46 protein-coding genes and 2 pseudogenes (1 of these 48 cut by a window edge) are annotated in these 56,599 nt (G+C 63.2%); 32 read left to right on the top strand and 16 right to left on the bottom strand.

Annotated elements, in window-relative coordinates; translation table 11 throughout:
- The 3 genes and pseudogenes from AC07W0_RS17365 to AC07W0_RS17355 form a co-directional block, all read right to left on the bottom strand.
- Positions 1–1,050, bottom strand: a pseudogene (locus AC07W0_RS17365) (HAMP domain-containing protein) (its annotated part extends 33 nt beyond the left edge of the window); the annotation flags it as partial.
- A 132-nt stretch (positions 1,051–1,182) separates the two neighbouring features.
- Positions 1,183–2,073, bottom strand: a complete 891-nt coding sequence (locus AC07W0_RS17360) for a bestrophin family protein (protein WP_017847896.1) — start codon at positions 2,071–2,073, stop codon at positions 1,183–1,185.
- A gap of 101 nt (positions 2,074–2,174) precedes the next feature.
- The gene (locus tag AC07W0_RS17355) at positions 2,175–2,474 is read right to left on the bottom strand and encodes an ArsR/SmtB family transcription factor (RefSeq protein ID WP_102618286.1); all 300 of its coding nucleotides are present in this window, start codon (positions 2,472–2,474) and stop codon (positions 2,175–2,177) included.
- Positions 2,475–2,563: 89 nt separating this feature from the next.
- Between AC07W0_RS17355 and AC07W0_RS17350 the strand changes: the two genes are divergently transcribed.
- Positions 2,564–3,655, top strand: a complete 1,092-nt coding sequence (locus AC07W0_RS17350; protein ID WP_102618255.1) for an NADH:flavin oxidoreductase/NADH oxidase — start codon at positions 2,564–2,566, stop codon at positions 3,653–3,655.
- A 181-nt stretch (positions 3,656–3,836) separates the two neighbouring features.
- Here AC07W0_RS17350 and AC07W0_RS17345 read toward each other — a convergent pair whose 3' ends face one another.
- Both AC07W0_RS17345 and AC07W0_RS17340 read right to left on the bottom strand, forming a co-directional pair.
- Positions 3,837–4,559: a FadR/GntR family transcriptional regulator gene (locus AC07W0_RS17345; RefSeq protein ID WP_017847891.1), complete on the bottom strand. Its 723-nt coding sequence runs from the start codon at positions 4,557–4,559 to the stop codon at positions 3,837–3,839.
- A 47-nt stretch (positions 4,560–4,606) separates the two neighbouring features.
- Positions 4,607–6,343 carry an IlvD/Edd family dehydratase gene (locus AC07W0_RS17340; protein ID WP_017847890.1) on the bottom strand — a complete coding sequence of 579 codons (1,737 nt, stop codon included), beginning with the start codon at positions 6,341–6,343 and terminating at the stop codon, positions 4,607–4,609.
- 193 nt (positions 6,344–6,536) lie between these two features.
- On the opposite strand from AC07W0_RS17340, the gene AC07W0_RS17335 reads away from it, so the two are divergent.
- From AC07W0_RS17335 to araH, 7 genes are all read left to right on the top strand, one after another.
- Complete coding sequence (locus AC07W0_RS17335; RefSeq protein WP_017847889.1) at positions 6,537–7,859, top strand: MFS transporter; 1,323 nt, start codon at positions 6,537–6,539, stop codon at positions 7,857–7,859.
- A gap of 15 nt (positions 7,860–7,874) precedes the next feature.
- On the top strand, positions 7,875–8,867 hold the full coding sequence (gene araD1, locus AC07W0_RS17330) for an AraD1 family protein (protein WP_102618254.1): 993 nt from the start codon (positions 7,875–7,877) through the stop codon (positions 8,865–8,867).
- Positions 8,868–8,878: 11 nt separating this feature from the next.
- The gene (locus tag AC07W0_RS17325; RefSeq protein ID WP_102618253.1) at positions 8,879–10,459 is read left to right on the top strand and encodes an aldehyde dehydrogenase (NADP(+)); all 1,581 of its coding nucleotides are present in this window, start codon (positions 8,879–8,881) and stop codon (positions 10,457–10,459) included.
- A gap of 36 nt (positions 10,460–10,495) precedes the next feature.
- Complete coding sequence (locus AC07W0_RS17320) at positions 10,496–11,359, top strand: SMP-30/gluconolactonase/LRE family protein (protein ID WP_046484060.1); 864 nt, start codon at positions 10,496–10,498, stop codon at positions 11,357–11,359.
- Between the two features lie 153 nt (positions 11,360–11,512).
- A complete protein-coding gene (locus AC07W0_RS17315) occupies positions 11,513–12,517 on the top strand; it encodes a substrate-binding domain-containing protein (protein ID WP_090234820.1) in 1,005 nt (334 codons plus the stop codon).
- Entirely contained in the window at positions 12,514–14,016 is a 1,503-nt protein-coding gene (araG, locus tag AC07W0_RS17310; protein ID WP_046489317.1) for an L-arabinose ABC transporter ATP-binding protein AraG, read from the top strand. Before AC07W0_RS17315 ends, araG begins: the two co-directional genes overlap by 4 nt.
- A gap of 9 nt (positions 14,017–14,025) precedes the next feature.
- A complete protein-coding gene (gene araH / locus AC07W0_RS17305) occupies positions 14,026–14,994 on the top strand; it encodes an L-arabinose ABC transporter permease AraH (RefSeq protein WP_495029335.1) in 969 nt (322 codons plus the stop codon).
- A 15-nt stretch (positions 14,995–15,009) separates the two neighbouring features.
- Here the strand turns inward: araH and AC07W0_RS17300 are convergent, their stop codons facing one another.
- Complete coding sequence (locus AC07W0_RS17300; RefSeq protein WP_102618586.1) at positions 15,010–15,798, bottom strand: AraC family transcriptional regulator; 789 nt, start codon at positions 15,796–15,798, stop codon at positions 15,010–15,012.
- A gap of 85 nt (positions 15,799–15,883) precedes the next feature.
- On the opposite strand from AC07W0_RS17300, the gene AC07W0_RS17295 reads away from it, so the two are divergent.
- The 7 genes from AC07W0_RS17295 (at position 15,884) to AC07W0_RS17265 (ending at position 22,677) form a co-directional block, all read left to right on the top strand.
- Complete coding sequence (locus tag AC07W0_RS17295) at positions 15,884–16,882, top strand: bile acid:sodium symporter family protein (protein WP_046488538.1); 999 nt, start codon at positions 15,884–15,886, stop codon at positions 16,880–16,882.
- Between the two features lie 95 nt (positions 16,883–16,977).
- Positions 16,978–17,340: a hypothetical protein gene (locus AC07W0_RS17290; protein WP_102618585.1), complete on the top strand. Its 363-nt coding sequence runs from the start codon at positions 16,978–16,980 to the stop codon at positions 17,338–17,340.
- A gap of 123 nt (positions 17,341–17,463) precedes the next feature.
- On the top strand, positions 17,464–18,648 hold the full coding sequence (locus AC07W0_RS17285; RefSeq protein ID WP_046488537.1) for a sugar transporter: 1,185 nt from the start codon (positions 17,464–17,466) through the stop codon (positions 18,646–18,648).
- 121 nt (positions 18,649–18,769) lie between these two features.
- On the top strand, positions 18,770–19,474 hold the full coding sequence (gene aqpZ, locus AC07W0_RS17280) for an aquaporin Z (protein WP_046383876.1): 705 nt from the start codon (positions 18,770–18,772) through the stop codon (positions 19,472–19,474).
- Between the two features lie 377 nt (positions 19,475–19,851).
- Positions 19,852–20,919 carry an ABC transporter substrate-binding protein gene (locus tag AC07W0_RS17275; RefSeq protein ID WP_102618584.1) on the top strand — a complete coding sequence of 356 codons (1,068 nt, stop codon included), beginning with the start codon at positions 19,852–19,854 and terminating at the stop codon, positions 20,917–20,919.
- The gene (locus tag AC07W0_RS17270) at positions 20,906–21,895 is read left to right on the top strand and encodes an ABC transporter permease (protein WP_102618583.1); all 990 of its coding nucleotides are present in this window, start codon (positions 20,906–20,908) and stop codon (positions 21,893–21,895) included. The genes AC07W0_RS17275 and AC07W0_RS17270 overlap by 14 nt, the downstream gene beginning before the upstream one ends.
- Positions 21,889–22,677, top strand: coding sequence for an ABC transporter ATP-binding protein (locus tag AC07W0_RS17265; RefSeq protein WP_102618582.1), 789 nt, complete (start codon positions 21,889–21,891; stop codon positions 22,675–22,677). Before AC07W0_RS17270 ends, AC07W0_RS17265 begins: the two co-directional genes overlap by 7 nt.
- Before the next feature lie 446 nt (positions 22,678–23,123).
- Here AC07W0_RS17265 and AC07W0_RS17260 read toward each other — a convergent pair whose 3' ends face one another.
- Positions 23,124–23,666 carry an acyl-CoA thioesterase gene (locus tag AC07W0_RS17260; RefSeq protein ID WP_079443558.1) on the bottom strand — a complete coding sequence of 181 codons (543 nt, stop codon included), beginning with the start codon at positions 23,664–23,666 and terminating at the stop codon, positions 23,124–23,126.
- A gap of 107 nt (positions 23,667–23,773) precedes the next feature.
- On the opposite strand from AC07W0_RS17260, the gene AC07W0_RS17255 reads away from it, so the two are divergent.
- Positions 23,774–24,733 (top strand): GlxA family transcriptional regulator, encoded by a 960-nt coding sequence (locus AC07W0_RS17255; protein WP_102618581.1) that lies wholly within the window; start codon positions 23,774–23,776, stop codon positions 24,731–24,733.
- Positions 24,734–24,793: 60 nt separating this feature from the next.
- Here AC07W0_RS17255 and AC07W0_RS17250 read toward each other — a convergent pair whose 3' ends face one another.
- Together AC07W0_RS17250 and AC07W0_RS17245 are read right to left on the bottom strand one after the other, a co-directional pair.
- Positions 24,794–25,219 carry a hypothetical protein gene (locus AC07W0_RS17250; protein WP_079443559.1) on the bottom strand — a complete coding sequence of 142 codons (426 nt, stop codon included), beginning with the start codon at positions 25,217–25,219 and terminating at the stop codon, positions 24,794–24,796.
- A gap of 144 nt (positions 25,220–25,363) precedes the next feature.
- Positions 25,364–26,086 (bottom strand): pirin family protein, encoded by a 723-nt coding sequence (locus tag AC07W0_RS17245; protein WP_046383868.1) that lies wholly within the window; start codon positions 26,084–26,086, stop codon positions 25,364–25,366.
- Between the two features lie 178 nt (positions 26,087–26,264).
- Between AC07W0_RS17245 and AC07W0_RS17240 the strand changes: the two genes are divergently transcribed.
- Both AC07W0_RS17240 and AC07W0_RS17235 read left to right on the top strand, forming a co-directional pair.
- Complete coding sequence (locus AC07W0_RS17240) at positions 26,265–27,215, top strand: GlxA family transcriptional regulator (RefSeq protein WP_102618580.1); 951 nt, start codon at positions 26,265–26,267, stop codon at positions 27,213–27,215.
- Between the two features lie 150 nt (positions 27,216–27,365).
- Positions 27,366–28,817, top strand: a complete 1,452-nt coding sequence (locus tag AC07W0_RS17235) for an ATP-binding protein (protein WP_102618579.1) — start codon at positions 27,366–27,368, stop codon at positions 28,815–28,817.
- Here AC07W0_RS17235 and AC07W0_RS17230 read toward each other — a convergent pair.
- A complete protein-coding gene (locus AC07W0_RS17230) occupies positions 28,764–31,523 on the bottom strand; it encodes an ATP-binding protein (protein ID WP_102618578.1) in 2,760 nt (919 codons plus the stop codon). The genes AC07W0_RS17235 and AC07W0_RS17230 overlap by 54 nt on opposite strands.
- A gap of 58 nt (positions 31,524–31,581) precedes the next feature.
- Positions 31,582–31,977, bottom strand: coding sequence for a helix-turn-helix domain-containing protein (locus tag AC07W0_RS17225; protein WP_046383864.1), 396 nt, complete (start codon positions 31,975–31,977; stop codon positions 31,582–31,584).
- Between the two features lie 206 nt (positions 31,978–32,183).
- On the opposite strand from AC07W0_RS17225, the gene AC07W0_RS17220 reads away from it, so the two are divergent.
- The 5 genes from AC07W0_RS17220 to AC07W0_RS17200 all read left to right on the top strand — a co-directional run bounded on the left by AC07W0_RS17220 (position 32,184) and on the right by AC07W0_RS17200 (position 37,299).
- Entirely contained in the window at positions 32,184–33,095 is a 912-nt protein-coding gene (locus AC07W0_RS17220) for a LysR substrate-binding domain-containing protein (protein WP_046383863.1), read from the top strand.
- A gap of 108 nt (positions 33,096–33,203) precedes the next feature.
- The gene (locus AC07W0_RS17215) at positions 33,204–33,794 is read left to right on the top strand and encodes an antibiotic biosynthesis monooxygenase (RefSeq protein ID WP_102618577.1); all 591 of its coding nucleotides are present in this window, start codon (positions 33,204–33,206) and stop codon (positions 33,792–33,794) included.
- Positions 33,791–35,629, top strand: a complete 1,839-nt coding sequence (locus AC07W0_RS17210; RefSeq protein ID WP_079443563.1) for an amidohydrolase — start codon at positions 33,791–33,793, stop codon at positions 35,627–35,629. Before AC07W0_RS17215 ends, AC07W0_RS17210 begins: the two co-directional genes overlap by 4 nt.
- A gap of 27 nt (positions 35,630–35,656) precedes the next feature.
- Complete coding sequence (gene ycaC / locus AC07W0_RS17205) at positions 35,657–36,274, top strand: isochorismate family cysteine hydrolase YcaC (protein ID WP_046488519.1); 618 nt, start codon at positions 35,657–35,659, stop codon at positions 36,272–36,274.
- Positions 36,275–36,411: 137 nt separating this feature from the next.
- Entirely contained in the window at positions 36,412–37,299 is an 888-nt protein-coding gene (locus AC07W0_RS17200) for a LysR family transcriptional regulator (RefSeq protein ID WP_102618576.1), read from the top strand.
- Here the strand turns inward: AC07W0_RS17200 and AC07W0_RS17195 are convergent.
- Positions 37,286–38,323 carry an AraC family transcriptional regulator gene (locus AC07W0_RS17195; RefSeq protein WP_046488516.1) on the bottom strand — a complete coding sequence of 346 codons (1,038 nt, stop codon included), beginning with the start codon at positions 38,321–38,323 and terminating at the stop codon, positions 37,286–37,288. The two genes, AC07W0_RS17200 and AC07W0_RS17195, sit on opposite strands and share 14 nt — an antisense overlap.
- A gap of 1 nt (position 38,324) precedes the next feature.
- Positions 38,325–39,239 carry a GGDEF domain-containing protein gene (locus tag AC07W0_RS17190; RefSeq protein WP_102618575.1) on the bottom strand — a complete coding sequence of 305 codons (915 nt, stop codon included), beginning with the start codon at positions 39,237–39,239 and terminating at the stop codon, positions 38,325–38,327.
- Positions 39,240–39,618: 379 nt separating this feature from the next.
- On the opposite strand from AC07W0_RS17190, the gene AC07W0_RS17185 reads away from it, so the two are divergent.
- From AC07W0_RS17185 to AC07W0_RS17165, 5 genes are all read left to right on the top strand, one after another.
- Complete coding sequence (locus AC07W0_RS17185) at positions 39,619–42,132, top strand: TonB-dependent receptor (RefSeq protein ID WP_102618574.1); 2,514 nt, start codon at positions 39,619–39,621, stop codon at positions 42,130–42,132.
- 144 nt (positions 42,133–42,276) lie between these two features.
- Entirely contained in the window at positions 42,277–44,142 is a 1,866-nt protein-coding gene (locus tag AC07W0_RS17180; protein WP_102618573.1) for a phytase, read from the top strand.
- A gap of 49 nt (positions 44,143–44,191) precedes the next feature.
- Entirely contained in the window at positions 44,192–44,884 is a 693-nt protein-coding gene (tolQ, locus tag AC07W0_RS17175) for a protein TolQ (RefSeq protein WP_046383854.1), read from the top strand.
- A gap of 14 nt (positions 44,885–44,898) precedes the next feature.
- Positions 44,899–45,345: a protein TolR gene (tolR, locus tag AC07W0_RS17170; protein WP_046383853.1), complete on the top strand. Its 447-nt coding sequence runs from the start codon at positions 44,899–44,901 to the stop codon at positions 45,343–45,345.
- A complete protein-coding gene (locus AC07W0_RS17165) occupies positions 45,342–46,115 on the top strand; it encodes an energy transducer TonB (protein WP_102618572.1) in 774 nt (257 codons plus the stop codon). Before tolR ends, AC07W0_RS17165 begins: the two co-directional genes overlap by 4 nt.
- Before the next feature lie 99 nt (positions 46,116–46,214).
- On the opposite strand, the gene AC07W0_RS17160 is transcribed toward AC07W0_RS17165, so the two are convergent.
- The 3 genes from AC07W0_RS17160 to AC07W0_RS17150 all read right to left on the bottom strand — a co-directional run bounded on the left by AC07W0_RS17160 (position 46,215) and on the right by AC07W0_RS17150 (position 49,791).
- The gene (locus AC07W0_RS17160; RefSeq protein WP_102618571.1) at positions 46,215–47,393 is read right to left on the bottom strand and encodes an acyl-CoA dehydrogenase family protein; all 1,179 of its coding nucleotides are present in this window, start codon (positions 47,391–47,393) and stop codon (positions 46,215–46,217) included.
- Between the two features lie 61 nt (positions 47,394–47,454).
- Positions 47,455–48,804, bottom strand: coding sequence for an LLM class flavin-dependent oxidoreductase (locus AC07W0_RS17155; RefSeq protein ID WP_046383850.1), 1,350 nt, complete (start codon positions 48,802–48,804; stop codon positions 47,455–47,457).
- A 12-nt stretch (positions 48,805–48,816) separates the two neighbouring features.
- Positions 48,817–49,791 (bottom strand): ABC transporter substrate-binding protein, encoded by a 975-nt coding sequence (locus AC07W0_RS17150; protein WP_102618570.1) that lies wholly within the window; start codon positions 49,789–49,791, stop codon positions 48,817–48,819.
- 285 nt (positions 49,792–50,076) lie between these two features.
- Between AC07W0_RS17150 and AC07W0_RS17145 the strand changes: the two genes are divergently transcribed.
- The 4 genes and pseudogenes from AC07W0_RS17145 (at position 50,077) to AC07W0_RS17130 (ending at position 56,542) form a co-directional block, all read left to right on the top strand.
- Positions 50,077–54,435 carry an RHS repeat-associated core domain-containing protein gene (locus AC07W0_RS17145; RefSeq protein WP_102618569.1) on the top strand — a complete coding sequence of 1,453 codons (4,359 nt, stop codon included), beginning with the start codon at positions 50,077–50,079 and terminating at the stop codon, positions 54,433–54,435.
- The gene (gene comJ, locus AC07W0_RS17140) at positions 54,435–54,914 is read left to right on the top strand and encodes a competence protein ComJ (RefSeq protein ID WP_102618568.1); all 480 of its coding nucleotides are present in this window, start codon (positions 54,435–54,437) and stop codon (positions 54,912–54,914) included. The genes AC07W0_RS17145 and comJ overlap by 1 nt, the downstream gene beginning before the upstream one ends.
- 182 nt (positions 54,915–55,096) lie before the next feature.
- Positions 55,097–55,681: pseudogene (locus AC07W0_RS17135) on the top strand (RHS repeat-associated core domain-containing protein); the annotation flags it as partial.
- A gap of 399 nt (positions 55,682–56,080) precedes the next feature.
- Positions 56,081–56,542 carry a hypothetical protein gene (locus AC07W0_RS17130; protein ID WP_102618567.1) on the top strand — a complete coding sequence of 154 codons (462 nt, stop codon included), beginning with the start codon at positions 56,081–56,083 and terminating at the stop codon, positions 56,540–56,542.
- Positions 56,543–56,599 lie beyond the last annotated feature (57 nt).

The following is a 56,599-nucleotide window of genomic DNA, read 5'->3' as shown; positions in this document are numbered from 1 at the left end:
TTCGTCCTTGCCTTGCACCTTGAGTTGGCGGGTGAGGTCGCCTTCACCTTCGGCGATTTCTTGCAGGCCGTCGGCGACCCCGCGAATCGGGCGCACGATCATGCTGGCGAAGCTCGCGCCGACAATCGCGAAGACCACGGCGAGTACCGCTGCGATGGCTGCGATCAGCCAGGTCAGGCGGGTGGCGTCGGCCATGACTTCGTCGCGCTTGATCAAGCCGATAAAGCGCCAGCCCAGGTCTTTGGAGCTGACCACGTTGGCCATGTAGGCCACACCATCAATATCCACTCGGGTCACGCCGTCGCCGCGCTTGGCCAGTTCGGCGTAGTTGGCGCCGAGTTCGGCCATCGGCTTGAAGTTGTGCTTGGCGTCGCTGGGGTCCACCAGCACGTTGCCGTTGGCTTCCACCAGCATCAGGTAGCCGCTGTCGCCCAGCTTGATGTTGCGTACCAGTTCGGTGAGCTGCTTGAGCGAGACGTCCAGGCCGACCACGCCGAGCAGGGTGCCGCTGGCGTCGACCACGGTGTGGACCGTGCCGATCAGCACCACATCGTCCGGCGCCCAGTAATAGGCCCCGGTCCGCACGGTGGTGCCCGGAGCAGCCACGGCGGCTTTGTACCAGGGGCGTACACGCGGGTCGTAGTTGTTCAGTTTGGTGTCGTCAGGCCAGCTCGCATAACCTCCGTCGCTCAGGCCCAGGGACAGGTAGGCGGTGCTTGGATGGCTTTTGGCGAACTGCTCGAATATCGCCAGTAGCTCTTTATTCGTTGGCGTCAGCGGGATTTGTGCGGCGTCGGCACCGGCGTAGTTCTTCAGCTCCTTGGCCGCGACAACGCGAGGGTCTTTGGCCACGTACTCGACGTTCTGGCTGATGCCGTCGAAGAACTGCTTCATGCCGTTATCGATCTGACGGATCTCGCGGCCGCTGCTGTCGAGGAAATTGGCCACAGCCGCCTCGCGCAGGTTCAGCACCACCAGCACCGCCACCAGGATAACCGGCACGCACGCGATGGCCGCAAACGCCCAGGTCAGCTTTTGCTTGATATTCATGACTTCTCCCGCGGGTATTTATAGTTTTGGCAAGGGGAAAACAGTAGCGTCGCATGTATTGTTATGAGGGGTGCGCCCATGCGTACCCCTTATATCGACCGTCGGGGCACGCACTTGAGGCCGTGGGGGCGTTCAGCCGATACGGTTGCCGCCCAGCGCATCGCGCTGCATCGACTGCAGGTTGTTCTCGATGGTTTCGCAGATGGTTTCCATCTGGATCTGATGTTCGCTGGAATGAAACGGGCTTTGCAGGTCGGTGCCGATGCGCTCGATGGCCAGCAGCATGAAGCCCACCACCGTGGAGGCCAGCGGGGTGAACCAGCCCAGGGATTCGACCAGGCCCACCGGCACGATCAGGCAGAACAACGAAATGAACAGGCGCGGGAAGTACACGTAAGGGTAGGGCAGCGGGGTATTGGCGATGCGTTCCATGCCGCCCTGGGCGTTGGACAAGTCCACCAGCGTCGACTCCAGCCGCGCCAGGCGGATGCTGTCCAGGTGCCCGGCCTTGTATTCCCTGGCCAACAGCGCCGCCGAGCCGGTGAGGATGTCATTGGCGAAATTGTTGGTGGCGCCGTTGCGCGCAAATTCCTCGGCCGGAATAAATGCCCGCACCTCGTCCGGGCACGGCCGGCCCTTGAGATGGGCGGCCAGGCAGTTCACATAGGCCACATGGCGGCGCAACAGGGTGGCCTTTACCGGGTTCACGTCGTTGCCGAGGTCATCCAATAGCGTCAGCACCTGCCGCGCGAAACTGCGCGAATTGTTGACCATCGCGCCCCATAAGGTGCGCGCTTCCCACCAGCGGTTGTAGGCGCTGCTGTTACGAAAACTGATCAGCACCACCAGCGCTGAACCGAGTAAGGTCAGGGGCATCAGCGGCAGGTTGATCTTGGTGGTGAGAAACAGCATGAAGTCCACGGTGACGGCGACGTCCCACAGCAACAGCCAGAACAGGGCCCAACCGACATAGCCCATGGTTTTGATGATCAGGCGGTATTTTTTGACGATGGCGGCTTTCAAACGGAGACCTCGCGGCGAGCGGTAAGCAACAGTGCCTAAGCTCGGACGTTGGTTTGCCGTGAAAGGTTCGCGGTCAAGGATTGCACAGGCTGAATCGTTTCTCAGTGCTGAGCCAGAACACTCGCCAGCAACCCGGGAAAACGCGCCTCAAGCACATCCGCGCGCAACGAATTCAGATGCGTGGTGCCGACGCTGCGGGTGTGGACCAGCCCGGCATCGCGCAGCACGCGGAAGTGGTGGGACATGCTGGATTTCGGCCGTCCGCCGTCCAGTTCGCCGCAGGTGGCCTCGGGCACGTCGGCCAGGTAGCGGATGATTTCCAGGCGCACCGGGTCGCTCAAGGCGTAGAGCACGCGTTCGAGTGTCAGGTCTTGCAGGGCGGGGTGTTTGAAGGCTCGCATAAAACAAATGATAACAGGGCTGGTGTTGAATACCATAGTTCGAATACCATCGAACTATCGAATCAATCACTCGCTCCTGGAGGTGCCTGATGGCTGCCTTGTTTGAACCCTACAAACTCAAAGACGTGACCTTGCGCAACCGCATCGCGATCCCGCCGATGTGCCAGTACATGGCCAACGACGGCATCGTCAACGACTGGCACCACGTTCACCTGGCCAGCATGGCCCGTGGCGGCGCTGGTTTGCTGGTGGTCGAAGCCACCGCGGTGTCCCCTGAAGGCCGTATCACTCCCGGTTGTGCGGGTATCTGGAGCGACGCCCACGCCCAGGCGTTCGTGCCGATGGTCAAGGCCATCAAGGCTGCTGGCGCGGTGCCAGGCATTCAGATCGCCCACGCCGGTCGCAAGGCCAGTGCCAACCGCCCATGGGAAGGCGACGACCATATCCCCGCTTCCGATGCGCGCAGCTGGGAAACCATTGCGCCTTCGGCCATTGCGTTCGGCGCCAACCTGCCTAACGTGCCGCGCGCCATGACCCTGGACGACATCGCCCGCGTGCGCCAGGACTTCGTCGACGCCGCCCGCCGTGCCCGCGACGCCGGTTTTGAATGGATCGAACTGCACTTCGCCCACGGTTACCTGGGCCAGAGCTTTTTCTCCGAACATTCCAACCAGCGCACCGACGCCTACGGCGGCAGCTTCGACAATCGCAGCCGTTTCCTCCTGGAAACCCTGGCCGCCGTGCGCGAAGTCTGGCCGGAAAACCTGCCGTTGACCGCGCGTTTCGGCGTGATCGAATACGACGGCCGTGACGAGCAGACGCTGACCGAATCCATCGAACTGGCCCGTCGCTTCAAGGTCGGTGGCCTCGACCTGCTGAGCGTCAGCGTCGGCTTCACCATTGCTGACACCCAGATCCCGTGGGGCCCGGCGTTCCTGGGGCCGATCGCTGAGCGCGTGCGTCGCGAAGCCGGTATCCCGGTCACTTCGGCCTGGGGGTTTGGCACGCCGCAACTCGCTGAAGGTGCGTTGCAGGCCGGGCAGGTGGATTTGGTCTCGGTGGGGCGCGCGCATCTGGCTGATCCGCATTGGGCGTACTTTGCCGCCAAGGAACTGGGGGTAGAGAACGCCTCCTGGACCTTGCCTGCGCCGTATGCCTATTGGTTGGAACGCTATCGCTGAGGCGGCCGCTCAGCCCGACCTGTGGGAGATGTCACACCGATGCCGGCAGGCCCGCCGCCATCGAAGCCTCGCTGGGGCTCGACATCTCCCACATTTGATCTCCAGGGCTGACAGAAAGTGTTCTTGCGCCCCTACCTTGCGGGTGCCGTCGAGCCTCACGGTTGTCGAGCGAGGGTGGGGCTTATAACGGCGTCAGCACATTCATCACCGTATCCAGCGCCACCCGCGTGTCGTCCAGTTGCACCAGCGAGGCATGCCGGGCGCCGAGGGCATCGCGGTTCTGGATCGCGGTGAGGATCGCCTTGTGCCGGGGCAGGCTCAGGCCCTGGATATCCGGGCGGCGGTTGGTGATGTTGATCGACTCGCGCAGCGGCAGCGACAGCATGTTGCACATATACGCCAGCAGGTCGTTGCGTGTGGCGTCGGCAATCGCACGGTGGAAGTCCAGGTCGGCCTGTAGCAGCGCGTCGTGGGTCTGCGCGGTTTCCATGCCGAGGTAGGCTTTTTCGATGGTGGCGATGTCTTCAGCGGTCGCGGTGGTCGCGGCCATGGCGGCGATTTCCGGTTCGAGGATGCGCCGCACGCCGGCCAGGGTGTTGAAGAACTCGCTATGGGGGGTGGACTGCATCAACCAGGACAGTACGTCCGGGTCGAGCAGGTGCCACTTCACCCGCGGCCGCACCACCGCGCCCACCCGTGGCTTGGAATACACCAGGCCCTTGGCGCTGAGCACCCGGGTCGCCTCGCGCAATACCGAGCGGCTGACCTTGTACTCCTCACACAGCGTGGCCTCCATGGGCAGTCGTTCTTCTGGTTTGAAGCGACCGGAAACGATGTGCATGCCCAAGTCCTGGACGATCTGGGCATGCATGCTCTTGCGCGGCTTGGACGGCTGGTGATCCATAACGACAGGGATGCTCTGGCTAAATAGGCGGCATCATAGCATCCCAATTAGTGGGAATGACGTGGGACTTCGGCCCCGCGGCAACCCACCAGGAAATCGAAGTCGCAGCCCTGGTCCGCCTGCAGCACATGGTCGATGTACAGCTGGCGGTAGCCGCCGACGATCAGCTTCTGCGGTGGTTTCAGGTCCGCCATGCGCGCCGCCAGCTCGGCGTCGGGGATGTCCAGGTGCAAGCGCCCGTTGGCGCAGTCGAGTTCGATCCAGTCGCCTTCGCGCACCGCGGCCAACGGCCCGCCGGCAGCGGCTTCCGGTGCGACGTGCAAGACCACCGTGCCATACGCCGTGCCGCTCATGCGCGCATCGGAAATCCGCACCATGTCGGTCACGCCCTGGGCCAGCAGCTTGGCGGGCAGGCCCATGTTGCCGACTTCGGCCATGCCCGGATAACCCTTGGGCCCACAGTTTTTCATGACCAGGATCGAGTGGGCGTCCACCTCCAGTTCCGGGTCGTTGATGCGCGCCTTGTACATGTCGAAATCCTCGAACACCACAGCGCGGCCACGGTGCTGCATCAGCTCCGCGCTGGCGGCCGACGGCTTGAGCACCGCGCCCAGCGGGGCCAGGTTGCCGCGCAGCACACAGATGCCGCCGTCGGCGCGGATCGGGTTGTCGAGGGTGCGGATCACTTCGTCCTGGCCGTAGATCGGCGAGTCCTTGGTGTTCTCGCCCAGCGACTTGCCGTTGACGGTCAAGGCGTTCGGGTGCGGGATCAGGTTGGCTTCACCGAGCCGGCGCAGCACTGCCGGCAGGCCACCGGCGTAGTAGAACTCTTCCATCAAGAAACGCCCGGACGGTTGCAGGTCGACGATGGTCGGCATGCCGCGCCCGATGCGCGTCCAGTCGTCCAGGTCCAGCTCCACGCCGATGCGCCCGGCGATGGCTTTGAGGTGGATCACCGCATTGGTCGAACCGCCGATGGCCGCGTTCACGCGGATCGCGTTTTCGAAGGCTTCCTTGGTGAGGATCTTCGACAGCTTCAAGTCTTCGCGCACCATCTCCACCGCACGCATGCCGGACATATGCGCCAGCACATAACGCCGTGCATCCACCGCGGGGATCGCCGCGTTGTGGGGCAGGGAGGTGCCGAGTGCCTCGGCCATGCAGGCCATGGTCGACGCGGTGCCCATGGTGTTGCAGGTGCCCGCCGAACGCGACATGCCGCCCTCGGCCGCGAGGAAGTCATCCAGGCTGATGGTGCCGGCCTTGACCTGTTCGCTGAGCTGCCACACCACCGTGCCTGAGCCGATGTCCTGGCCCTTGTGCTTGCCGTTGAGCATCGGCCCGCCGGTGACCACGATGGCCGGCACGTCGCAACTGGCCGCGCCCATCAGCAGCGCCGGGGTGGTTTTGTCGCAGCCGGTCAGCAACACCACGCCGTCGATGGGGTTGCCGCGAATCGCTTCTTCCACGTCCATGCTCGCCAGGTTGCGCGTGAGCATGGCGGTAGGGCGCAGGTTCGATTCGCCATTGGAGAACACCGGGAATTCCACGGGGAAGCCGCCGGCCTCGATCACGCCGCGTTTGACGTGCTCGGCGATCTGGCGGAAATGCGCGTTGCACGGCGTCAATTCCGACCAGGTGTTGCAGATACCGATGATCGGTTTGCCATGGAACTGATGGTCGGCGATGCCCTGGTTCTTCATCCAGCTGCGGTACATGAAGCCGTTCTTGTCGGCGGTACCGAACCACTGGGCGGAGCGTAGGCCGGGCTTTTTATCAGGCATGATGGTTTCTCTTATTGTATGACTATATGTTCTATGCGTGCTTAAACATAAGCGCAAAATCGAAGCTTTGGAAGAGTTGTTTTGCAAATAGTCCTACTATATAGTCTGGCTTAACTGAGGTATGGCCCTGGCGGATTTTCGCGAGAGGCGTCCCCCGAGCTTCTATAAAAACAACAATCGGAGATCGACCCCCATGAGCCAGGAACTGCGGCTTATACGGCGCATCACGCTGAAACTGATTCCCTTCCTCATCCTGCTGTACCTGATCGCCTACGTGGACCGCTCCGCCGTGGGTTTCGCCAAGCTGCACATGGGCGCCGACGTCGGCATCGGTGATGCGGCCTACGGTTTGGGCGCGGGTCTGTTCTTCATTGGCTATTTCCTGTTCGAGATCCCCAGCAACCTGATGCTCGATCGCTTCGGCGCGCGGCGCTGGTTCGCGCGCATCATGCTCACCTGGGGCGCCATCACCATCGGCATGGCGTTCGTGCAGGGGCCACACAGCTTCTATGTGATGCGCTTTCTGCTCGGCGCAGCGGAGGCGGGGTTCTTTCCCGGCGTTCTGTACTACATCACCCAGTGGTTCCCGGTGCGCCATCGCGGCAAGATCCTCGGGCTGTTCATCCTCTCCCAGCCGATCGCGATGATGATCACCGGCCCCGTGTCCGGCGGCCTGCTGGGCATGGACGGCGTCCTCGGCCTGCACGGCTGGCAATGGCTGTTCATCGTCATCGGCACCCCGGCGCTCCTGCTCACCTGGCCGGTGCTGCGCTACCTGCCGGACGGCCCCAAGCAGGTCAACTGGATGAGCGAGGACGAAAAAACCTGGCTCACCGGCGAACTGGCCAAGGACCTGCAAGCCTACGGCCAGACCCGCCACGGCAATCCACTGCACGCCCTCAAGGACAAGCGCGTGTTGCTGCTGGCGCTGTTCTATCTGCCGGTGACCCTGAGCATCTACGGCCTGGGCCTGTGGTTGCCGACCCTGATCAAGCAGTTCGGCGGCACGGACCTGGTTACCGGCTTTGTGTCGGCGGTGCCGTATATCTTCGGCATCGTCGGGCTGTTGATCATCCCGCGCAGTTCCGACCGTTTGAACGACCGCTACGGCCACCTGGCGGTGCTCTATGTACTGGGTGCCATCGGCCTGTTCTGCAGTGCCTGGCTGAGTGTGCCGGTGCTGCAAATGGCCGCGCTGTGCCTGGCGGCGTTCGCACTGTTTTCCTGCACGGCGGTGTTCTGGACCCTGCCGGGGCGGTTTTTCGCCGGCGCCAGTGCGGCAGCGGGCATTGCGTTGATCAACTCGGTGGGCAACCTCGGCGGCTACATCGGCCCGTTCGTGATCGGCGCGCTCAAGGAATACACCGGCAACCTGGCTTCGGGCTTGTACTTTTTGTCCCTGGTGATGGTGTTCGGGCTGGTCTTGACCGGCGTGGTCTACCGCGTGCTGGAGCGCAAGCATGTGCTGCCTGCCGAGCAATTCGCCGCCAGTGCCCGTGGCGCCACACGTACTTAATCGAGGAGAAGTTTCATGCGTTTAGTTCAGTTCGAGGTGTCCAACGGCGAGCGCCGGGTCGGTGTGGTGGAGGGCAGCCAGGTGCGCGAAGTGCTCAGCGCCCACAGTGTGCGCGAGTTGGCGCTGGCCGCGATCGAAGCCGGCGTGGGCCTGGTGCAGCAGGTGCAGAGCCTCGGCCTGGGTGACAGTCATCATTACGCCGAGCTGCTGGCCGCCCTGAAGATCCTGCCACCGCTGGACCACCCGGACCCGGCCCATATGCTGATCAGCGGCACCGGCCTGACCCACCTGGGCAGCGCGTCGGCGCGGGACAAGATGCACCAGCAGGCCGGTGACGACAGCGCGTTGACCGACACCATGCGTATCTTCAAGTGGGGCGTGGAAGGCGGCAAACCGGCGGCCGGCCAGGCGGGCGTGCAGCCGGAGTGGTTCTACAAGGGCGACGGCAGCATCGTGGTGCGCCCCGGCGCGGCATTCCCGGTGCCGCCCTTTGCCGAAGACGCCGGCGAAGAGCCGGAGATCGGCGGGCTGTATGTGATCGGCCACGACCGCAAGCCCTATCGCCTGGGTTTCGCGGTGGGCAACGAGTTCTCCGACCATGTGATGGAACGCAAGAACTACCTGTACCTGGCCCATTCCAAACTGCGCAGTTGCAGCTACGGCCCGGAGTTGCGCGTGGGCGAGTTGCCCCGGCATCTTGCGGGCACCAGCCGCATCCTGCGTAACGGCGAGGCGATCTGGCAGAACGAGTTCCTCAGTGGCGAGGCCAATATGTGCCACAGTCTGGAAAACCTTGAGTACCACCACTTCAAGTACAGCCAGTTCCTCAAACCCGGCGATGTACACATTCATTTCTTCGGCACCGCCACCCTGTCATTCGCCGACGGTATACGTACCCAACCGGGCGATGTGTTCGAGATCAGCCAGGCCGAGTTCGGTGCTCCGCTGGTCAATCGTGTCGGCAGTGCCGACGCCGTCTTCGAACCCGGCGACGTCATCACCCTTTAAAGGAGAGCCACATGCCCCAGTTCCTTGGTCACAACTACATCGGCGGCCAGCGCAGCGCCAACGGCAGCGTCAAGCTCCAGAGCATGGATGCTGCGACCGGCGAAGCCTTGCCCCAGGATTTTTACCAGGCGACCCCGCAAGAAGTCGACGCCGCCGCCCAGGCTGCCGCGGCGGCTTACCCGGCCTACCGCGTCTTGAGTGCCGCGCGGCGTGCGCAGTTCCTCGACGCGATCGCCGACGAGCTGGATGCCCTGAGCGATAACTTCATCGACCTGGTGTGCCGCGAAACCGCGCTGCCCGCCGCGCGAATCAAGGGCGAACGCGGGCGCACCAGTGGGCAGATGCGTCTGTTCGCCAACGTCTTGCGTCGCGGCGATTTCTACGGTGCGCGCATCGACAAGGCCCTGCCGGATCGCCAGCCCCTGCCACGCCCGGACCTGCGCCAGTACCGCATCGGCCTGGGCCCGGTTGCGGTGTTTGGCGCGAGCAACTTCCCCCTGGCGTTTTCCACGGCGGGCGGGGATACCGCCGCCGCGCTGGCGGCCGGCTGCCCGGTGGTGTTCAAGGCCCACAGCGGGCATATGGCCACGGCCGAGCGTGTCGCCGATGCGATCATTCGTGCGGCCGAGACCACCGAGATGCCGGCGGGCGTGTTCAACATGATCTTTGGTGGCGGCGTCGGTGAAGCGCTGGTCAAGCACCCGGCGATCCAGGCGGTCGGCTTTACCGGCTCGCTCAAAGGCGGGCGCGCCCTGTGCGACATGGCGGCGGCGCGTCCGCAGCCGATCCCGGTATTCGCCGAGATGTCGAGCATCAACCCGGTCATCGTGTTGCCCCAGGCCCTGCAGGCGCGGGCCGAAACCGTGGCACGCGAGCTGACTGCCTCGGTGGTGCAAGGCTGCGGCCAGTTCTGTACCAACCCCGGTCTGGTGATCGGCCTCGCGTCGCCGGCCTTCAGTGCGTTCACCCAACAGGTCGCGCAACTGATCGGCGATCAGCCGGCGCAGACCATGCTCAATGCCGGCACCTTGAGCAGCTATGACAAGGGCCTGCAAAAACTGCTGGCGCACCCCGGCATCCAACACCTGGCCGGTCAGGCTCAAGCCGGGCATCAGGCGCGGCCGCAGTTGTTCAAGGCCGATGTCAGCCTGCTGATCGACGGCGATGAAGTGCTGCAAGAGGAAGTGTTCGGCCCCACCACGGTGTTCGTCGAAGTCGCCGACCAGGCTCAGCTCAGCGCCGCCTTGCATGGCCTGCACGGACAGCTCACGGCGACGATCATCGGCGAGCCGGCCGACCTGCAACAGTTCGCCGAACTCACGCCGCTGCTGGAGCAGAAAGTCGGGCGTATCCTGCTCAACGGTTACCCGACCGGCGTGGAAGTCTGCGATGCGATGGTGCATGGCGGGCCGTACCCGGCGACGTCGGATGCGCGTGGCACCTCGGTCGGCAGCCTGGCCATCGACCGCTTCCTGCGCCCGGTGTGTTTCCAGAACTACCCGGACAGCCTGCTGCCCGACGCGTTGAAAAACGCCAACCCGTTGCGTATCCAGCGCCTGGTGGATGGCACTCCGTCACGCGACTCGCTGTAACGCGCACCTGAGAACAATAACAATCCAGGAGGCAACATGTCGTTTCACGCCGTCAGCGCACACCGTGCGCAACTGGGGGAGGGCCCGTTCTGGGACGTGCCCACCCAGGCCCTGTATTGGGTCGACATCGCTGGCAAACAGGCGCTGCGCCTGCTGGACGGGCAGTTGCAGGCCTGGCGGTTGCCGGAGCATGTGTCCGCGTTTATCCCATGTGAACGCGGCGATGCGCTGGTGACCTTGAGCAGCGGCGTCTACCGACTGGACCTGGCGAGCGCCGCGTTGAGCCTGTTCTGCGTGGCCGACCTGCACGCGGGCAACCGTGGCAATGAAGCGCGCTGCGACGCCCAGGGCCGCCTGTGGCTGGGCACCATGCAGAACAACATCGGCGAGCGCGGCGAAGACCTGCCCGTTACACGACGTTCCGGCGGGCTGTTTCGTGTGGATGCCGATGCGCGGGTCACGCCGTTGCTGCACGGCCTGGGCATTCCCAACACCTTGCTGTGGAGCGACGACGGCCGCCAGGTGCATTTCGGCGACAGCCTCGACGGCACGCTGTATCGGCATGCGATCCAAGCGAACGGCCAACTCGACCCCGCCCAGCCCTGGTTCGGCCCGCATGGGCGCGGCGGGCCGGACGGGTCGGCGATGGACAGTCAGGGCTACATCTGGAACGCGCGCTGGAACGGCAGTTGCCTACTGCGCCTGACGCCGGACGGTGAAGTCGATCGCATCGTCGAACTGCCCGTCAGCCGCCCCACCAGTTGCGTGTTCGGCGGGCCCGACCTCACCACCCTGTACATCACCAGCGCCGCCAGCCCTCTCGAACACCCCCTGGATGGCGCGGTGCTTGCCATCGAGGTCGATGTGCCCGGTAAACCCTGTCACCGCTTTGCCGGCTGAACGCTATACCGCTTCACCCCTGTAGGAGCGAGCTTGCTCGCGAAAAACGTTAACGATGACGCGCGCATCCTGAATGCACGCGGCGTTCTCAGGCTTTTCGCGAGCAAGCTCGCTCCTACAAAAAAAAGAAAACAACAATAAGGAGTCAACCGTATGAATCGTCGTCGTGCTATCCGTTCCTTGTGCTGCGCCGCTGTGGCGGTCTCGGCCATCAGCTTGAGTGGGCTGTCGCTGGCCGCTGAAGCAGTAAAAATCGGCTTCCTGGTCAAACAAGCCGAAGAACCCTGGTTCCAGACCGAATGGGCCTTCGCCGAAAAAGCCGGCAAGGAACATGGTTTCACTGTGATCAAGATCGCCGTGCCCGACGGTGAGAAGACCCTCTCGGCCATCGACAGCCTGGCCGCCAACGGCGCCAAGGGCTTTGTGATCTGCCCGCCGGACGTGTCCCTCGGCCCGGCCATTGTCGCCAAGGCCAAGGTCAACGGCTTGAAAGTCATGGCCGTGGATGATCGTTTCGTCGACGCCAAGGGCAATTTCATGGAAGACGTGCCGTACCTGGGCATGGCCGCGTTCGAAGTCGGTCAGAAGCAAGGCGCGGCGATGGCCGCCGAGGCGAAGAAGCGCGGTTGGGACTGGAAGGATACCTACGCGGTGATCAACACCTTCAACGAGCTCGACACCGGTAAAAAACGCACCGACGGTTCGATCAAATCCCTCGAAGAAGCCGGCATCCCCAAAGACCATATCCTCACCGCCGCGCTCAAGACCCTCGACGTGCCCGGCAGCATGGACGCCACCAACTCGGCGCTGGTCAAGCTGCCCAGCGGCGCGAAGAACCTGATCATCGGCGGCATGAACGACAACACCGTGCTCGGCGGCGTGCGCGCCACCGAAAGCGCCGGCTTCAAAGCCGCCAACGTGATCGGCATCGGCATCAACGGCACCGACGCCATCGGCGAGTTGAAGAAAGCCAACAGCGGCTTCTTCGGTTCGATGCTGCCCAGCCCGCACATCGAGGGCTACAACACCGCGCTGATGATGTACGAGTGGGTCACCACCGGTAAGGAACCGCCGAAGTACACCGCGATGGACGAAGTGACGCTGATCACCCGCGCCAACTTCCAGGAAGAACTGACCAAGATCGGGCTGTGGAAATGACCGCAGCGGCACTGCGCTTTGACGGCATCGGCAAAACCTTCCCCGGGGTCAAGGCGCTGGACAGCATCAGTTTCACCGCCCACCCGGGGCAGGTCCACGCGTTGATGGGTGAGAACGGCGCGGGCAAGTCGACGCTGCTGAAGATCCTCGGCGGCGCCTACATCCCGAGCAGCGGCAGCGTGCAGATCGGCGCGCAGACCATGGCCTTCAAATGCGCGGCCGACAGCATTGCCAGCGGCGTCGCGGTGATCCACCAGGAGCTGCATCTGGTGCCGGAAATGAGCGTCGCCGAGAACCTGTTCCTCGGGCATTTGCCGGCGCGTTTCGGCGTGGTCAACCGCAGCCAACTGCGCCAGCGGGCGCTGGCGTGCCTCAAGGGCCTGGCCGATGAAATCGACCCGCAGGAAAAGCTCGGGCGCCTGTCCCTGGGCCAGCGCCAACTGGTGGAAATCGCCAAGGCGCTGTCGCGGGGCGCGCATGTGATTGCCTTCGATGAACCGACCAGCAGCCTGTCGGCCCGCGAGATCGACCGGCTGATGGCGATCATCACGCGCCTGCGCGACGAGGGCAAAGTGGTGCTGTACGTGTCCCATCGCATGGAAGAAGTGTTCCGCATCTGCGACGCGGTCACGGTGTTCAAGGACGGCCGTTACGTGCGTACCTTCGACGACATGCGTGCGCTGAGTCACGACCAGTTGGTCACCTGCATGGTCGGTCGCGATATTCAGGACATTTACGACTATCGGCCGCGCGAGCACGGCGAGGTGGCGCTCAAGGTCGACGGTTTGCTCGGCCCGGGCTTGCGCGAACCGGTCAGCTTTGAGGTGCGCAAGGGCGAGATCCTCGGCCTGTTCGGCTTGGTCGGCGCCGGGCGCACCGAGCTGTTTCGCCTGCTCAGCGGCTTGCAGCGCGCCACGGCAGGGCAGTTGGAACTGTGCGGGCAAGCGCTGCAATTGCGCTCGCCGCGCGACGCCATCGCCGCCGGCGTGCTGCTGTGCCCGGAGGACCGCAAGAAGGAGGGCATCATCCCGCTGGGCAGCGTGGCCGAGAACATCAACATCAGCGCACGCGGCGCCCATTCCCGGTTCGGCTGGCTGCTGCGCGAGGGCTGGGAGCAGGGCAACGCCGAGCAGCAAATCCGCGGGATGAAGGTCAAGACGCCGAGCGCCGCGCAGAAAATCATGTACCTGTCCGGCGGCAATCAGCAGAAGGCCATTCTCGGCCGCTGGCTGTCGATGCCGATGAAGGTGCTGCTGCTGGACGAGCCGACGCGGGGCATCGACATCGGCGCCAAGTCGGAGATCTACCAGATCATCCATGACCTGGCGGCGAGCGGTATCGCGGTGATTGTGGTGTCCAGCGACTTGATGGAGGTGATGGGGGTTTCCGATCGCATTCTGGTGCTGTGTGAAGGCGCTTTGCGCGGCGAACAACGGCGCGAACACGCCACTGAATCCAACTTGCTGCAACTGGCCTTGCCGCGTGGCCTGGCGAACTGAGAGACGACTATGACGACCCAACACAACGCGTTGCTGACGGCACGCAAACCTGTGGACCTGCGCGCGCTGCTCGACAACTGGGCGATGCTGCTCGCGGCGCTGGCGATTTTCCTGCTGTGTGCCTTGCTGATCGACAACTTCCTCTCGCCGCTGAACATGCGCGGGCTGGGCCTGGCGATTTCCACCGTGGGCATCGCCGCCTGCACCATGCTGTTCTGCCTGGCGTCGGGGCACTTCGACTTGTCGGTGGGTTCGGTGATCGCCTGCGCCGGGGTGGTGGCCGCGATTGTGATGCGCGACACCGACAGCGTCATGCTGGGCATCGGCGCGGCGCTGCTGATGGGCCTGATTGTCGGGCTGATCAACGGCATCGTCATCGCCAAGCTGCGGGTCAATGCGCTGATCACCACCTTGGCGACCATGCAGATCGTGCGCGGCCTGGCCTATATCTTTGCCGACGGCAAGGCGGTAGGAGTGTCCCAGGATCAGTTCTTCGTGTTCGGCAACGGCCAGTTATTGGGCGTGCCGGTGCCGATCCTGATCACCATCGTCTGCTTTGTGTTCTTCGGCTGGCTGCTCAATTACACCACCTACGGGCGCAACACCATGGCCATCGGCGGCAACCCGGAAGCGGCGCTGTTGGCCGGGGTCAACGTGGACCGCACGAAGATCCTGATCTTTGCCGTGCATGGCCTGATCGGTGCGTTGGCCGGGGTGATCCTCGCGTCACGCATGACCTCGGGCCAGCCGATGATCGGCCAGGGCTTCGAGCTGACGGTGATTTCCGCTTGCGTGCTGGGCGGGGTGTCGCTCAGCGGCGGCATCGGCATGATCCGCCATGTGATCGCCGGGGTGCTGATCCTGGCGATCATCGAGAACGCAATGAACCTGAAGAACATCGACACCTTCTACCAGTACGTGATCCGCGGCTCGATCCTGCTGCTGGCGGTGGTGATCGACCGCATGAAGCAACGCTGAGCTCCTTCCTTTGCATTAGCGGAAGAACTCGCCGGGAGTGGCGTCGAATTGCTGGCGAAACGCGTTGATAAACGCCGACGTGGATTCATACCCGCACGCCAACGCCACATCCGTCACCCGCTGGCCTTGCTCCAGGGCGGGCAGGGCGCCGAGCAGGCGCAAGCGCTGGCGCCAGGCGCGGAAGGTCAGCCCGGTGTCACGCAAAAACAGGCGGCTGAGGGTCTTCTCGCTGACCGCCAGCTTGCGGCTCCAATCCCCCAGCGTGGTGGGTTGCTCCGGGTGCAGCTCCAAACTGCGATAGATCTGCCGCAAGCGCGGGTCGAGGGGCAACGGCAGCATCAAATCCACCTGGGGCGCCGCCGCCAGTTGGTCCAGCACCACCTGGGCCAGCCTGCCGTCCGGGCCCTCTTCGGCATATTCCACCGGCAGTTCGCTGAAGCGGCGGATCAACTCGCGCAACAAACTGCTCACCTCCAACACCTGGCAACGTTCGTCCGCCCAGGCGGTGACGCTGCAATCCAGGTACAGGCTGCGCATCTCCGTGTGCGGCGAGCTGTAGACCCGGTGCGGCATGCCCGCCGGAATCCACACCGCGCGCTGCGGCGGCGCGACGAAGCGGCCGACGCTGGTCTGGATCTCCAGCACCCCGGAAATCGCGTAGGACAACTGCACCCACGGATGGCTGTGCCGACGGGTCAAGGCGCGGTTGGGCAAGGATTCGGTGCGTCCGTACACCGGGCGTGGCAGGCTGGAAAGCCCGGGCACGCTGCGGCGGACGGTCTTGTCATGTCCTTTTGGCGGCATTTACTGGCTCATTGGCGTTAGTCGGTAATAAAGCGTTACGTTAGAGTCGCGATGACGTTCTTGGCAACCCCGGAAGATCCTGCTTATGACTCGCCCGCGTTTTCTGCCCGACAATTTCACCCTGACCCTGATTGCCACCGTGCTCCTTGCGTCCTTGCTGCCCGCCAGCGGCCAGACCGCCGTGGCTTTCGGCTGGGTGACCAACCTGGCCATCGCGCTGTTGTTTTTCCTGCACGGCGCCAAGCTGTCACGCCAGGCCATCGTCGCCGGGGCCGGGCACTGGCGCTTGCACCTGCTGGTGTTCAGCCTGACTTTTGTGCTGTTCCCCTTGTTGGGCCTGGCGCTCAAACCGCTGTTGTCGCCGCTGATCGGCAAAGACCTGTACATGGGCATGCTCTATCTGTGCGCGTTGCCGGCCACGGTGCAGTCGGCGATTGCCTTTACGTCCCTGGCGCGCGGCAATATCCCGGCGGCGATCTGCAGCGCGGCGGCGTCGAGCCTGTTCGGGATCTTCCTCACGCCGTTGCTGGTGACGCTGTTGCTGAATGTCCACGGCGAGAGCGGTTCGACCGTCGACGCCATCCTGAAAATCAGCGTGCAACTGCTGTTGCCGTTCATCGCCGGCCAGATCGCCCGCCGCTGGATCGGCGAGTGGGTCGGCCGCAACAAGGCCTGGCTGAAGTTCGTCGACCAGGGCTCGATCCTGTTGGTGGTCTACGGCGCGTTCAGCGAAGCGGTCATCCAAGGCATCTGGCAGCAGATTCCGCTGTGGGAGCTGGGCGGCCTGGTGGTGGCCTGCTGCGTGTTGCTCGCCCTGGTATTGCTGGCGTCCACGCTGCTGGGCAAAGCTTTCGGCTTTAATCAGGAGGACCGCATCACCATCCTGTTCTGCGGTTCGAAGAAAAGCCTGGCGACCGGAGTGCCGATGGCCCAGGTGCTGTTCGCCGGGGCGACCATGGGTGTGTTGATCCTGCCGTTGATGCTGTTTCACCAGATCCAGTTGATGGTGTGTGCGGCCTTGGCGCAACGTTATGCGCAGCGCCCGGAAAGCATTCCGGAACTGATGGGGCAGGTGGATCCGTGATCGGTCTATCAGACATTTCTTAAAGCGACGAAAGGCCTAAAGCCTGCGTCAAAACGGACGACTCACTTCTTGTCAACCCAAGAAGGAGCGTCGACATGAACGTTATACGTTTGTCACTGGTTACAGGCTTCCTCGCTGTATGGACGGGGACGTGCATGGCGGCGCCGCAGGGTGGCGTCGTCCGATTCTACGGCAGTATCGTCGAGCCGGGCTGCACCACGGCGGCGGCGAGCGGCTCGATAATGGACTTGAAAGGCTGCCCGCAGGCCAGTCGCGGCAACCAGCTCGCGGTGCAGCCGGTCCGCAGCGTCAAGGCGGTGGGCGCGCCCAACGCCCATGTGCGGTTGATGGCCGACACCCCCAACGGACGTTATTACGACCAGCGGTATGTCCTGGTGGACGCCTTCGATAAGCCCATTCAGACGGGTAGCTACTTGATCACCCTGACCTCGCCCTGATCGATCCGCAGGCGATTTGCTCCGGATGAGCGTCAACAGCCGCCCGAGAAACCTATAGAATGCTCGGCGGCGGCGCTTGTCCTGGGTGGCCGTTTGATCATCGTCAGAGTGCCGCGCCCTTCAATGAGCCTTTCAACCGCAACGCCCCGTGCCAACTGGCAACCGGTCATCGCCCTCGCGCTGGCCGCCTTTGTGTTCAATACCACCGAATTTGTGCCCGTCGGCCTGCTCAGCGCCATCGGCGCCAGCTTCGACATGCCCATTGCCAGCGTCGGCCTGATGCTCACCATCTATGCCTGGATCGTGTCGCTGACCTCGCTGCCGGTGATGCTGCTGACGCGCAACATCGAACGGCGCAAGCTGCTGATCGTGTTGTTCGGCCTGTTCATCGCCAGTCATATCCTCTCCAGCGTCGCCACCAGCTTCGGCCTGCTGATGGTCAGCCGGATCGGCATCGCCTTGTCCCATGCGCTGTTCTGGTCGATTACCGCGTCCCTCGCGGTACGCCTGGCGCCGGCCGGCAAACAGGTGCAAGCCCTCGGCCTGTTGGCCACCGGCACGTCGCTGGCGATGGTGTTGGGCATTCCCCTGGGCCGCCTGCTGGGCGAAGCGATGGGCTGGCGCACCACGTTCCTGGTGATTGCGGCCTTCGCCGCCGGCCTGGTGTTCTGGCTGGCGCGCACCTTGCCGCTGTTGCCAAGCCAGAACTCGGGCTCCCTGCGCAGCCTGCCGCTGCTGTTCAAGCGCCCGGCGCTGGTGGCGCTGTACGTGCTCACCGCCATGGTGGTCACCGCGCAATTCACCGCCTACAGCTATATCGAACCGTTTGTCGAACGTGTCGCTGGCCTGAGCGGTAACGTCGTGACCCTGTTCCTGCTGGTGTTCGGCGGCGCGGGCATCATCGGCTCGCTGTTGTTCAGCCTGGTACACCGCTTCAACCCGCATCTGTTCGTGGTCGGCGCGGTGTTCCTGCTGGGCGCGTGCCTGGCACTGATGCTGCCGTTGAGTGGGGCCGAATCCTACCTCGTCGGCCTGAGCGTGTTCTGGGGCATGGCGATCATGGGCTTCGGCCTGGCCATGCAGTCCAAGGTCCTGGTCCTCGCCCCGGACGCCACCGACGTGGCCATGGCGATGTTCTCCGGCATCTACAACATCGGCATCGGCGGCGGCGCGTTGCTGGGCAGTTGGGTCGGCAGCCACTTCGGCTTCGCCTGGATCGGCGCGGCGGGCGGGTTGTTGGCGGCTCTGGCGTTGATCGGTTATTGCCTGGCGATCCGACGGTTCGGCCAGGGTGTCGCGCGCGACTGAAATCAGACAAGTCTTACAGGGCACTTTGATGCCTGTTGCTACCGTCTCCCAGGACCTCCCACATCCTGTGGTGACGGCGATCACCACGCCCTTCGATCAGGGCCGTGGTGTTTGAAAAGCAATGGAGTCGATTGTGCAAAAGCGTTTGACCGCAGAGTTTGCAGGTACCTTCTGGTTGACGTTCGGCGGGTGTGGCAGTGCCATCCTGGCGGCGGCATTCCCGACGCTGGGGATCGGGTTTCTGGGGGTGTCCCTGGCGTTCGGGCTCACCGTGCTGACCATGGCCTACGCGGTGGGCGGTGTCTCAGGCGGGCATTTCAACCCGGCGGTGACCATCGGCCTATGGGCCGGGCGCCGCGTTCCCGGTGCCGATGTGCTGCCTTACATCGCCGCCCAGGTCGCAGGAGCGATTGTCGCCTCTGCCGCCCTGTACGTGATTGCCAACGGGCAGTCGGGTTTTGAGCCGGGTGGTTTTGCCGCCAACGGCTATGGCCCGCTGAGCCCCGGCCAGTTCGACATGAAGGCGGCGTTGCTGGCCGAACTGATCGCTACGTTCTTCTTTGTCCTGATCATCATGCGCGTGACCGCACCGGGCGCGGTTGCCGGCTTTGCGCCGATTGCCATCGGCCTGGCGCTGACCTTGATTCACCTGATCCTGATCCCCGTGACCAACACCTCGGTCAACCCGGCGCGCAGCACTGGGCCGGCGTTGTTCGCCGGGGTCGAGTACCTCGCGCAACTCTGGGCGTTCTGGCTGGCGCCGATTGCCGGCGGGGTGTTGGGGGCGTTGGCGGCGCGCGGGTGGGAGGCGCGCAGCCCGGCTTGAATCGAAAAAGGGGGGAATCAAGCGCATTCCCCCTGCATCACTTCCAGGTCTGCACGTCCTGTGCATCCACCGCCTTGAAGAACGCATCCGCGATCTTCTGCTGCTCAGCCAATTGATCGATCGTCCCCGGTTACAGGTGCGGTTTCACCCATTTCCCGGCCTGTACCCACTGCGCGTACACCCCCGATAAATACTGTTCCGATCTGAGCTTAGGGCGCTTTTTGTGCGTTTCGAGGCATCGGGCATAACCATAGAATTATATGGTTCTTTCATAATTGTCGTTGATTAATATAATCAAATTGTAGTTTTGCCGCAGGTGCCCTGCATGACGCAAGGCGCGCAATCTACCTAGCGAACACAATCATGGGAGTTTTTGCATGGCCGCTTTCGATCCTTTAACCCGCCGCCGCCTCCTGGGCATGGCCGGTATTACCCTGGCCAGCCCCTTGCTGCTGTCGCTGCCCCGCCTGGGCTTCGCCGCCGACGAGCACGCCGCGCACCACACGCCCCAGGAGCCCGCCGGCACCGGTGAGTTCATCCGCCTGGATGCGCCTCGCGCGCTGAAACTGGCGGTCAACCTGAATGCCGTGTGCCTGGCCCCGGTGGTGATCGCCCACGGTCAAGGTTTCTTCAAACAGCACAACCTGGATGTGGAACTGGTCAACTTCGGCAATTCCACCGAGGTGCTGCTGGAAGCCATCGCCACCGGCAAGGCCGATGCCGGTGTGGGCATGGCGCTACGTTGGCTCAAGGCCCTGGAGCAGGGCTTCGATGTCAAGCTGACCGCCGGCACCCATGGCGGCTGCCTGCGTTTGCTCAGTGCGGCGAACGGCGGCGTAAGCACACTCGAAGCCCTCAAGGGCAAGACGATCGGCGTGACGGACATGGCCAGCCCGGACCGCAATTTCTTCTCGATCCTGCTCAAGAAGCACGGCATCGACCCGGTGCGCGACGTCGAATGGCGCCTGTACCCGGCCGACTTGCTCGGCACCGCCCTGGAGCGCGGCGAGGTGCAGGCGGTCAGCGGCAGCGACCCGTTCATGTATCGCCTGATCAAATCCGGCGTGGCGCGGGAACTGTCCACCAACCTGGTGGAGGCCTACGCCAACCTCAGCTGCTGCGTGGTCGGTGTCACCGGCAAGCTGGTGCGCGAAGACAAGCGCGTGGTCGCGGCGCTGACCCAGGCGATCCTCGAAGCCCACGACTATTCCGTGCAACACCCCGAGGTCGTCGCCAAGGGTTTCCAGGCCTATGCGTTGAACACCTCCACCGAAGAAGTCCAGGCGATCCTCCACGACCACACCCACGGCCACCATGCGGTCGGCGTCGCGCTGACCGCGGAAATCACCACCTACGTCACCGACCTGAAAACCGTGGAAGTGATCAGCCAGGGCACCGACCCGCTGGCGTTCGCCAAGGAGATCACCGCCGATGTCTTCAGTTGACGCGACCACCCTCAACCCACCCGTGGCGTTCAAGGTCTGGTGGTCGGGCCTGGCGGTGGTCGGCGCCTGGTTGGCCGTGGCGCTGCTGATCAGCTACTGGCCCAATGCGACGCGCGACTGGCCGATGACCCAAGGCTTGGCCCATCTCTGCGTGGGCGTGGCGGCGGTGTTCGGGGTGTCGAGTGTGGCCGGGCGCCGGTTCGCCAGGCTCGGCCTGCGCCTGCGCGGAGCCGCGTCATGGCTGATCGCTTTACCGCTGCTGTTGGGCATTTGGGAGCTGCTCACGGCGAAACTCGCGCTGCTGCCGGTGCCGTTCTTCGCGCCGCCCCAGGCCCTGCTCGCGGTGTATGTCGAAGACTACGCGCGCCTGGCCGACAGCCTGCTGCATTCGGCGTTGCTGCTCGGTGCGGGCGTGGCGTTGGGCGCGGCGACCGGGTTTATCGCCGGCGTGGCCATCGGTTGGTCGACGCGTATCGGCTATTGGCTGCATCCGGTGCTGCGCATCCTCGGCCCGGTGCCGTCGACGGCGCTGTTGCCGTTGTGCTTTTTCCTGTTCCCCAGCAGTTGGAGCGCCAGCGTCTTCCTGATCGCCCTGGCCACTTGGTTTCCGGTCACGGTGCTGACCTGGTCCGGCGTGGCCAGTGTCGATAAAGCCTATTACGACGTGGCGCGCACCCTTGGTGCAAAACAGCCTTTTCTGATCTTCAAGGTGGCGATTCCCGCCGCCTTGCCCCATGTGTTCGTTGGCCTGTTCATGGGCCTCGGCGCCTCGTTTTCGACCCTGGTGGTGGCGGAAATGATGGGCGTGAAATCCGGCATCGGCTGGTACCTGCAATGGGCCCAGGGGTGGGCGGCCTACGCGAATATGTATGCAGCGTTGTTAATCATGGCGCTGGCCTGCTCGGGGTTGATCAGCGGCTTGTTCCGGCTGCGCGACCACTTGCTGGCCTGGCAGAAAGGAGCGATGAAATGGTAGCCCTGGCAACCGCAGTAGAAGCCGCGGCGGGATTGACGCTGCGCATCGAAAACCTGAGCCACGGGTTTGCCTTGGACGGTGAGCATCTGCCGGTGCTGCAGCGGGTTTCGCTGGACGTGGCAGCGGGGGAGTTCGTTGCCTTGCTCGGGCCTTCGGGGTGCGGCAAGTCCACCTTGCTGCGTCTGGTCGCTGGGTTGGAACCGGCGGATTCCGGGCGCTTGCTCGCCGATGGTGAGCCGATCAGCGGCCCGGACCCGAGCCGCGTGGTGGTGTTCCAGGACCCGACCTTGTATCCGTGGCGCCGCGTGTGGGACAACGTCGCCCTCGGCCTCGAAGCCCAGGGCCTGCTCAAGACCCATGCCGCCAAAGTCGATGAAGCCTTGGAAAAAGTCGGCCTCAGCCAATTCGCCCGTGCCTTCCCTCGGCAACTGTCCGGCGGCATGGCGCAGCGGGTTGCGCTGGCCCGTGCGCTGGTGAACCAGCCGCGCCTGCTGATCCTCGACGAGCCCTTGGGCAAACTCGATTCCCTGACCCGCATCACCATGCAAAAGGAACTGATCGACCTGTGGCAACGCCAGGGCTACACGGCGTTGCTGGTGACCCACGATGTGGAAGAAGCCTTGCTCCTGGCCAACCGCGTGATCGTGTTCAGCGACCGCCCGGCGACCCTGCAGGCGCAATTGACCATCGAGCGGCCATACCCCCGGCACCGCGACGATCCTTATCTGGTGGACCTGCGCCGGCAGATACTTGGCTTGCTGGGGTTGGGGGAGAACTGGTAGGTATGACTTGATCAGTCTGAGCAGCGCCTGGCGACTCAATCTATAAAGCTGTCGATGACAAGGGCCGGTATCTGCATTGGGACGAGTTTCGTCGATATCCAGCGCCGGGTGTCAAGAAAGAGGCCGCATGGGCAGCTATCAAGATGTCCCGGGCTTGCGCGAGTAAGACCCTGGAGCTTCGCAGCGAGTGCGGCAGTGCGTTTTTTTTGTGCATCACTGACTTTTGTGAGGCGGTTGTTCACGGCGTCGAGTCGTTGACGTCCAGCTTCGGCGGGGCAGTGGCGTCTTCTCCCCAATACCGCGATAACACTCGGTATCTGGTGGACTCCTTGATGAAGAGGCTATATCCAGCGCGCAGTTGGAAGGCGCCGCGACGACTCGTAAAATCGCCAAGGACATGTTGGCCAAGGCGCGCATGCCTCAAGACGATGATGAGCGGATGATCCTCAATCCTGTTCCTCACCTCGCAACTGCACGCTCATCGCCTCGCAACTCTGCGCCCAGTCGCTCAGCCACTGCGGCAGGGGCGGCGATGTTTCGGCCAGCCCCAGCTCCCGCAGGAAATCCGCCGGGGGCAGGGTGCCCTTGGCTGAGCGGAACAGCCCGCGCATCACCACCACGCCGACCACCCGACCCTTGCTGACGAAACGGTGCTCCATCAGGCTCCACTTGTGGTCCCAGCCGAGTATGCGGGTGTGTACCTCGAACACTTCGAACACCTTGAGTTCGCGGCGGAACTTGCCCCAGGTATCGCCCACGATCGGCAGCGCCTTGTTGCGCAGGGCCACGCGAAAAGCGCCGGTGCGCAAGACAAAATCCATCCGGGCAACGTCCGCCAGGGTGAAGTAGCGGCCATTGGTGACATGCCGGTTGAGATCCAGGTCCAGCGGCCATACCCGCATGCGTACCACGGTGGTGGCCAGGCCATGGGCAGGCTTGCGCCAGGGGCGACGGCAGAGCATGTAGAGCAATCGAAACCAGAGATTCATAGAGACGCCACAGAGTTGAACAGTGGCAGCACTGTAAGGGCGCCAAATCGGCTAAGGTAGGTGCGCAAATGACTTATTTAATGCGAAAAGCGCAAAAAGGTCCGTGAATGCACATTACCTTGCTCCTGGCCGATCACTGCTCCGCCGCCAGCGCCACCCTGGCCCTGGAAATGCTCAGCGCCGCCAACCTGTTTGCCGACCATCCGCCCTTCGAGATCGTGGTCGCGTCCCTCGACGGCCAGGCCGTGAATGCCTGGGGCGGGCAGCGTCTGCAAGTGGCCTGTTCGACCGCGCAGATCGCACAGACCGACCTGGTGTTGATCCCCGGCTTTCTCTTCACCTTGAAAGAGGCTTTGCCGACGTTTGCCGCCTTCGGCCCCTGGCTGCGCGAACAGCATGGGCGCGGCGCCGTACTGGCGTCGATGTGTACCGCCGCCTTTCTGTTGGCTGAAACCGGTGTACTGCAAGGCTTGCGCGCCACCACCCACTGGGCGTTTGCCGAGCTTTTCCGGCGACGCTACGCAGACGTAAGCCTCGATGACGCGCAGATGCTCTGCGAAGAAAACCGCGTGATCACCTGCGGTGGCGCCAGTGCGGCGATGGACTTGATGCTCCACCTGATCCGCCGCTTCGGCTCGCCGGAACTGGCTCACACCTGTGGCAAATACCTGCTGATCGACACGGTGCGGACGGTGCAGTCGGTGTACGCGATGTGGTCGTTGCCCAAGAGCCACGGCGACGCGCAGATACTGCGCGTGCAGCATTGGCTGGAGCAGCACTGCGCCGAGGCGCTGGTGATTGACGAGGTGGCCCGGCACTTTGGTTTTGGGGGGCGCAATTTCAAGCGACGTTTCAAGGAAGCCACCGGCTATACGCCGATCGCTTATGTGCAGACCCTGCGCCTGGAGCGCGCCAAGCAGATGCTGGAGTCGACGCGCATGACCCTCGAAAGCATCACCTATGCGGTGGGCTACGAAGACAGCAACTCGTTCCGGCGCCTGTTCCAGCAGCGGGTGGGGATGCTGCCGGCAGCGTATCGCAAGCGGTTTCAGGCCAGTACCCGATAAGCAGGCGAAAAAAAACCGGCTGATCAGGCCGGTTTGGGGTGCCGCGCACACAGCGCGGGGTCAAGCGTTGTTGCCCTGCAGGCGATCCGCACCGCCTTCAGCCAGGCCACGTTCCTGCAGGCGATCTGCACCGCCTTCAGCCAGGCCACGTTCCTGCAGGCGATCTGCACCGCCTTCAGCCAGGCCACGTTCCTGCAGACGATCCGCACCGCCTTCAGCCAGACCACGTTCCTGCAGACGATCTGCACCGCCTTCAGCCAGGCCACGTTCCTGCAAGCGATCTGCACCGCCTTCAGCGACGCGACGTTCCAGCAGGCGTTCAGCACCGCCTTCGGCGACACGGTTGCCTTGCAGACGCTCGGCACCGCCTTCGGCGACGCGGTTTTCGTTGAGGCGATCAGCGCCGCCTTCAGCGACGACTGGGTGGGCAAAAGCGTTTGCAGCAAGTACCGAGAAAGCGAGGCTAAGCAAGAGTTGGCGTTTCATGAGAGTGTGCTCCGAGTGTTTGATTAGGGTGTTGCCTAGTGTGGGTTTGATGTTACGCGTTGGCATTTTTAAGAGAACTTCATTGGGCTGATGGTGACTATCGACGCCAGCGATAGCCCGCGTCGGCGGGCTATCGTGCAGCCGTCATGGCATCTGCGGCAGTTCCAGAGGGCGCAGGTCAAATACCAGCACCTCGGCATCGTCACCGTGGCTCAGGCGGATCTGGCGCTCATCGCGCACGCGGGCCCCGTCGCCTTCCTGTAGGCGTTGGCCGTTGATCTCGACGCTGCCGCGGGCCACATGGATGTACACGTGGCGGTCCGGCGCCAGGTCCAGGCTTGCGCTTTCGTCAGCGTTGAACAGCCCGGCATAGACCCGTGCATCCTGGCGCACGTGAAGGGAGCCTTCGGCGCCATCCGGCGAGATGATCAACTGCAAGCGTCCACGTTTCTGCGCTGCGCTGAAGTGCTCCTGCTGATAGCGTGGCTCGGCGCCGGAGACATTCGGTACGATCCAGATCTGCAGGAAATGCACGCCACGGCTCTGGCTATGGTTGAACTCGCTGTGGGCCACGCCGCTGCCGGCGCTCATCAGTTGCACATCGCCGGGGCGGATCACCGAACCGGTGCCCAGGGTGTCCTTGTGTTCCAGGGCGCCTTCGAGCACATAGGAGAAAATCTCCATGTCGCGGTGCGGGTGCTGACCGAAGCCACGGCCTGCGGCGACGCGGTCATCGTTGATCACCAGCAGGTCGGAAAAACCCTGTTCGGCGGGGTTCCAGTAGTTGGCGAACGAGAAGGTGTGGAACGACTTCAACCAACCGTGATTGGCGGCGCCGCGGTCGGAGGCTTTGCGAAGGGTCAGCATGGTGGTGTCCTCAAGTCAGAGCGGGCTGCGAAATGCAGGGCGCTTGCGTTGAGAAGAAGGTTACTGGTTACTGGAATATTCATTAAGAAGCTGATATCTGAATAACTGTCGCATTGAGGTTGACAGTTGCGGACGTGGCATAATACCCGCTGCCTTCCTTCCTGATGGACGTCTCTCTATGAACACCGTGGCCATGGCGCTGTTTCCGGACTTCCTCCTGCTCGACATGGCCGGGCCGCTTGAAGTGTTTTCGATTGCCAACCGCTACCTGCCAGCGGCGCAGCACTATCGGATCCTGATCGTCGGCACCGAGCCCGGCCCGCTGCGTGCGTCCAATGGTGTGGTCGTGCAGCCCGACCTGCTGCTGGCCCAGGCGCACGATGCCTATGACCTGCTGCTGGTGCCCGGTGGTCCCGGTGCCTATAACGAATGCCACCCCGACCTGTTGCCCTGGCTCCAGGCCGCTGCTCCACGCGCGCGGCGCTTCGGCTCGATCTGCACCGGTGCCTTTGTGCTGGGGTATGCCGGGTTGCTCGACGGCCACCGCGTGACCACCCACTGGCATTACACCGAGCGGCTGATCAAGGCCTTCCCCCAGGCCGTTGTCGAAACCGACCGTATCTACCTGCAGGACGGCCGCCTGATCACGTCCGGCGGGGTGACGGCGGGTATCGACCTGGCGCTGTCGGTTGTCGCCCAGGACCACGGCAAGCAGGTCGCGGTGGACGTGGCCAAAGTGCTGCTGGTGGTGATGAAGCGCCAGGGCGGGCAGGCCCAGTTCAGCCCGATGACCGCCGCCGTGGCGCCCCAGGAAACCGCGATCACGCGGGTGCAGAGCCATGTGCTGGCGCATCTGGACCAGCCGTTCACCATCGAATCCATGGCGGCACTCGCCGGCATGAGTGCGCGGCACTTTGCGCGGTTGTTCGCCAAAGAGGTGCAGATGACGCCGATGGCCTTCCTGCAGGGCGCGCGCATCGACCGCGCCCGGCACCTGCTGGAAACCACCGACCTGCCGCTCAAAACCGTGGCCTTTCACGCAGGCTTTGGCAGCGTGCGGCATATGCGCTTTCTGTTCAGTGAAAAACTCGGCCTCAACCCCACCCAATACCGGCAGCAGTTCAGTTAACGACAGGATGTCCGTCTCGCGCACCCGATTGTCCGTATCGCTCCCCGTGCCAGCATTGTCCTGTTACAACGAGCTGGCAAGATAACGGCAGGCCCATGGAAGAAGGATGCGCGGAAGCCCAAGCTCGGGTGTTTCAGCGCTTTTACGCAGATGAACAACGACCATGCGATGCGCTTTGGCCCTTACACCTTTCATCGTCAGCAGCGCCTGGTCAACAAGGCAGGCATGCCCGTGCCGTTGGGCGGGCGTGCGCTGGACATCCTGGCGGTGCTGCTCGAAACGCCCGGGCAATTTGTCAGCAAGGACACCCTGATCGCCCGCGTCTGGCCGTGCAGCGTGGTGGAAGAGAACAACCTGCGGGTGCATATCGCCGCCCTGCGCCGTGCGTTGGACGGTCGTCGCTACATTCTCAATGAACCCCAACGCGGCTATTGCCTGGTTGCGCCGCTGCAGGAGGCCGCTGGGAACGCGGCACCGCGGCACAACCTGGCGACCCGGCTCAGCCCGCTGATCGGTCGCGACGAACTGGTGGGGACGTTGGTCCGACGCCTGTCGGGGCAACGCCTGATGACCCTCACCGGAGGTGCTGGCGTCGGCAAGAGCAGCCTGGCGCTGGCGTTGGCCGAGCGTGTGTTGCCGCGTTATCGCGACGGCGTGTGGTGGCTGGATCTGGCCGGTGTCGATACGCCCACGGCAATGCTGCGCCAGTTGGCCGAGACCCTCGGGCTCGACGCGGCTGACAGTGGCGCGGCGCTCTTCCGTCAATTGGCCTCGCGCCAGTTATTGCTGGTGCTCGATGGCGCCGACGTGTTGCTCGGCGCCTGCCGTCATCTGGTGCGCGCGCTGCAGGCCAGCGCGCCTGGGGTGACGCTGTTGTTGAGCAGCCGCGAAGCCTTGCGGGTGCCCGGCGAGTGGGTGCAGCGCGTGCCTCGCCTGGCGCTGCCGATGCCATCCGCCTGGGGCAGCGTCGAGCAGGCGATGGCCTACTCGGCGGTGCAGGTGTTCGTCGCGCGCGTGCGCGCCAGTCAGCAAGGGTTTGCCCTGCGGCCCCAGGACTTGCCGGCGCTGCGCGATATCTGCCGCCGGCTCGACGGTATTCCGTTGGCCCTCGAACTGGCGGCGGCCCAGGTCGATGCTCTCGGCGTGCAGGGCTTGCAGGTGCAATTGCGCAGCGGCCTGCAAGTGCTGGCGCGCGGTCGGCGCACGGCGCTGGAACGCCACCGATCCCTGGCGGCGGCCCTGGACTGGTCATACGAGCGCCTGAGCCTGCCGGAGCGTTGGCTGTTCCTGCAACTGGGCCTGTTCAAGATGGCGGTGAGCTTGCCCGTCCTGGGGCAGTTGATCGCCGGCACCGAGCTGGCTCACGCCGACCTGCCATACCTGCTGCGGCGACTGGTCGACATCTCGCTGCTGAGCGTGGAGCCCGGCCTCGGTCCCGAGCGTTACCGCTTGCTCAACAGCGTGCGCAGCTACGCCCTGGCGCAACTGCGCGACCCGCTGCAAGTGGCGCGTCTGCAGCAAGGGTATGGGCATTATCTGGGGGCGTTTTCAGGCCGGCCGTTTGTCCTGCAACTCGTCGAGCAGGCGGCGCACGCCGATTAGGTCCTGGGTGGCGAACCCTTCGCTGAATCGCCCGTAGACCGAGTCCAGCAGCTCGCGTGCCGCTTGCCGGCGGTCTTGGCGCTGCCACAGCCGCGCCAGCGCGGTCGCACTGCGTAACTCCCAGGCCAGGGCGCCTTGCTGGTGCGCCAGGCCGAGTGCCTCGAGCAACAGCGCTTCTGCCGGGATGTCGTCACTGTGCTCGGCGCGCACCCGCAGGATCTCTGCCGTACACCAGCCGGCCGCGCCGCTTTTGGCGCGTTCGAACATCGCCGCGTCCACCGCGCCCGCGTTAAAGGTCACCAGGGTATCCGCGATCAGGCCGAGCCCGGGCATGGCTTGCGTCGGCGCTGCGCCCGCGTAGTGTCGGGCCCAGGTATGAAACAGCTGCACCGAGTGCTTTTGCGCTTGTTGCAACAACAGTTCCTGCAGCGAATGGGCCGCGGCCGCGTCGCCGTTGTAGCGGGCGATGACCACCCCGGCCAGGGCCAGGGTGTAGCAGATCGAGGTGCCGTGGTTGATCTGCAGCGCCAGTTCCAGGGCCTGGTTCGCGGTGCGCCAGGCCCGCTCCGGGAACCCCCGCAGCCACAGGATGCGAGCGAGGATCGTCAGCGAGGCCACGCCCTGGTCGTACTGCACGCCGAAGCCATGGGTGAACCGGTTCAGATGGCCGCTGTGGGCCATGCGCTGGATCACCTGTTCGGCATTGCGCAGGGCCAATGCCTGGTGACCGGCAAAGTGCTGGGCCAGTACCCGCAGGCGCTGGGCGCTGAGGTCGAGCAAGGGGTCGGCCTGGGGGCCGAGTTGATCGAAGTGCAGGCTTTGCGCAAGTGCCTGGCGATAATTGCCGCAGCACAGGTTGACCGCCATATGGCCCGACACCGCACGCAACTGGCCGCTCAAGTCGTTGTTCGCTTCGGCCAGGCGCCGCGCGTAGGCAAAGGCGTCAATGGTCTGCGGCGTACCGCCCTGGGTGTGATACGAAAAACTGCCCAGCGCCAGTTGCAACGCCATGTGCAAGTGCGGGTTCGGCGCGGGCGATTGCGCCAGCCGTGCGAGCGCCTTGCCCACGTACAGCCCGTGTTCCCCCAGCAATGACAGCTCCTGCCACAACGGCATCGCGCTGACCGTCAGGCGAATACCCAACAGGTGCGTGCCCTGGTCGCCCAGGCCCCAATCCAGTGCGGCGCGGATGTCTTCGCGCAGGGGCGCGTAGCGGTCGATCCAGGGCTGCGTCGAGGTCAGTTCCCAATCGTCCCGGGCCTGTTCCATCAAGGCCAGGCAGCGTGCGGCGTGGCGCTCGCGGGTGGTGTCGAGTTCAGCGGCCACGCTGAGCTTTTCCAGGGCGTAGGTGCGGGTGATGTCCAGCAGGCGGTAGACCATCTCGTCATCGCCGGGCTCGACATTGAGCAACGACTTGGCCACCAGTTGGGTGATCGAACCCAGCACCTCGGCCGGCGCGATCTGTTCCCCGGCGATCACCGCCGCCGCGCTGGCCAGGCTGAAGCCGCCGCGAAACACCGCCAGGCGGCGCAGGCAGATCTGTTCGCAGGGCGCGAGCAGGTCGAAACTCCAGTCCAGCGTGGCGCGCAGCGTCTGTTGACGGGGCAGGGCACTGCGGCGGCCACGGGTCAGCAGGCGAAAGTTGTCTTCCATCTGCACCAGCAGGCCTTGCAGGCCGAAACGTTCGATCTGCGCCGCCACCAGTTCAATGGCCAGCGGGATACCGTCGAGGCGCTGGCAGATATCAATCGCCAATGGCAGTTCGGCTTCGCTGAGGGCGAAGCTGTCCTGATGGGACATGGCGCGTTCGATCAACAGTTGCAGGGCCGGATAGCCCAGCGCCTGGGCACGGTTGCCGGTGGCGGGCGGGCAGGCCAGCGGCTCCAGGCGCTGCACGTATTCACCCTCGGCGCGCAGTGCTTCACGGCTGGTGGCGAGGATGTGAACGTTGGGGGCGTGGCGCAGCAGGGTCTCGCTGATCAGGGCGATGTCATCGAGCAGGTGTTCGCAGTTGTCGATCACCAACAGCAACTGGCGCGTGTGGAGACTGCGCGCGAGGGTCAACAGCGGCGCGTGTTCGTCGGGGGTGAGGTCGAGCAGGGCGGCGAGGTTGGGCAGGATCATCGACGGTGCGCTGAGGGGGGCGAGGTCGAGCAGGCGAATGCCGTCGCGGTAATGCCCGATCAACAACTCGGCGACACGCAGCGCAACCGTGGTCTTACCGATGCCTCCCGCGCCGGCCAGGGTGATAAAGCGTTGTTGCGGCAATTGCTGCACCAGCGCATCGATCAGCGCCTGGCGGCCGATCATCCGCGTGCTGCGCAGCGGCAGGTTGTGGGCCTGGCTTTGCGCACTGCCGTCGGTTGGAAGGGTCATCGGTTCGATGCTCAGTGGCGCAACAAAACTGTAGCCGCGCTGGGCCACGGTGACGATATAGCGCTGCCCGGCCTGGCCATCGCCCAGGGCCTTGCGCAACGCCGCCATATGCACGCGCAGGTTGCCGTCTTCGACCACGCTTTTGGGCCAGACCCGCGCGATCAGTTCCTGCTTGCTCACCACATTGCCGGCCTGTTCCAGCAGGATCAGCAGGATGTCCACTGCCCGCCGTCCCAGGCGCAACGGCCGGCCAGCCTCCAGCACCAGGCGTTGGCGCGGGTGTATCCGATACGGGCCGAAGTGTACGGCCTGTTCGCTGAGATCGTTCATGCCAGCGCGAGCTCTGAAAAAAGGGTTCGCCCAGCATATTCCACGCTTGCGCTGACCACTAGGCGGCAATCGCCTGCTTGCGACGCAATTGGTGATTACGCCAGGTCATCGGGTTGACGCCTTCGCTGCGCGTGAACATATGGCAGAAGTGCGCCTGGTCGCAGAAGCCACATTCAAGGCTGATTTGCGTCAGGCTCAAGGACGTGCCGGTGATCAACTCCTTGGCGCGCTGGATGCGCTGTTGGCGAATCCATTCCTGCGGCGACAGCCCGGTGGTGCATTTGAAGGCGCGGGAGAAATGGCTGCGCGACAGTGCGCAGGCCTGGGCCAGGTCGGCAATCGCCAGGCTTTCGCCGAGGTTGGCGAGGATCAGTTGCTTGGCGATACGCTCGCGCCGGGGGCAGAGGCCGCCGGTCGCGCAGAAGCTTGGAGCACCGTGCTCAAGTCGGGCCATGACGAAATATCCGCAGTCGATGGGAGCGTTCCCGGTGAATGGATGCAGTGTAGACGGCCTCATTCTTGGTGCCGTGCCGTCCGACTGACGAGTTAATCGTTGTTAATTTCGCCAGTTGTTGGCGTGGAAAAGACAGCACAGGTGTGCAATCGCGCTCGCCGCGCCGCGTGCTTAGCTGGTGCTCTGTCAACTGTTTGGGGACCGCCATGAACCGCAACGACCTGCGCCGCGTCGACATGAACCTGCTGGTGATTTTCGAAGCGCTGATGTTCGAGAAGAACCTGACCCGGGTCGCCGAAAAACTGTTTATGGGCCAACCGGCGGTGAGCGCGGCCTTGGGCCGTTTACGCGATTTGTTCGACGACCCGTTGCTGCTGCGCAATGGGCGCGGCATGGAGCCCACACCACGCGCAATGGCAATACTCAAGGAGCTGCAACCGGCCATGGACACCATCTCGAGCGCGGTCAGCCGCGCCAAGGATTTCGACCCTTCCACCAGCTGTGCGGTGTTCCGCATCGGCCTGTCCGATGACGCCGAATTCGGCCTGTTCCCGCCGTTGCTCAGCCAACTGCGCGACGAGGCACCGGGGATCGTGGTGGTGGTGCGCCGCGCCAATTACCTGTTGATGTCGTCGCTGCTGGCCAGTGGCGAGATCACCGTGGGAGTCAGCTACACCACGGATCTGCCGGCCAATGCCAAGCGCAAGAAACTGCGCGACATTCCGTGCAAGGTGCTGCGCGGCGATGGCGGCACCGCACCGCTGAGCCTGGACGAATACTGTGAACGGCCGCATGCCATGGTGTCGTTCTCGGGGGACTTGAGCGGCAATATCGACCTCGACCTGGCGCGCATCGGCCGGGCGCGCCGGGTGGTGCTGGCGGTGCCGCAATTCAGTGGCTTGCGGGCGTTACTGGCGGGCACGCAGATCATCGCGACCGTGCCGGACTACGCCGCGTGCGCCTTGACCGAAGGCACCACGTTGCGCGCGCAGGACCCACCGTTTGCGATCGACGCCGCAGAGCTGTCGATGGTGTGGAGCGGGGTGCATGACAACGACCCGGCGGAGCGCTGGTTGAGGAGCCGGATCAGCGCGCACATGTCCAGCTTCCCCGCGTAGGCGGCCCGGCAAGTCACCGCGCCAAACAGCACAAACATCCAATTCCGAATCGCCCGTCGCCGCCAAACTCGCCTCATCGCTCAGCTCTCCAGGGGGGAAGAACACACCATGGACCCAACACCTGAAACCGGTTCCGACGAAGTCGTCACCCTGATCGTCAAACACCGGATCAAATCCGGCAGCGAGGCCAACTACGAAGCGTGGCTACGCCGCATAGTACGCATCGCCGGCGAACGCCCGGGCCACCTCGGCGTCGACGTCGTGCGCGGTAAACACGACGGCCTGTCGCTGTTCACCTGCGTGTTGCGCTACCGCTCCACCGACGACCTGCAACGCTGGCTCGACTCCCCCGAGCGCAAAACCCTGATCGAAGAAGCCGCGCCGCTGCTGGCCGACGGCGACCACACCGAAATCGGTGCGGTCAACGAGTTCTGGTTCACCCCCCAAACCGACAGCGTCGCCAAACCGCCGCGCTGGAAACAGGCTGTGGTCACCCTGTGCGTGATCCTGCCGCTGACCCTGCTGGTACCGATCGTGTGGGGCCCGATATTGGGCCTGCACCCGTTCCTGTCCAACTACGTGGTCGCCACCTTCCTGATCACCCTGACCATCGTGTTGCTGGTGGTGTACCTGCTGATGCCGGCGGCTACCCGCCTGTTCGCTCCCTGGCTTGAAGCCTCTGTAAAGGAAACCCTATGAACGCCGATCTGATTTTGTTCAATGGCCAGTTCCACACCGTGGACCGTGAAAACCCACGCGCTACCGCCGTCGCCATTCGCCAGGGGCGCTTCGTGGCCGTGGGCACCGATGGCGAGGCCATGGCCCTGCGCGGCAGCGGCACCCAGGTCATCGACCTCAAGGGCCGCACGGTGATCCCCGGCCTCAACGACTCGCACCTGCACCTGATCCGTGGCGGCTTGAACTACAACCTCGAACTGCGCTGGGAAGGCGTGCCGTCCCTGGCCGACGCCCTGCGCATGCTCAAGGACCAGGCCGATCGCACCCCGACGCCGCAATGGGTGCGCGTGGTCGGCGGCTGGAACGAATTCCAGTTCGCCGAAAAGCGCATGCCGACCCTGGACGAACTCAACCAGGCGGCGCCGGACACGCCGGTGTTCGTGCTGCACCTGTACGACCGCGCCTTGCTCAACCGCGCCGCCCTGCGCGTGGCCGGCTACACCAAGGACACGCCCAACCCGCCGGGCGGCGAGATCGTGCGTGACAGCAACGGCAACCCCACCGGCATGCTGGTGGCGCGGCCCAACGCGATGATCCTGTATGCGACCCTGGCCAAAGGGCCAAAACTGCCGCTGGAATATCAGGTCAACTCGACCCGCCAGTTCATGCGCGAACTCAATCGCCTCGGCCTGACCAGTGCGATCGACGCCGGCGGCGGTTTCCAGAACTACCCCGATGACTACGCGGTGATCGAGCAACTGGCCAAGGATGAACAACTGACGGTACGTATCGCCTACAACCTGTTCACGCAGAAGCCCAAGGAAGAACTCAGCGACTTCAAGCACTGGACCGGCAGCGTCACCCTGCATCAGGGCGACGACTACCTGCGCCACAACGGCGCCGGCGAGATGCTGGTGTTCTCCGCCGCCGACTTCGAAGACTTCCTCGAACCGCGCCCGGACCTGCCGCTGAGCATGGAGCAGGAACTGGAGCCGGTGGTGCGCCACCTGGTCGAGCAGCGCTGGCCGTTCCGCCTGCACGCCACCTATAACGAATCGATCTCGCGCATGCTCGATGTGTTCGAGAAGGTCAACCGCGACATCCCGTTCAATGGCCTGCCGTGGTTCTTCGACCACGCCGAAACCATCACCCCGCACAACATCGAGCGTGTGCGCGCCCTCGGCGGCGGGATTGCGATCCAGGACCGCATGGCGTTCCAGGGTGAGTACTTTGTCGAGCGCTACGGCGCCAAGGCCGCCGAAGCCACGCCGCCGATCAAACGCATGCTCGCCGAAGGCGTACCGGTCGGCGCGGGCACCGACGCCACGCGGGTGTCGAGCTACAACCCGTGGACCTCGCTGTACTGGATGGTCAGCGGCCGCACCGTGGGTGGCCTGGAGCTGCACGCCGAAGGACTGCCGCGCCTGACCGCGCTGGAACTGTTCACCCATGGCAGCGCCTGGTTCTCGTCCGAGCAGGGCAAGAAGGGTCAGATCAAGGTCGGCCAGTTGGCGGACGTCGCCGCGCTGTCGGCGGATTTTTTCAGCGTCGATGAAGAGGCCATCAAGTGGATCGAGTCGGTGCTGACCGTGGTCGGCGGCAAGGTGGTGTATGGCGCCGGCGACTTCGAAGATTTCGCACCGCCGCGCGTGCCGGTGCTGCCGGACTGGTCGCCGGTGGTCAAGGTGCCGGGGCACTGGCGTCCCGCTTCGCCGCTGCAGGCGCAGGCTCACCACTGCAGTGGCCCGTGTGGCGTGCATGCTCATGGCCATGAGAAAGCGCGTCTTTCCAACGTGCCGGTCAGCGACTTCCAGGGCTTCTGGGGTGCGTTTGGCTGCTCGTGCTTTGCGTTCTGATACCTAAACCCACAAAGGAGTTAACCCATGACTTACAAGCGCTTGAACAAAGATGACGCCGTGGTGCTGTTGGTGGATCACCAGACCGGCCTGATCTCCCTGGTGCAGGATTTCTCCCCCAACGAATTCAAGAACAACGTGCTGGCCCTGGCCGACGTGGCGAAGTTCTTCAACCTGCCGACCATCCTCACCACCAGCTTTGAAAGCGGCCCCAACGGCCCGCTGGTGCCCGAGCTCAAAGAACTGTTCCCGGACGCGCCGTACATCCCGCGCCCTGGCCAGATCAACGCCTGGGACAACGAAGACTTCGTCAAGGCGGTGAAGGCCACCGGCCGCAAGCAGATCATCATTGCCGGTGTGGTGACGGATGTGTGCGTAGCGTTCCCGACCCTGTGCGCTCTTTCCGAAGGCTTTGAGGTGTTCGTGGTCACGGACGCTTCCGGTACCTTCAACGAAACCGTGCAACAGGCGGCCTGGGCCCGTATGACCGCAGCCGGCGCGCAACTGGTGAACTGGTTCTCCGTGGCCTGCGAGCTGCAGGTTGACTGGCGCAACGACATGGAAGGCCTGGCCAACCTGCTGTCGCCGCGCATTCCCAACTACCGCAACCTGATGAACAGCTACTCGGCGTTCACCACCAAGTAACCCGACCTCGGGAATCTCAGTAATCCCCTGTGGGAGGGGGCAAGCCCCCTCCCACTTTTGATTGTGTTGGCACATTAGGTTTGTGGTGCAGCACCTGACAGGCTATAAATCAGCAAAATGTCCACCGAGACGCGACAATGAATCCCTTCGAAGACATGCGCCTGTTTTGCCAGGTCATGGAGTCCGGCAGTTTCACCGCCGCCGCCGAGCAATTGGGGCTGTCCAAGCAATTCGTCAGCCGCCGCCTGATCCAACTCGAAGACCGCCTCGGCGTGCGCCTGCTCAACCGCTCGACCCGCCGCCTGGATGTCACACCCCTGGGGCAGAGTTACTACGAATCGGCCTTGCGCCTGCTCAGCGAAGTCGAGCAAGTGGAGCAGGGCATCGCCGGGCAGAACAGCGAACCGCGCGGCACCATTCGCCTGAGTGCGCCGTTGTCGTTTGCCATGGCCCATCTGGGTTGCCTGCTGCCGCTGTTTTTGCAGCGCTATCGGCAGGTGTCGGTGGAAGTCGATCTGAGCGACCGCCCGGTGGACTTGATCGGCGAAGGCTACGATCTGGTGTTGCGCATCGGCATCCTCGAAGACTCCACCCTGATCGCCCGGCGTATCGCCAGCGTGCAGCGTGTGTACTGCGCCAGCCCCGAGTACCTTGCATTGCGTGGCACACCGCAGAAACCCGACGACCTGACCGACCACGATTGCCTGCCCTACGGCCACGGCCGCCAGGTGCAATGGCGGTTCCAGAGCAAAGGCAAGCCGCAGTCGCTGAACGTCAGCGGGCGCATGCGCGTCAATAATGGCGAGTTGCTGCGCGACGCCGCCATCGCCGGGCTGGGCGTCACCTACCTGCCGACCTTTATCGTCGCCGATGCCTTGGCGGACGGGCGCCTGGTGACGCTGTTACAAGACTTCGCCCCCGAGGCCCTGACGCTGTCGGCGGTGTACCCGCAGCACCGGCAGAGTTCGAGGCCGGTGCAGGCGCTGGTGGAGTTCCTGCGCGAGCGCCTGGCTAACGGCTGTTGAACAGCTGACGGATCAGGTTCGGCGTGGTGCCTGTCCAGCGCTTGAACGAACGCCGGAAGTTCGCCGCATCGTTGAAGTTCAGGTACGCGGCCACTTCATCGTTGCTGAACCCCTTGACCTGATACAGGTGCAACGCGACGTGCTTGCGCACCCGATCCACCTGCTGCTGAAAGCCGGTGTCGTGCTTGTGCAGTTTGCGCTTGAGGGTCGCCGGGCTCATGGCGAACGCCTGGGCCGCCTGTTCCAGGCTGGGCGGCTGGCGCACCTGTTCGCGCAGGTAGTCGTAGAGGCAATCGAGAAAACTGTCGGCAAAACCGAGCTGTTCGATCTGCTCGCGGGCCTGCTGGCGCGCGACTTGGCCGGCGGTGGCCGACGCGCCGGGCCAGGCCATGACCAGGTATTCGCGCGGGATGCACATCATGTCCAGCGGGCGCGCGAAGCGCGTGTGTTCGCCCAGGTGAACCCAGTATTGTTCGACATAATGCGGCTCGCCATGGCTGAAGCTGCATTGCCACGGCAGGCGCTGGCCGCTGAGCCAGCGGCTCATGGCGACCAGCGAGGTCATGCTGGCTTCCAGCAGGAACCGCCAGTGTTCGCCGGCGCCGCAGCTGTCCCGCCAGTACAGGTAGGCATGGTGTTCATCCCGCTCCAATTGCAGCGTCACCAGCGGGCTGAGCAGCACCTGTTGCTGGATCAGGATCTCCAGCGCCTGATCCAGGTTCTGCGCGTGGCCCAGGGCATGGCTGGCGGCGCCGTAATAGCCGGGCAGCAGGCGTTGGCCAAACAGGAAGCTGCTCTCATCGGCAGCGAGCAGGCGCCGGCTGTTGCCGATCAATCCGAGAAACTGCTGCGGGCTCAGTTGTGCTGTACCGGCGAGGATGTCCTCGTGGAACAGCCCGGTGCCGCGCAACAGGCGATGGCTGTCGATGTCGCGGGACAAGGCCAGGTCGATCAACGTGGCGGGTTGGTAATGCCCTGGGATGAAGCGGCTGTCGGCCTCATACCAACGGGTTTTCACGGCCATCTCAGGCGCTTTTCGCAAGCGGTTGTTTGGCCCGGGCGAGCGTCAGGTTCAAGCGCTTGAGCAAGTCCTGGGGCGGCTCGTCCAGGGCCATCACCACGGCCGTGCTCGCCGCCAGTTGCAGGCGCTCGCCGTGTTGTCGCGTCTTGTGCGCCAGGCTGCGCACCGCTTGCTCCAACTCCAGCGCCAACGCCTGGGCCTGGCGCTCGCCGGTGTTGGGCAACACCACCACAAAGCGGTCGCCGGCCAGGCGGCAGAGTAAGTCCTGGCGGCGCAGATTGAGCAGTAGCACATGGCTGAGGGCCTGCAATACCGCATCGCCCTCGGCGTGGCCGTAGGCCTGGTTGATCGCAGTGAAATTGTCCAGGTCCAGGGCCAGCAGCGACAGCGGTTGTTGCTGGTCGCGGCTGTCTTGCAGGCTGTCGGCCAGTTGGCGCTTGAGGTAATCGGCGCCGCCCAGGGGCGTGAGTGTGTCGAACAGCCGGTGCTCGCGAAACAGCCGCTCGCGCTTCTCCATTTGTGCGCTGATCGCCAGTTGTTCGCGGTGCCAGTGGTAGATGCCCAGGGTCAGCAGGATCATGCCCACCGGCATCGGCCCGGACTCCAGCCAGTGATCCCAGGTGATGCTGGCGGGCAGGCGAATGAATTCGTCAAGGCTGTCGATCCACCAGGAGAAAAAGATGCACGACAGGCCCAGTGCCAGGTAATTGGTGACGCGCCCGGCGGGGCGGCTTTTCAGCACCAGGCCCAGCCATACCAGGGCGAGCAGGGCGGAGCCGCCTTCGCCGATGATATCCAGCCATACCCACTCGCTGACGTTTTTGAGCTCGCCGCAGGCCAGGTGCAGGATCAGCCCCAGATTGGCCGCGAGCAGCAGCAGGGCGAGTTTCCAGCGGTGGGGTTTGAGCACGCAAAACATGGCCGCGAGTCCTCTGGCGAATGAGCGATGGGCGCCAGCACAGCAGATGGATGTGACGATTGGATGACGCTGGGGGAGGGTCGAATCAGCTCACCCCACACGCGATGAAAACCAACGGTGGGAGGGGGCTTGCCCCCGATTGCGGTGTGCCAGATGGCTTATCTATTGACTGACCCACCACTATCGGGGGCAAGCCCCCTCCCACCGTTGACCTCCAGAGGTCATTTCGGCTCATTCCACGTTGAGAACCAGGCAAAACTCCCGGTTTACGGGCCTTGCGACCAACCCCTGTCACAGAACCGTCATCCCCCGGCCCTAGCGTGCCCTCCCAGTTGCCGGGCCTCTTGCCTGGCGCCAACGGACTCTTGGGGAGGACTTCATGTACAAGCGCACCGGGCTCGTCAGCTTTACGCTCACCGCCTTGGCCCTGGCGATGGCCAGCGAGCGGCTCCAGGCCGCCGACGCCACCCACACCGAGCACGTCGACGTGGTCGGCCAGGCGGCCGCCATCGACCAGGCGCTCAAGGAACAGCGCTCCTCCGACAGCATCAAGAGCGTGGTGCATGCCGACGGCGTGGCGCAGTTGCCGGACGAAAACGTTGCCGAAGCCGCGCAGCGCCTGCCCGGCATCAGCGTCGAGCGCGACCAGGGCGAAGGGCGGTTCGTCAGCGTGCGCGGCCTCGGCCCGGACCTCAACAGCGTGACCATCAACGGCACCCTGGTGCCGTCGCCCGAAAGCGAACGTCGCGCCGTGGCCCTCGATGTGCTGCCCTCCGAGCTGGTGCAGTCGCTGTCGGTGATCAAGACCCTGACCCCGGACATGGACGCCAACTCCCTCGGCGGCACCGTCGATGTGAAGAGCCTGTCGGCGTTCGATCACAAAGGCCTGTTCTACACTGGCAGCACCGAGGCCAGCTACGACAAGAACACACGCCAGACCAGCCCGAAATTCTCCGGCGCGGCGAGCAACCGCTTCAGCCTCGGTGATGGTATCGACAACTTCGGTGTCGCCGCGGCCCTGAGCTGGCAGAAGCGCGACTTCGGCTCGGACAACGTCGAAACCGGCGGCGCCTGGGACTTCAGCCAGGGGGCCAAACTCAACAAGTTCGAACAGCGCGACTACGACATCAGCCGCGAACGCGCCGGCGGTGGCCTGAACTTCGACTACAAGCCCGATGACCTCAGCAGCTACTACCTGCGCACCCTCTACAGCCGCTACACCGACACCGAGACTCGCAACGCCGCCAGCCTCGAGTTTGCCGACCCCCAGGCCCCTGGTGAGCTGGGTGTGGCCGAGGGCAAGCGCAAGTTGAAGAACCGTGAGGAAACCCAGGAAATCCAGTCCTACGTGTTCGGCGGCGAACGCATGCTCGGCCTGTGGACCCTCAGCGGCCAGGCCGGCTACAGCCAATCCAGCGAAGACAGCCCGGCGCATATTGCCGGCGCCACCTTCGATGGCGGCGACTTTGCCGACAGCGGCTTCTACGACAAAGACAAACCGCGCCCGATCGTCGGCGCCGGCTTCTACGACGCGAGCAACTTCACCCTGGACAAGGTCGACTGGGAAAAACAGAACACCCAAGACACCGAGAAAAACCTGCGCCTGGACCTGGCCCGCGACTACGACCTGAGCGGCTACGCGTCCCAGATCAAGTTCGGCGGCAAGGTCAGCCGTCGGCACAAGGACAACGACCTGGAAGCCTGGGTCTACAAGAACTTCGACGACCTGGGCTTCACCGACGAACAACTCAACCTCACCCGGTTCCAGAAGGGCAGCGTCGACTACCGTCTCGGCAATTACGGCCCGGGTATCAGCGCGGGGAGTATCAAGCAGCTGATCGGCAGCCTCAACCGTGATGACTTCTATGACGAGACCGAATCCCGGGTCAACGACTTCACCATCCGCGAGGACATCAACGCCGGCTACCTGATGAACACCATCGACATCGACGACTGGCGTTTCATCGCGGGCATGCGCTACGAAGGCACCGAGTTCGAAGCCAAAGGCACCGGCGCCACCGACGGCCAGTTCAGCGCCACCGAGACCAAACGGCGTTATCACCATTGGTTGCCGGGCCTGCATGCGCGTTACCAGATCGACAAGAACACCCAGGTGCGCGCGGCCTGGACCAAGTCCGTGGTGCGCCCGACCTTTGGCCAACTGGCGCCGGGGTTCGTGATCGACGATGACGAAGCCACCTTCGGCAACCCGGACCTCAAGCCCCTGGAGTCGAGCAACCTCGACCTGGGCATCGAGCACTTCATGGGCCGCGCAGGCACCGTGTCGGCGTTCGTGTTCTACAAAGACATCAAGCACTTTGTCTACAACACCGACGTGGCCGGCACCGGCGCCTGGACCAACTTCGCCGAGGCCCACACCTACGCCAACGGCGACAGCGCCAAGCTCTACGGCCTGGAACTGGCCTACTCACAAAAGTTCGACTGGCTGCCCGCGCCGTGGAACGGCCTGTTGGTCGGTGCCAACACCACGTTCAGCCGCTCCAGCGCCGATATCGAAGGCTTCGACGCGGCCAGCGGCGGCAACCGTACACGCAACATCAGCTTGCCCAACCAGTCGGACACTGTCGGCAACCTGATGCTCGGCTGGGAAAACGACAAGCTCAGCCTGCGCGTGTCGGCTAACTACAAATCGGCCTACCTGTATGAGTTGGCCTCGATCAACGACAAGGCCCACGACCTGCACGTCGACGCACAGACTTTTGTCGACTTCAGCGCACGCTACTCGCTGACCAAGAACCTGCAAGTCAGCTTCGAGGCGCAGAACCTCACCGACGAGTCGTACTTCGTCTACACCGGCCACCGCAGCTACAACGGCCAGTACGAAGAGTACGGCCCGACCTACAAGCTCGGCCTGACCTTCACCCATTTCTAACCACCACCTCGACCCGAGTGTGGGAGGGGGGTTGCTCCCGATAGCGGTGTGTCAGTCGCCGGATTTATCAGCCGAACCACTGCCATCGGGAGCAAACCCCCTCCCACATGGGTTGTTCATCGTTTTCGAAGGATTTGCCTGTTCATGAGATTTTCCAAGCTATACCTGCTGATGGCCCTGGCCACCTGCGGCCATGCGCTGGCCGCCGACCTGGCCCTGACGCGTTGGGCGCCGAACCTGAACGCCGAGGCGCTGGCCTTCCTGCCCAACGGCCCCGAACGCCTGGCCGCCAGCACCCGCGACGGCCTGTTGCTGCTCGACGAAAAAGGCGCCGAACTGGCGCGTTTCAAGGGCAACTTCAGCAGCCTCGACAGCCGTGCCGCCGGTGCCCAGGTGCTGGTGGCGACCCTGGATAACCAACGCCAGCAGGCCATGCTGATCAGCCTGGATAGCGCCGGCAAACGCTGGGGCACGCCGCTGTACCTGCCGACCCGCGACTATCCGGTCAACGGCGTGTGCTTGTATCGCGACTCGGCGGCCAACCTGTTTGTGTTCCTGGTGGGCGAAGAGGGCAAGGGCGAGCAATGGCTGGTGGGCAATGGCCCGACGTTGCTGGCCCGACCCCAGCGTGTGCGCGGCTTGCCGCTGCCGCCGTCGGCGCAGTTCTGCCAGGTGGACGATGCGACCCATCAACTGGTGGTGAACGAAGAAAACGTCGGCTGGTGGGCCTACCCGGCGCACCCGGAAGCCGAGGTGAAACGCGCGCCGGTGGCGCTGTTCGACAATCCCGGGCGCGCCGCCGGGGCCATGGCGCTGGTGCCGGGTGGGCTGGTCGCGCTTGATCCGAAGACCGCGCAACTGCAGCTGTTCCAGCAGGACGGCGAGCGCTGGGTGGCCCAGCCGAGCCTGCACCTGCCGGGTGTGAAGGAGGCGGAAAACCTGGCAATCAAAGGCCGGCAACTGTTGCTGCGCGACGACGACAGCGGCAACCTCTATCAGGCCGAGTTGACGTGGCAGGCTACGCCCGTCGCGCCGCTGCCGGTGCTGCCGGAAGTCGCCGCCCAGCGCCAGACCGACCCGGTCGGGCGCCAAGGCGATGCGGCGGACGACCCGGCGATCTGGATTCACCCGCAACGACCGGCGCAGAGCCGCGTGCTCGGCACCAACAAAAAACAAGGCCTGCTGGCCTACGACCTCGACGGCAAGCTGTTGCAGGAGCTGGCGGTGGGGCGCCTGAACAACGTCGATGTCCGCCCCAACTTCAAGCTCGGCCAACAGACCGTCGACCTCGCCGTGGCGAGCAATCGCGATCACAACAGCCTGAGCCTGTTCAGCATCGACCGTCAGAGCGGCGAGTTGCGCGAAGCCGGCGAAGTGCCGACGCCGCTCAAGGAAATCTACGGCATCTGTCTGTTCCAGCCGGCCAGCGGTGAACTGTACGCGATCGCCAACGGCAAGGACGGCACCTTCCTGCAATACCGTTTGAGCGCGCCGGCTGGCCGCGTGCAGGGCGAGTTGGTGCGCCAGTTCAAGGTCGACAGCCAACCCGAAGGCTGCGTCGCCGATGACCAGCGTCAGCGCCTGTTCATCGGTGAAGAAGATGTCGGCGTCTGGGCGGTGGACGCCCGAGCCGATCAGCCGGCGACGTTGACCAGCGTGATCAAGGTCGGCGCGCAACTGCACGCGGATGTCGAGGGCCTGGCGCTGTACCAGAGCGGCGCGCGCGATTACCTGGTGATCTCCAGCCAAGGCAATGACAGCTACCTAGTGGTGGATGCCGAACCGCCGTTCGCCGCCCACGGCGCCTTTCGCGTCGGTTTGAACGCTGAGGCCGGGATCGATGGGGCGTCGGAAACCGATGGCCTCGAAGTCACCGCCGTCAACCTCGGCGGGCCGTGGAGCCAAGGCATGCTGGTGGTGCAGGACGGGCGCAAGCGCATGCCCGAGCAAACCCAGAACTTCAAGTTCGTGCCCTGGCGCGATGTGACCCGCGCGCTGAAGTTGCCGTAAGCCGTCATCACCCGGTCATCACTTTTTAATCGAATAGGAGTTCACCACCATGCACGCGACGATGGAACATATGACGATCTGGGGGTTGATCAGCGACGCCAGCCTGTTGGTCAAGGCGGTGATGGTCACGCTGCTGTTGGCGTCCTTGCTCAGTTGGTACTTGATTCTCCAGCGCGGCAGTGTGCTGCGGCGCCTGGAGCGCCAGTTGAACGGGTTTTTGCCGCGCTTTCGCGCGGCTCCAGACCTGCAGGCGCTGTACCGCGACACCGTGCAGGCGGGCGAGGGCGGCGTGGCGCCGATCTTTATCGCCGGGGTCGAGGAATACCAGCACCTGCACAGCCACGATCCGGCGGTGCTCGAAGGGGTGGAGCGCGCCTTGCAGGTGGCGATCACCGCGCAGGAAATCGAGTTGGAAAAGGGCCTGCAGTTTCTCGCCACTGTGGGTTCGGTCAGCCCGTACATCGGCCTGTTCGGCACGGTGTGGGGCATCATGAATTCCTTTCTCGGCTTGTCCCAGGTGCAACAAGCCACGCTGTCCACGGTGGCGCCGGGCATCGCCGAAGCCTTGATCGCCACGGCCATCGGCCTGTTTGCCGCCATCCCGGCGGTGATCGCCTACAACCGCTTTTCGGCGCGCAGCCAGACGCTGCTCACCCGCTACTACGCCTTCGGCAATGAACTGCAAGTGCGCCTGCATCGCAGCCTGAGCGGTATGCCGACCCACCTGGCCACGGCCGCCTGAACAGGAGCAAGCCCATGTTAACCAGGCCGCAACGCAAGCACGGGCCCAAGGCCGAGATGAACGTGGTGCCGTATATCGATGTGATGCTGGTGCTGTTGGTGATCTTTATGGTCACCGCACCGATGCTGACCCAGGGCGTGAAGATCGACCTGCCCAAGGTCGCCGCCGAGGCGCTGGCCACCGACACCCGCCAGCAGATCCTCACGCTGTCGGTAAAGGCCGACGGCAGTTACTACTGGAACCTCGGCGACGAGCTGGACACGCAGCACCAGACCGACAGCGCCGTGAGCCTGGAGGACATGGGCGCCAAGGTCATGCAGGTGGTGGCGGCGCGCAGTGACACCCAGGTCTATATCCGCGCTGACGAAGACGCCGGGTATGGGCGCGTGGTCGCGGCGATGGCGGTGTTGCAAAAGGGCGGCGTCAGCCACCTGGGGCTGGTGACCGAGGCCCCGCAATGACGGCGATGATCATGCACAGTCCGAGCCTGGTGATGGCGCCTCGGGATTGCAGCGGGTGGTGGCGCAAAGGCTTGGCGGCGAGCCTGGCCGTTGCGCTGCATGTGGGTGTGGTGGCCGGGCTGATGTTGGGCTGGTCACCGCAGAAGCCGATGGTGCAAGCGCCGCAGGTGATGCATACGCAACTGGTGATGCTGCCGCCGGCCGCGGCCCCCGTGCCTGAACCGCTGCCTGAAGCGCTGGCGGTGGCGCCGCCACCGCCGGAGCCCGTGGCGGTGCCGACGCCGGTGAAACCCACCCTCGACCCGCAGATCCAGGCGCAAAAACTGGAGAAAGCGGCCCTGGCGCGTAAGCGCGTCGAGCAAAAGCGCCTTGAACAGCAACAGGAACGTCAGGCCACCGAACAGCACAACCGCGAGCAGGAGCAACAACGGCTGAACCAGGCGCGGCTGGCCGCTGAAACCGCGCGGGTTGCCACACCTGCTCCAGCCCCGGCGTTCGACAGTCGCCAATACTTGCCGCTGAGCAAAGAAGCACCGCAGTACCCCGAACGCGCCCTGGACAAAAACATCGAAGGCGATTGCTCGGTGGAGTACACCGTCAACTCCCTGGGCCGCGTGGAAAACCCCAAGGTGCTGGACGGCTGTCATCCGCTGTTTATCCGGCCTTCATTGGCGGCGGCGAATACCTTCCGCTACCAGCCGAGGATCGTTGACGGCAAGGCGGTAGCGGTGCCCGCGGTGCGCAATACCTTTCACTATCGCATCAAATGAGATTGGCCAGCCGACACAAGGCCCCAGCCACATTTTTTAACCGAGTCAGGCGTTGGGCGATCGCGCCTCAGACGAGGATGCTCAGGGTGGTGCCCTTGCTCATGTGCGTTCCTTCTGCCGTTGGGCGAAGGCCGCCTTGCCGACGCCTTGCAGCACGGCATCGTTCTGCGGGGTGTGGACGCGGCTGCACAACACGTCGCGGTAGTGGCGCTGCAGCGGGCTGTGGCGGGACAGGCCGGGGTTGCCCGAGGCTTCGATCGCCAGCTCCACGGCGCGGATCGCGTTGCCGGTCACCAGGTACTTCAACTGCGCCGCATTGCCGGCCGGGGTATGCCCTTCGGCGGCGGCGTCGAGCAGGCTGCGGTTGGCAAACAGCAGGGTGTCGATGTGCCCGACGGTTTCCTGGAAACGCGGCAATGTCGCCAGTGCGGCGCCGAGGTTGGACGGCTGGCGCGTTTGCAGCCAGTTCACCAGCCAATCGCGCGCGGCCTGGGCCACGGCGTCATACACCGACGACAGCAGCACTGACATCCACAGCAACCCCTCGGCATCCAGCTCCGGCTGCGGTGCGCTCCAGGGGCTGACGCTGACGGCGTGGTCGAGCGGCACCAGCACGTTGTCGAACACCACGTCATGGCTACAGGTAGCGCGCATGCCCAGGTGGTCCCAGCTGTCGATGATGCTTATGCCGGGGCTGTTTTTGGGGACCAGCCAGGCGCCTACCAGCGGGTCGGCATCGTCACTGCGCGCCCACACGCTGAACCAGCTCAGGCCGTGGCTGCCGGTGGAGTAGAGCTTGCGCCCGCTGATGCGCCAGCCTTCAGGGCAGCGCACTGCGGTGGTCGCCGGCAGGCCGCCGCGGGCGGGGGTGCCGAGGTCCGGCTCGACGCGCAGCGCGTTGATCAACGCACCGTGGCGTACCGCGTCTTCGGCGACTTTTACACGCAGGTGCGCGGGCCAGGTTTTGCTGTCTTGCAGGCGCGTGTGTTGCAGGTACTGCATCACCAGGATCAGCGCGGTAGAGGGTTCGCCCTTGGCAATCGCGCTGATGGCTTTGCGTGCCTGGGCCAGGCTGGCGCCGCCGCCACCGAGGGCCTTGGGCACGGTGAGGGCGAGCAGGCCGTGTTCATGCAGCCGTTTGAAGTTGGCGTGGGGGAAGGCGCCGCTCTCGTCGAAAAGCTGAGCGCTGCCGGCCAGTTCGGCGCTGAGACGGTCGAGCAGGGCGTCGAAGTTGGCGACTTCCACGGCGCGCAAGGACGGTGGCGAGGATGACGTCATGATGCATGGACTCGGTCAGAAATCGGGGCGCGGGCTGGTTCCCCGATGTGGAAGGATTCGCTCATGCCAATGCCTCCTGCTGTGCTTCGACCTCGGCGGCGACGCTGTAGCGGTTGGCCGGTACGTCCAGGCCGAGGTTGTCGCGCAGGGTCTGGCCGCTGTATTCGCTGCGGAACAGGCCGCGCTGTTGCAGCAATGGCACCACCCGTTCGGTGAAGTATTGCAAGCCATCGGGCAGCACCGAATTGACGATGAAACCATCGCTGGCGCCGGTCTCGAACCAGGTCTGGATCGTATCGGCGACGTGCTCCGGGGTGCCGACAAAATCACGCTTGGGCCGCGAGAAATGCAAGGCCACTTCGCGCAGGGTCAGGCCTTTGTCCCGGGCCAGTTGCTTGATGTGGTCGGAGCCGCCTTTCTGGCTGTTGGAACCCAGCTCGCCCAGCTCGGGGAACGGTTCGTCCAACGGGTACTGGCTGAAGTCGTGGTCGTTGAACGGGCGACCGAGGGCGACAATCGCATCTTCCACGGTCACCAGGTCCACTGCCTGCTGATAGCGGCGTTCCACTTCGGCGGCGTCGCGGCCGACAATCGGGCGGATACCCGGCAGGATCGACAGGCTGTCGGCGTCGCGGCCGAAGCCTGTGGCGCGGCGTTTGAGGTCTTGGGTGTAGGCCAGGCCGTCTTCGATGCTGTCGACATGCACAAAGATCGCATCAGCATGCTCGGCGGCGAAGTTGCGCCCGTCCTCCGAGGTGCCCGCCTGGAAAATCGCCGGCTGGCCCTGGCGCGAACGGGCGATGTTGAGCGGGCCTTTCACCGAGAAAAACTCGCCCTGGTGATTCAGCGTGTGCAGCTTGTGCGGGGTGAAGAACTCACCGCTTTGCTTGTTGTAGGCAAAGGCGTCGTCTTCCCAGGAGTCCCACAACCCCTTGACCACATTCAGGTGTTCCCTGGCGATGCGATAGCGCACCGCATGCGGCGGGTGCTCGGCCTTGCCGAAGTTATCGGCGGTGCCGCTCAGCCATGAGGTGACCACGTTCCAGCCGGCGCGGCCGCCGCTGATGTGGTCCAGCGAGGCGAACTGGCGTGCGACCTGGTAGGGCTCGGTGTAGCTGACGGTGACGGTGGCGACCAGGCCGATATGCGTGGTCAACGCGGCCAGGGCCGAGAGGATGGTCAGCGGTTCGAACCGGTTGAGGTAATGCGGGCTGGATTTGGCATGGATGTGCAGGCTGTCGGCGATGAACACGAAGTCGAACTTGGCGGTTTCGGCCAGTTCAGTCTGCTGCTTGTAGAACGCAAAATTCGTACTGGCATTCGGTTGCGCCTGTGGGTGGCGCCATTCGCCCCAGCCGTGGCCGACACCGTGGACCATGGCGCCGAGTTTCAATTGACGTGGCTTGCTCATGTTCTGCTCCTGTTAACGCGATGCTTGGTTTTGGGGGGCACGCTTGGCGTTAAAGCTCTTGTCGAAACCCAGCGACACGTCGATGTGCCGGGGCAGCAGGCCTTCTTGTTGGTAGGTGTCGGCGGTCGCTTGCAGGCCGCTGATCACGGCGTCGTCAATCAGCACCGGGGTCAGGTGGGTTTCTTTGGCCACGGCCACATGCACAGCCAGCGGCAGCCCGGTGATTTTGCTCTGGGCGGCGGCGTACTCGTTGGGGTGCGTATTGGCCCAGGCGTAGGCGCGGTCGACGCGTGCGACAAAGTCGTCGAGCTGCGCGCGTTTTTCGCTGATGGCCTGGCTGGTTGCCGCGAGGTACAGGTGGTTACTCAACAGCGTGTTGCCGCTGGCCACGATCCGCGCCTGGCTTTGTGAGGTGACCACGGTGGTGTAGGGGTCCCAGGTCGACCAGGCATCGGCGCTGCCATTGTCCAGCACCAGGCGCGATTCGCTGGGCAGCAGGAAAATGAACTGCACGTCCTGGGTGGTCAGGCCGGCGCTGGCCAGGGCCTTGATCGCCAGGTAATGCCCGATGGAGCCACGGCCTGTCACGATGCGCTTGCCTTTGAGGTCCGCCACGGTCTTGATGGGTGAGTCCTTCGGCACCAGCAGGGCGGTGGTGCTACGCCCGTCGGCGTGAATGATGCTGACCACCTTGAGCGCCGCACCGGCACCGAGGGCGAACACATACGGTGCATCGCCCAACGCACCGATATCCACGGCGCCGGCATTCAAGGCTTCACCCAGCGGCGAGGCGGACGGGAATTCCGCCCACTGGATTTCATAGGGCACATTCTTGGCTTCGCCGGAGACTTCCAGCAGCGCCTTGATCGTCGATTTCTGATTGGCCACCCGCAGCGGTTGCAGGTCGGCGGCATGGGCGCCGGTGCTCAGGCCGAAGGCCAGTGCGGTGCCCAGGAGCAGGCGTTTGAACGGGGAGGCAAAGACCATGGGATGCAGGCTCCAGGCAGATCAAGAAAGGGTTCGGCTACCTCCGCCTGGAGAAGGGGTCGGTGAGGGGTTAACGTTATCCCCATAAAAACCTGCTGTGAAGTTCTTTTTGGTTATATGGTAATTATTAAAATAACTGATTATCTGGTTTATTATTATTCCTTTTATGCATTTAGTTTGGCTGCTGATTCGGAGTATTCCTACGAGCGCATCGGAAAGTCTCACCTGAGCAAGGCAACCACCGCGTGATTTGATCCCGGTCCTTTCGGACACGGATCGTTGCGCATGACTGACACGCCTTGGGCTGCCCGCGAGGGCGATGTGCTTCTGCACAGTTCCATGCTGGCCGACGTGTTAGGCGGCGTCCTGGAAATTGCGGCCAGCGTGGCCGTGACCGCATTGGCGACAGCGGCGGTGGTTGCGGCGGCGGGTGTCACCGTGGCGACTGGCGGCCTCGGCTGCGTTGTACTCGGCGCCGTGGTGGGTGCGGTGGTCGGCGTCGGCATGAGCAAAACCGGCGCGGATAAAGGCCTTTCACGATTATGTGAGTATTTTGCCAATGCCCTGTTTCCTCCCGTCATCGACGCCTTCATCAGCAGCGGTTCGCCCAACGTATTCATCAACGGCAAACCCGCGGCGCGGGCGGCTGGCAAGATCTCGGATGTAATCGCGGCGCCAGAGGGTGAGCCTACTTATCTGGATATCGCTGAAGGCTTTTTCTCTCAGCTATGGCGCCCGACAGTCGCTACGCCAGCCTTGGGCGCCGTGCCTTGTCCTGGCGATAAAGTCGACTGCGATAAACACCCGCCGATGCCAGAGCAGTACATGGCCGAGGGTTCCAGTCGCGTATTTATCAACGGCCAGCCCGCCGTGCGCAGTGGGGATCGCAGCACCTGCGAGGCCAAGGTTGGGACGGCACAGGTTTCGCCGAATGTGATCATCGGCGGCGCCCCGGTCGTCGTCCGCGAAATCCGCAGCGGCAAGACGCCCGGTGTCGGGCTGGCGGTGACGGCGCTGCTGACCTTGCGCGGCGGTGGCGCGAAGTTTTTCAGCAAGCTGCCGTGCATGGTCGTGGGCGGGCTGGTGTCGTGGGGCAGCAGCCAGGTGAGCAATGCCATTACCTCGGCGGTCGCCGGTTCGCCCAACCCGGTACACAGCGCCACGGGGGCGAAAATTCTCGACGGTGAGGACGACTTGGACTTCACCCTGCCTGGCCTGTTGCCGATCGAGTGGCAGCGCTACTACAGCAGTCGGGACGAACGCCGCGATGGCCTGTTCGGCGCCGGTTGGAGTGTGATCTACGAGGTTTTCGTCGAAATGCAGGGGCTTGCTGAGTGCGGCGAGCGCCTGATCTACACCGACGAGCAGGCCCGGCAGATTGACATGGGCGTCATCCCCCTGGGCGGTGCGGTGTTCAGCGCGGGCGAAGGCCTGAGCGTGCGGCGCCATGCCAACGGGCAGGTGCTGATTGAAAGCGTCGACGGTATTTATCGGCTGTTCGAACCAACGCCAGGCAACCCGTCGCACCTGCGCCTGGGCCAGCTGGGGGACCGCAATGACAACCGCATCCTCCTCGACTACGACGCCCAAGGTCGCCTGAGTCAGTTACACGATTCCTTCAATGATGTACGAATTGAACTGGGCTACAGCCGTCAATGGACCGGGCGCGTGGAACAGATCGAACGGCTGTTCCCGGATCAAAGCCGCGAAGTGTTAGCCAGCTATCACTACGATGCCGCTGGCGACCTGGCCGAAGTTCGCGATGCAATTGGGCATGTGCAGCGCCGCTTTGCCTACGACAGCGGCCAGCGCATGGTCGAGCACCAACGGCCCACCGGACTGCGTTGCTATTACCAGTGGGCCTGTGTGGAAGACGCCGAATGGCGCGTGGTCCGACACTGGACCGACGAAGGCGATGACTACCAGTTCGACTATGACCTACACGCTGGGATCACGCAGATTACCGATGGTTTGCAACGGGTCAGCACACGCCAATGGAATCCGCAGTACCAGATCACCGAGTACACCGACAACCTCGGCCAAACCTGGCAATTCGACTGGAATGACGAGCGCCAGTTGCTCGGCGCCACCGATCCTCAGGGCGGTCAGTGGACGTTCGGTTATGACGAGTCCGGCAACCTGTGCGAGACGCAAGATCCGTTGGGGCGGATCGAATCCACCGTGTGGCTGCAGCATTGGTCGCTGCCGTTGGTGGAGACCGATGCAGCCGGACAGGTTTGGCAATACCGGTACGACCCGCGTGGCAACTGCGTCAGCGAAATCGATCCCCTTGGTCAGACCACGCGCTATCGATACGACCGCTTTGGCCAAGCAGTGGAAATCATCGATGCTACCGGCAAAAGTAAAAAGCTGCGCTGGAACCCGTTCGGGCAACTGGTCGAGCATGTCGATTGCTCAGGCTACCCCACGCGCTTTCGCTACGACGAGCGCGGCTATTTGCAGGTCATCACCGACGCCCTCGGCGAGCGCACTCAATTCAGCTACAACGCTCAAGGACGCTTGCTCAGCAGCCAACTGCCGGACGGGCGCACCGAGCAATACCAGCGTGATACCAGCGGTCAGTTGGTGGGCTATACCGACCCCGCCGGTCACACCACGCTCTACCAGCACAACCGTCGCGGCCAGGTACGCCAGCGCACCGACGCCCATGGACGACAGGTGCAATTCAGCTATGACAGCTATGGGCGGCTGCAAGCGCTGGTCAACGAGAACGGCGAAAGCTATCGGTTCGCGTGGGATGCCGGGGATCGGCTGACCCAACAACAAGACCTCGACGGCAGCGCCAAGCGCTACACCTATGACCTGCTGGATAACATCACGGCGGTGACCGCCGTTGCGGCGACTTATGGCAATGACTTGGCGATAGTTCCCGAGGAGCCACCGGCCCCCATCATTCATCGGCTGCAGCGCGATGCGGTTGGCCGGTTGATTGCCAAGACCACCGACGATGGCCGCACCGACTACAGCTACGATGCGGTGGACCAGCTAACCGCCGTCACCTTCACCGACTTGCAGGGCAATACCCAGGCTCTTGGTTTCGCTTACGACGTCCTTGGCCAGTTGCTTGCCGAACAGAGTTCAGCGGGCAATCTGCACCACCACTACGACGAACTCGGCAACCTGATCCAGACGCAACTACCGGACGGCCGCTGGCTCAATCGCCTGTACTACGGCAGCGGCCACCTGCACCAGATCAACCTCGACGGCCAGGTCATCAGCGACTTCGAGCGCGACCGCCTGCACCGCGAAGTGCTGCGCACCCAAGGCCAACTCAGCACCCGCAGCGAATACGACCGCAGCGGCCGCCTGCGCGCTCGCCAGCGCCGCCACGCCAGCCAGCCCTCGTTGATGCCAGCGGCCACACAAAAACACTTCGAGTACGACCCCGCTGACAACCTGATCGGCAAACTCGACCAGCAACCCGTAGCGCAACATCGCCAACTGCTGCACTACGACGCCACCGGCCGCATCATCGCCAGCCAGGACAACCTGCGCGGCCAGCGCGAAACCTTCGCCTACGACGCCGCCGCCAACCTGCTCGACGGCCCGCAAACCTCTGGCGGCTTGGTGCGCCATAACCGATTGCTGACCTATCAGGACAAGCGTTACCGCTACGACGGCTTTGGCCGAATGATCGAAAAGCGCAGCGCTGCGCGAGGTGTGCAGCATTTCGCCTACGACGCCGAAAGTCGGCTGATAGAAGTACGCAGCCAGAGAAACGGGCGAGAAACGGTCGTGAACATGACCTACGACCCGCTCGGTCGACGCATCACCAAAACCGAACACGACAGCCGGGGTTATGCGCTGGGAGAAACCCGATTCACCTGGGATGGCCTGCGTCTGTTGCAGGAGCATAAACACAGCCAGACCAGCCTTTACGTCTACGCAGACGAAGGCTACGAACCCTTAGCGCGAGTCGACGGCATCGGCCCGCTGCAGAAAATCCGCTATTACCACAACGACCTCAACGGCTTGCCGGAACAATTGACCGAAGCCGACGGGCACAACGTCTGGCGCGCGACTTATCGGGTGTGGGGCAATACGCTGGAGGAGGTGCGTGAGCCTTATTACATCGAAGAACAGAACCTGCGGTTTCAGGGGCAGTATCTGGATCGGGAGACGGGGCTGCATTTCAATACGTTCAGGTTTTATGATCCGGATGTGGGGCGATTTACGACGCCTGATCCGATTGGGTTGGCGGGTGGATTCAATTTGTACGCGTTCGTTTTGAACCCATTCACCTGGCTGGACCCTCTAGGCCTTGCCGGCTGTACGCTGAGCAAAACCCGGTCAAAACAGTACGACTACAAGCTGAGATTGAAGCGTTCGGAGTACCCGCAGACATTCGGTCATATTGATGGTGCAATTAAGAAAGGCCACCCCTACATTGTGACCATTCAACGCGACGCCGCTAAGCTCAACCGCAAACTCAGCTTGAAAGATATAAAAACCAAGACAGACAAGGATCGAGATGAATGGCCGATGGCAATGTTCAAAGAAGGTGGTAGTGGCGCCAGCGTCAAGTACATCGATCCTAGCGATAATCGGGGTGCTGGCTCGAGCATTGGCAATGCCCTATCCGACCTACCCAATGGGACCAGAGTTAAACTCGAGGTTTACTGATGACAAATAAAGATCAATCTGTGGATCTACTAATATCCCACAGCCAAGTTCAATTTCGCTCACGCCCCTTTGACGAGGCTTCAAGCCAATGGGGTAAGGTTAATCTGGAGCAAGGTGCCGTTGTTCATAACGATTATGTTGTGTTTGACCCTATTCCCGAAGACGCATTCGGTGCGAACATACATCTAAAACTGGCAAGCGATTTCGATCTTGATAAAACCGCCCAGCGGTGCATTGTCGTACCGTTTCATGTGACAGATCCCAATCATGTGGAAATTTCATCCGCCGCTGAGAAATTCAAAGTCGAGCTTGATCTAGAAAAACGCGACTATGCGTTGTATTTCGAGGTCTGCGAAGGCGACGAGATTTTTTACAAGATCACGCTGATTCCATCCGGGGGAAAAGTTCCAGCCAAGTATCTACTGGATGACCCTTGGGGTGGGGAGAAAGACCAGATACTAGTGGAAGGACTTCGTTAAAGGTTTGTGTTGAGATCCAGCCTCATCCCGAAAGCGGCGAGACTATTGTCTACACCGACGAACAGGGTCGCCCCATCGACATAGGCTCTATTGCATTAGGCAGCGCGGTGTTCAGTGCGAGGTAAGGCGTCACTCGCATCGAGCGTTTTTATACCGATCAACGCCGTGAAGTACTCGTGGGCTATGGCTACAACGCCGAAAGCCGACTGATTGAAGTCCGCAATGAAAACGGCAGCGTGGTCAGGATGACCTATAACCCGCTGGGCCGACGCGTTAAAAAAACCGAGCATGGCCGCGACGGCTATCCGCCGGGCGAGACGCGGTTCATGTGGGATGGCCTGCGGTTGTTGCAGGAACATAAACACAGTCAAACAAGCCTGTACGTCTACGCAGACGAAGGCTACGAACCCTTAGCGCGAGTCGACGGCGTCGGCCCGCTGCAGAAAATCCGCTATTACCACAACGACCTCAACGGCTTGCCGGAACAGTTGACTGAAACCGACGGGCACAACGTCTGGCGCGCGACTTATCGGGTGTGGGGCAACGCGCTGGAGGAGGTGCGCGAAGCGTATTTTATTGAAGAGCAGAACCTGCGATTTCAGGGGCAGTATCTGGATCGGGAGACGGGGCTGCACTACAACACGTTCAGGTTTTATGACCCGGATGTGGGGCGGTTTACGACGCCGGATCCGATTGGGTTGATGGGTGGGGTTAACTTATACGTATATGCACCAAACCCTTTTGGATATGTCGACCCTATAGGATTAAACTGTGGCTCATCGAAGGGTTTTTCCAGGAAATCTACGATAGCCAAACGCTGGATTGATAAGTTGACAGGCAAGAAATCTGTTGACCTTGACGGCTATCTAAGCACTCGTGGCTGGACTAAAAGTTATCCTCAAGCTGGCAGACCTGATGCCATTCAGCACGTTCAATTTTCTCGAACTACAAAATCCGGGTCCATATATAAGCTGGATTATCACCCGGGTGGAAATAAAAGCCAAAAAAATATTCACGGTAACGACTACTGGAAGATTTATAAAGTAAATAAATCGGGGGAAGATGTGGTTTTTGGCCGAATCGGTCACGGGGGATTTAAAAATTACGATTTAATCAAAGATTCTCCAGTCTATGTCGATGGCGCACTAATGAACGGGAGTTTATAAATGATTGACTTCAATGCTGAAATAAAATCCGGGGAGTCTCTCGCAAACATTGTACTCGATAGCAATGTTTCTATTTACCTTAAAGAGCTGTATGAGTACCATGAGGTCGTAGTTAAAAACTATACTTTGCCTGATAGCGAAATCAGGACGGCTTATTGGGTGGATAATACAATAACTATTACTACCAAGGCTGACGGTGCTATATGTTCGCTGGGTTGCAATAAGAACTACAAGGGTACGTACCGGAAAACATTCAGGACTGGCATGTTTTTTTATGAAATAGCTGAGCTATCAAAAAGACAACGCATTTTCAATGGCTCCCTCATCCTAGAGGACGACTTCGGTATTTCATACGTAATACCTTCACCTTTCGATGAAATTGCCGACAGTATTCAAGATATCCCCGCAAATCTAAAATTAGATGAAATCTATATTTCTGATTTTTCCTCATGGGTAAAATAGTGTGTACGATCTGCCAGGTAAATTATTGACTTCTAGGGGGCGGTTTACGACGCCGGA

Source organism: Pseudomonas sp. GW704-F2, from assembly GCF_059423025.1.
Note: the sequence above shows the minus strand (reverse complement) of the source record. Positions and strands in the feature narration are given on the sequence as shown.

What these genes read in the sequence shown, in the direction of transcription:
- ycaC (WP_046488519.1), top strand. Translation starts at nt 35,657, where the DNA reads ATGACTTACAAGCGCTTGAACAAAGATGACGCCGTGGTGCTGTTGGTG.
- AC07W0_RS17300 (WP_102618586.1), bottom strand. Translation starts at nt 15,798, where the DNA reads ATGCCGCCAAAAGGACATGACAAGACCGTCCGCCGCAGCGTGCCCGGG.
- araG (WP_046489317.1), top strand. Translation starts at nt 12,514, where the DNA reads ATGACCGCAGCGGCACTGCGCTTTGACGGCATCGGCAAAACCTTCCCC.
- AC07W0_RS17150 (WP_102618570.1), bottom strand. Translation starts at nt 49,791, where the DNA reads ATGGTCTTTGCCTCCCCGTTCAAACGCCTGCTCCTGGGCACCGCACTG.
- AC07W0_RS17355 (WP_102618286.1), bottom strand. Translation starts at nt 2,474, where the DNA reads ATGCGAGCCTTCAAACACCCCGCCCTGCAAGACCTGACACTCGAACGC.
- araH (WP_495029335.1), top strand. Translation starts at nt 14,026, where the DNA reads ATGACGACCCAACACAACGCGTTGCTGACGGCACGCAAACCTGTGGAC.
- AC07W0_RS17165 (WP_102618572.1), top strand. Translation starts at nt 45,342, where the DNA reads ATGACGGCGATGATCATGCACAGTCCGAGCCTGGTGATGGCGCCTCGG.
- tolR (WP_046383853.1), top strand. Translation starts at nt 44,899, where the DNA reads ATGTTAACCAGGCCGCAACGCAAGCACGGGCCCAAGGCCGAGATGAAC.
- AC07W0_RS17265 (WP_102618582.1), top strand. Translation starts at nt 21,889, where the DNA reads ATGGTAGCCCTGGCAACCGCAGTAGAAGCCGCGGCGGGATTGACGCTG.
- AC07W0_RS17260 (WP_079443558.1), bottom strand. Translation starts at nt 23,666, where the DNA reads ATGAATCTCTGGTTTCGATTGCTCTACATGCTCTGCCGTCGCCCCTGG.
- AC07W0_RS17215 (WP_102618577.1), top strand. Translation starts at nt 33,204, where the DNA reads ATGGACCCAACACCTGAAACCGGTTCCGACGAAGTCGTCACCCTGATC.
- AC07W0_RS17315 (WP_090234820.1), top strand. Translation starts at nt 11,513, where the DNA reads ATGAATCGTCGTCGTGCTATCCGTTCCTTGTGCTGCGCCGCTGTGGCG.
- AC07W0_RS17225 (WP_046383864.1), bottom strand. Translation starts at nt 31,977, where the DNA reads ATGGCCCGACTTGAGCACGGTGCTCCAAGCTTCTGCGCGACCGGCGGC.
- AC07W0_RS17335 (WP_017847889.1), top strand. Translation starts at nt 6,537, where the DNA reads ATGAGCCAGGAACTGCGGCTTATACGGCGCATCACGCTGAAACTGATT.
- AC07W0_RS17195 (WP_046488516.1), bottom strand. Translation starts at nt 38,323, where the DNA reads ATGGCCGTGAAAACCCGTTGGTATGAGGCCGACAGCCGCTTCATCCCA.
- AC07W0_RS17340 (WP_017847890.1), bottom strand. Translation starts at nt 6,343, where the DNA reads ATGCCTGATAAAAAGCCCGGCCTACGCTCCGCCCAGTGGTTCGGTACC.
- AC07W0_RS17210 (WP_079443563.1), top strand. Translation starts at nt 33,791, where the DNA reads ATGAACGCCGATCTGATTTTGTTCAATGGCCAGTTCCACACCGTGGAC.
- AC07W0_RS17325 (WP_102618253.1), top strand. Translation starts at nt 8,879, where the DNA reads ATGCCCCAGTTCCTTGGTCACAACTACATCGGCGGCCAGCGCAGCGCC.
- AC07W0_RS17295 (WP_046488538.1), top strand. Translation starts at nt 15,884, where the DNA reads ATGACTCGCCCGCGTTTTCTGCCCGACAATTTCACCCTGACCCTGATT.
- AC07W0_RS17345 (WP_017847891.1), bottom strand. Translation starts at nt 4,559, where the DNA reads ATGGATCACCAGCCGTCCAAGCCGCGCAAGAGCATGCATGCCCAGATC.
- AC07W0_RS17290 (WP_102618585.1), top strand. Translation starts at nt 16,978, where the DNA reads ATGAACGTTATACGTTTGTCACTGGTTACAGGCTTCCTCGCTGTATGG.
- AC07W0_RS17350 (WP_102618255.1), top strand. Translation starts at nt 2,564, where the DNA reads ATGGCTGCCTTGTTTGAACCCTACAAACTCAAAGACGTGACCTTGCGC.
- AC07W0_RS17160 (WP_102618571.1), bottom strand. Translation starts at nt 47,393, where the DNA reads ATGACGTCATCCTCGCCACCGTCCTTGCGCGCCGTGGAAGTCGCCAAC.
- comJ (WP_102618568.1), top strand. Translation starts at nt 54,435, where the DNA reads ATGACAAATAAAGATCAATCTGTGGATCTACTAATATCCCACAGCCAA.
- AC07W0_RS17180 (WP_102618573.1), top strand. Translation starts at nt 42,277, where the DNA reads ATGAGATTTTCCAAGCTATACCTGCTGATGGCCCTGGCCACCTGCGGC.
- AC07W0_RS17320 (WP_046484060.1), top strand. Translation starts at nt 10,496, where the DNA reads ATGTCGTTTCACGCCGTCAGCGCACACCGTGCGCAACTGGGGGAGGGC.
- AC07W0_RS17200 (WP_102618576.1), top strand. Translation starts at nt 36,412, where the DNA reads ATGAATCCCTTCGAAGACATGCGCCTGTTTTGCCAGGTCATGGAGTCC.
- AC07W0_RS17235 (WP_102618579.1), top strand. Translation starts at nt 27,366, where the DNA reads ATGAACAACGACCATGCGATGCGCTTTGGCCCTTACACCTTTCATCGT.
- AC07W0_RS17185 (WP_102618574.1), top strand. Translation starts at nt 39,619, where the DNA reads ATGTACAAGCGCACCGGGCTCGTCAGCTTTACGCTCACCGCCTTGGCC.
- AC07W0_RS17145 (WP_102618569.1), top strand. Translation starts at nt 50,077, where the DNA reads ATGACTGACACGCCTTGGGCTGCCCGCGAGGGCGATGTGCTTCTGCAC.
- araD1 (WP_102618254.1), top strand. Translation starts at nt 7,875, where the DNA reads ATGCGTTTAGTTCAGTTCGAGGTGTCCAACGGCGAGCGCCGGGTCGGT.
- AC07W0_RS17255 (WP_102618581.1), top strand. Translation starts at nt 23,774, where the DNA reads ATGCACATTACCTTGCTCCTGGCCGATCACTGCTCCGCCGCCAGCGCC.
- AC07W0_RS17270 (WP_102618583.1), top strand. Translation starts at nt 20,906, where the DNA reads ATGTCTTCAGTTGACGCGACCACCCTCAACCCACCCGTGGCGTTCAAG.
- aqpZ (WP_046383876.1), top strand. Translation starts at nt 18,770, where the DNA reads ATGGAGTCGATTGTGCAAAAGCGTTTGACCGCAGAGTTTGCAGGTACC.
- AC07W0_RS17190 (WP_102618575.1), bottom strand. Translation starts at nt 39,239, where the DNA reads ATGTTTTGCGTGCTCAAACCCCACCGCTGGAAACTCGCCCTGCTGCTG.
- AC07W0_RS17275 (WP_102618584.1), top strand. Translation starts at nt 19,852, where the DNA reads ATGGCCGCTTTCGATCCTTTAACCCGCCGCCGCCTCCTGGGCATGGCC.
- AC07W0_RS17230 (WP_102618578.1), bottom strand. Translation starts at nt 31,523, where the DNA reads ATGAACGATCTCAGCGAACAGGCCGTACACTTCGGCCCGTATCGGATA.
- AC07W0_RS17220 (WP_046383863.1), top strand. Translation starts at nt 32,184, where the DNA reads ATGAACCGCAACGACCTGCGCCGCGTCGACATGAACCTGCTGGTGATT.
- AC07W0_RS17250 (WP_079443559.1), bottom strand. Translation starts at nt 25,219, where the DNA reads ATGAAACGCCAACTCTTGCTTAGCCTCGCTTTCTCGGTACTTGCTGCA.
- AC07W0_RS17130 (WP_102618567.1), top strand. Translation starts at nt 56,081, where the DNA reads ATGATTGACTTCAATGCTGAAATAAAATCCGGGGAGTCTCTCGCAAAC.
- AC07W0_RS17245 (WP_046383868.1), bottom strand. Translation starts at nt 26,086, where the DNA reads ATGCTGACCCTTCGCAAAGCCTCCGACCGCGGCGCCGCCAATCACGGT.
- AC07W0_RS17155 (WP_046383850.1), bottom strand. Translation starts at nt 48,804, where the DNA reads ATGAGCAAGCCACGTCAATTGAAACTCGGCGCCATGGTCCACGGTGTC.
- AC07W0_RS17285 (WP_046488537.1), top strand. Translation starts at nt 17,464, where the DNA reads ATGAGCCTTTCAACCGCAACGCCCCGTGCCAACTGGCAACCGGTCATC.
- AC07W0_RS17240 (WP_102618580.1), top strand. Translation starts at nt 26,265, where the DNA reads ATGAACACCGTGGCCATGGCGCTGTTTCCGGACTTCCTCCTGCTCGAC.
- tolQ (WP_046383854.1), top strand. Translation starts at nt 44,192, where the DNA reads ATGCACGCGACGATGGAACATATGACGATCTGGGGGTTGATCAGCGAC.